Genomic DNA, 57,013 nt, shown 5'->3' on the forward strand with positions numbered 1-57,013 from the left:
GACATTGAGCAGTCAGGTATTCATCTAAATCCTGTCAGAAAGAGAAATTCAAAAAGAAAATACGAAAATCCATCAGAAAATGGAGTCAAATTCATCCGAAAGCGCATCAAATCGGCATTCAGCGTCATCACTCAAAGATTTACAGCTCATATTCATGCTGTCACCTCGCATGGCTTTGAATTGAAGTTTTTTTTATCTTGGCTTATGGCATTGAAAAGGCAATGTTATAGGTCACAACTTGAGTTAGCATAAGAGCATGGGTCTGCTTGACAGTGAAGAGTTGCTTGACCTGCTCCTTGGGCAGCGTTTGCTCAACGAGCAACAGAAGCGGTTTGTCCTCCGTAACAAGGAGCGGCAACAGCAGCAACTGATTAAACTCCAAGGAGGTCAGAAGCAAGGGGGCGGTTTGGCCAGCCGGGGCTATCCTGACCTGGCGGATATTGTGGCCTCTATGCACTTGGAGGTTCCTGGCAGCAAAAATAAAATCCTTACTGAGGAAATGGTGATGCGGGCAGTCGCGCACCATTGCAACATCCCCTTCAAAAAGCTCGATCCACTCGAGCTGGATATCGCGGTTGTCACTAAGACGATTCCCCGCTCCTTTGCCATCAGCCATTTGATTCTGCCCTTCGAGATGCGCAATGGCGTACTTCAGGTTGTCACCTACGACCCGGAGAACAAAAGTGCGCTGGAGGACATTGAACAGGTCAATCAGGTCAAAGTCAATCCTTGGTTGAGCACCCGCTCCGACATCAAAAAGATTCTGTCGGAGTTTTTCGGCTTTCAGCAGTCAATCACTGCCGCAGAAAACCAGTTCAGCAGCGCAGGCAGCGGGCCAGCAGTCGATATTGGCAATTTGGAGCAGTATGTCAAGCTGTCAAGCACAGAACTCAGCTCTACTGACCAGCATATCAAGGCAGCGGTCAATCATCTCTTCAAATATGCCATTGATCAGCGGGCCAGCGATATCCATATTGAGCCAAAGCGGGAAGCCTGCTTAGTTCGCTACCGCATTGACGGCATTTTGCACACCATCTACAAGCTGCCCAAGGCGGTGCATTCAGCCATCACCTCCCGGATTAAAACCTTAGCCCGCCTAGACATCGCTGAGAAGCGACGGCCCCAGGATGGCAGGATCAAAATCAGCCAGCACGACGGCAAAGAAGTCGAGCTGCGCGTCTCGACCATCCCGGTCTCGTTCGGTGAAAAGACCGTCATGCGTATTTTGGACTCCAGCGTCATCTTTCAGGACATTGATGACATGGGTTTTTCCAAGCGCGACCGAGCAGTGTACAACACCTTCATGACTGCCCACCACGGCATCGTCTTTGTCACTGGCCCGACAGGCAGCGGTAAGTCAACCACCCTGTATTCCACGCTCAAAAAAGTCTCTACGCCGGAGATCAACATCATCACCGTCGAAGACCCGGTGGAAATGGTGCATGAGGACTTCAATCAGATCGCTGTGCAGCCGCAGATTGATGTCACCTTCTCGACTATTCTCCGCAACATCCTCCGCCAAGACCCAGATATCATCATGATCGGCGAGATTCGCGACCTGGAAACCGCTACCCACGCGGTACAGGCCGCTTTGACCGGCCATCTCGTTTTTTCCACCCTCCACACCAACGATGCTGTCTCCACGGTCATCCGTTTGCAAGACCTTGGCTTGGAGCCATTCCTGATTGCCTCGACTATGCTCGGCTCCCTGGCCCAGCGCTTGGTGCGCAAAATCTGTCCGCATTGCCTTGAGGGCTATCCAGAAGAGATTAGCGAGCTGCAACGGATGGGCTTTCCCGTTTCTGGCCAAGGCCAGATTGAACTGAAGCGCGGCAAAGGCTGTAAAGAGTGCCGAAAGACCGGTTACGCCGGGCGGATGGGCATCTTTGAGATCTTTCCCATGTCAGACAAATTGAAAAAGCTGGTTGCTGACAAGGCTACAGATGCCGAGTTGCGGCAAGCAGCGATTCGCGAGGGCATGACCACCTTAAAGGAAGATGCCTGGCAAAAGGTCAAGGACGGCAAAACCACAGTGGAAGAAGTGATGCGGGTCTGCGGGGATGTGTAACTACAAGCTGAGTAAGTTCAACTGATCACGCTCTTTCAAGCAACTGAGTAAGGCCGCGTAAACCTCCTTTCCTGCTCGTTTCCAAAGGAGTTTGGCTTGGCAACAGAGGAGTTCTGCCGACTTGCAAAGGAGTTGTACTCGGCAAGAAAGGAGTCTGGCCGACTAACAAAGCAGTTTGGCCAAGCCGCAGAGGAGTTTTGCCGACCTAGAAAGGAGTTTGAGTCGGCCAGACTCCTTTGTGGCTAAACAGGAAAGGAGTTTGGCCAAGCCGAACTCCTTTTCTACCGAGTACAACTCCTTTCTTGCCAAGCCAAACTCCTTGGCAAGCGAGTAATACTCTTCCCTGAGTAAGCCGAAAACAGTGCCGAACTCCTCTGCAAGCAGAAAAAGGAACAACGTATCCCTATAACGTTTGTTCTGCTTCATACCTAGGTTAATCAATTGTTTGACAACCAAAACCCCGCTCTTGTTGGCCTAAATAGCGGCGATGCCGCCCTGCGTATTGCCCGCCAGCAGGCGATACAGCAGCAGACTCTCTGCTGCCTAGTTCCAGCAGACGAGCTACTTGAGCCGCTGGCCCGAGACATCAGCCTGTTCACCAGCGTGCCAGTGCTGCTGTATCCAGCCTTTGAGATCCCGCCCTATGCCCGCCTCAACCCTGACCCGCGCACCACGGCTGCCCGCCTGGCTGCTCTGCATTTCCTGCACGAGCGCAACCAGTCTGGCATCATTCTCGCCTCAGCAGAAGCAGTATTGCGCCGAGTTTTGCCCGGCCAGCTGCTCAACGAGCACTGCGAACTGGTCATGGCTGGGGAAGAAACCGATAAGGAGTCTCTGGTTGCCGAGCTGATCCGCAGTGGCTGCCAGTCCTGTGAGCTAGTACAGCAGCCCGGTGACTTAGCAGTGCGTGGCGAGTTGATTGACTGCTTTTTGCCCTTCTTTCAACCTGCTTTAGAAGGCAAATTTCTCCGTCTGGCCTTCCAGGGTGACAAGGTTGCCTCAATCCGGGTGGTTGATCCCCTGACGCAACGCTCTGAGGAAGAGCTAGCAGAGGCGATTCTCCTGCCTGCATCCGATATCCTCTTTCCCGGCAATAAGGCAAATCTGGCGCAATGGCAGCAGGAGTTGGGGCAACGAGCTGCGGCCTTGGGCTTTAGCGATGCTGTTGCTTTACAGCAGCTGCACAGCCAGAGCCGTTTTCCTGGTATCGAGTTTCTACTGCCCTTGGTCTGCCCAGAACCGCAGACCTTGTTTGATTATCTGCCTCCTGGCGCAACCTGTGTGGTGCACGATCCGGTCGCCGTTGCCGAGAAGGTCAGTTTAGTTTGGGAGAGGATAGAGCGCAACTGTGCCGAGGCCGCTGAACAAGGCTTTGCCCTGCCGCCAAAAAGCCTGTTCCTCAGTGCTTCAGAGTTGGAGCGGCGGTTGGCGGAACGACCGCGCCTTGATCTTGGCCCTGGCTTAGGTGCAAACCAGCCACAGGCTAGCGGCCATGCCCGGCTCCAACAAGAAATCGAGTTGGAACGCCAACAGCGGGGTGTGATTGCGCCTTTAGCCGAGCAACTGGCCAACTGGCTGCGGGCTGGCGAGACCGCTCTTCTGGCCTGCCGCTCCAGCCTGCAAGCCGAGCATCTGGAAGAGCTGCTCAAAGGCTGCGGCCTGCCTTCGCAGCGAGTTACAAGCCCTCTGGATTTAGCCAGCTGTCCGCGCGGGAAGCTGCTTTTGGTCGAACACCCGCTCTCGCAGGGCTTTGACCTGCCTGATGAGGGCCTGCATATCCTGTCTGCCGCTGAGTTGTTTGGTGAAAAGCGGCTTGGCCCGCAAAGCCATCGTCGCAAGGGCCGCGCCGCGCAAGCTGAGGCCCTCACTCTGGATGACATCGAGGTTGGCGACACTGCTGTCCACCGCGATCATGGTCTTGCCTGCTGCCAAGGCTTAGTCAATATGGAATTTGCCGGTGGTCAGCGGGGCGATTTCCTTTTGCTCGAGTTTCTTGGCAATGACCGCCTCTATGTGCCGGTTGATCAGCTGCATTTAGTCAGCCGCTACCAGGGTCTCAGTGATGAGCAGCCCAAACTCGACAAGCTCGGCTCCTCGCGCTGGCAAACAGCCAAGCGTAAAGTGACTGATGCTGTCTGGGAAAAGGCGCAGGAGCTGCTTGACATCTATGCTCGCCGGGAACTGCGCCAAGGCCACAGCTTTCAGCCGCCTGGTAGCTTATATCAGCAGATCGCGGAATCCTTTCCTTATGATGAAACAGCAGGCCAGGCCGCTGCGATCAACGATGTACTCCGGGATCTCCAGGCTCCAAAGCCTATGGACCGACTTGTCTGCGGTGATGTCGGCTATGGCAAGACTGAGGTGGCAGTACGGGCCGCGTGCAAGGTGATTGAAGATGGCTTGCAGGTGGCAGTTCTCGTACCAACCACAGTGCTCGCAGAACAGCACACCGCCACCTTTCGAGAACGCTTTGCTGGCTTTGGCATTCAGGTGGCCTGCCTCAGCCGCTTCCGCAGTACAAAGGAACAGAATCAGATTATCCGCGATCTCAAGGAAGGCCGCATCAACCTGATTGTGGGTACGCATCGGCTTCTCTCAACCAGCACGGTTTTCCACAACCTGGGCCTGCTGATCGTGGATGAAGAACATCGCTTTGGGGTCTCCCACAAGGAGCAGCTCAAGCGATTGAGGGCTGAGGTGGATGTTCTCACCCTTACCGCCACGCCAATCCCCCGTACCTTGCAGATGTCCCTGCTTGGCATCCGAGATCTCTCGGTCATTTCCACCCCGCCGCAACATCGTCGGGCGGTTAAAACCTTCTTGGCCCGCAAAGATGATCTGGTCATCCGCGAAGCCTTGCAGCAGGAGCTGACACGCGGCGGCCAGGTCTTCTTTATCCACAATCACATCCAGTCGATTTACAGCCTGGCCGAGCATCTGCATCAGCTTGCCCCGACTGCCCGGATTGCCGTGGCGCATGGCCAGATGCCTGGGCACGAACTGGAAGAGATCATGGTCAACTTTATCAGTCACGCCACAGATGTACTGGTTTGCACCACGATTGTCGAATCTGGCTTGGACATTGCCAACGCTAATACCATCATTATCAATCGGGCAGAGCGGATTGGACTCGCTGATATCTACCAATTACGCGGTCGGGTGGGCCGAGCAACCCGGCAAAGCTACGCCTATCTGCTGGTGCCTGATGTAGAACAGCTTACTGCTGAGGCTGAGAAGCGTCTGCGTGCCCTCATGGATTGTTCAGAGTTAGGCAGCGGCTTTAAATTGGCGATGAACGATCTACAAATACGCGGTGGCGGCAGTTTGTTGGGGGAATCACAGTCTGGCCACATCGCCGCAGTCGGTTATGATCTCTACCTGGAGCTGCTACAATCCACCGTGGCTGATTTGAAGAACCAAGCCAGCCAAGGCAAGCTGCCAGCAGCCGTGCTCGAACCCGAAATCAAGCTGCCTGTGGCGGCCTTTCTGCCTGATAACTTTGTGCGTGAACCTGGCTTGCGCTATCGTCTCTATCGGCGGCTTTCTGTAGCCAGCAAGAACGGAGCCGAGCAGCTTGCTGACCTGCACGACGAGCTGGTGGATCGCTTTGGCCCGCTGCCGCCGGAAGCCCAAACCCTGTTTGCGCTCTTGCGCTTAAAAGTGCGGCTGCGTAACCTCGGCATCAGCAAGCTTGAACAGGCACCAGTGGGGCTGGTCTTCAGTTTCAGCGAGACAACCAGCATCATGCCAGAGACCCTGCTGGCCTTGATCGAGCAATGCCGCCCTAAGCAGTCAAAGCCCTTGCTGCGCGGCCAGAAACCAATGCCAGAACCAGTGCGTCTCACCCCAGATGGCCGACTGATTGTCGCCCGCAACAACGAGCAAGACCTCTTTGAGCAAATCAACGACCTCCTGCGCCGTTTGGGAAGCAAGGATTGAGCACTGCCCTTACTGCCCTGCCATCTTGCTTTTCAGTTTATCGTAGTTTTCCTGAAGCTACTCGCTGTCCTGTTTCATTAATCTGGCGATTTCCTCCTGAAGAATCGGCAAATATTTGACAACAGCTCCCCAGACTATCGCGTCATCAATCTTATCATACCCGTGAATCACTCTGTTTCGCATTGAGATGATCTGTATTTTGTATGAAATAGGAATGTCAGGCTCTATTTTGTCTATTCTATTCATCGCCTCTCCGATGATCTCGAATTCCCTCTCCACGGCACGGCGCAGCATCTTGCTACCGAGATAGGAGCTGAAATCTCTTTTCTCGCCGAGGTAGCTGAAGATCGAGGCAATGGCTTCACGCATGTCGTAGAGATATTTTCCAATCAACTCATCCATAGATTTTCACCTTTGTCCGGTTGATCGCCTTGATAAAAAAGGGGTTGGCAAGGGAATTTTCTGTGACCAGATCAACCTTGCGCTGCAAGAGCCGTTCAAATTCCTCGGCGATACGGAAATAATTGTCGGCATAATCGCCAAAATCCATCGGCTCAAAGGCGATGAGCAGGTCAATGTCGCTAGAAGGCGAGAACCGGTCTGTGCAAACCGAGCCAAAAGCGAACATCTGTCGCACCTTGTGGCTGGCGCATAAGGCACTAATCTTGTCGAAGTTGTCGCTGATGATTTTATTCACGTTCTGCATGAATTCATGGCCCTGTCATTGCTGCCCGGCCAGCTTGCGTTTCAGTGCGGCGTAGTTTTCCTGGCCAGCATCAAGATTCGGATGACCGTTGGGGAATTTTACCCTAAGAATGGCGAGGCAGCGTTGATACAGCGGCTCGGCTTCGGCGTATTTTTCCTGTTTCTCATACAGCAAGGCCAGATTGTTCAGGGTGGTTGCCACATCGGGATGGTCTTTGCCAAGGCTCTTTTCCGTTATCTCCAGCGAACGCTTATACAACGGTTCGGCTATTTCATAACAGTCTTGAGCATCATACAGTCCTGCCAGATTGTTCAGAGTGGTTGCCACCTCAAAATGCTCTTTACCAAGAGTTTTTTCATAAATCTCCAGCGAACGCCTGTACAGCGGCTCTGCTTCATCTTGTCGGTTTTGCTGACAATACAGTTCCGCTAATTTGTTTAAGCTTCGCGCCACCTCAGGATGTTCTTTACCAAGAGTTTCTTCCCTAATCTCCAGTAAACGCCTCTGTAGTGGCTCTGCTTCGGCATATTTTCCCTGCTGATAATACACTCCAGCCAGATTGTTCAGGCTTTGCACCAGATCAGGATGATCTTTACCAAGAATTTTTTCCCTGATCTCCAGCGAACGCCTGAGCAGCTGCTCCGCTTCATCTTGTCGGCCATGATGATAATACAGTTCGACCAAATTGCTCAGGATCGTTTCCACATTCTGATGCTCCTTGCCGAAGGCGTTTTCCATTATTTCCAGAGAACGTTTGTACAGCGACTCAGCTTCATCATAGAGGCCTTTAGAGTAATATATCCGACCAAGATTGCTCATGATGGCTGCCACATGGGGATGATCTTTGCCTAGGGCTTTTTCTTTTATCTCCAGCAAACGTTTGAGCAGAGGCTCAGCTTCTTTGTATTTTCCCTGCTGATAATACAGGTTAGTCAAATTGTTTAGAGTTTCTGCCACCCCAGGATGATCTTTGCCAAGGCTATTTTCTTTAACCTCCAGCAAACGCTTGAGCAGCGGCTCCGATTCCTTGTAGCGACCCTGCGTCCAATACAGTTCCACTAGCTTATTCAGGCTTTCTATTACCTCTGGATGATCTTTGCCTAGGGATTTTTCCTTTATCTCCAGATTACGCTTGTAATGTAACTCAGTTGTTTCCTTAGTTAGCTGAGTAGCTCCCTTCAGACTCAAGATAAAACCGCCAGCTATCGCCATTGCTGCTAGGACAAATAGAAAATTCATCCCCTCGGTTAACAGCGGAACTATTGCCGAGCTAAAAAATAGCTTGATGATCAGGGCGAAGACAAACAGCCCAAACCCAGCCAGCACCAGCGGGTGCTTCAAATGCTCAATCCAAACGCTCATCTCTTTCATGTGTTCCTCCTCTTTCTGTGTTGTGCTAACTAACTCCTACCGTATCCGCCTATTATTGCTGAAAAGTGACAAATTTTCAAAAGAAATGCAGTGGCAGCCCTTGCTTTCCTTCTCGCGTTCCTTTTTAAGCATAGATTACTTCCGTACAACCCCCTAAGCCTGCATGTGCAGCTGTTTTACAACGTCCAAAAGCAGCATTCACTCGTTTGTCTGGAGCTTTCCGACATCCAAAATATCCATTCAGACGTATGAATAGAGCTTTTGCATCTTCCGAATCAGCATTCACTCGTTTACTTGGAGCTTTCCAACATCCAAAATCTCCATTCAGACGTGTAAATAGAGCCTTTGCACGTTCCGAAGCAGCGTTTACTCGTTTACCTGGAGCTTTCCGACATCCAAAATCTCCATTTATACGTGTGAACGGAGCTTTTGCATGTTTAAAAGCAGCATTTACTCGTCTGATTGCTCCTAACAAACGAGTAAATGCTCCAAACACTCGTTGAAAACCTGGTTGCGCACGAGTAAAAACCGGGTCGAAACCAGCTCAATCGCTTTAGAGGCGGTTTCTTCTGACAAAGATTGTTGACAGTTCCGAGAAAATAGCATTCCGTTGTACTTTAGAGGGAAATTCATCTGGTAATTATGATCGGCGAGATACTTCCGAGCAGCTGAAGTTTCCTGAAATTCTTTTTTCCTGGAGCAACAATGAAAGCACTGCAAGCTATCGGCATGATTGGCGGCGGCCAAATGGGTGAGGCCTTGATTAAAGGGCTGCTTGCCTCTGGCCTAACTGAGGCGCATCAGATTATTGTGGCCGAGCCTTCGGCTTTACGCCAGAAATACCTCGAAACAATCTATAAGGTGCAAACCACAGAGTCTGCCGAGCTGCTGGCGCAAAAGAGCCGGATCCTGATTCTGGCAGTCAAGCCGCAGATCATGGAGTCGGTGCTGGCTTTGTACCGCGAGCATCTGCGTGCAGAGCATCTCATCATCTCGATTGCCGCTGGCATCACGCTCAGACAGCTTGAACAGGGACTGGGTGAGCAACGGCGCATCATTCGCGTCATGCCCAACACGCCAGCCTTGGTTTTGGCCGGAGCTTCAGCGATGAGCGGCAACAAAAATATCCGCCAGGAAGACATGGCACTCTGTAGCCAGATCTTTTCTGCGGTTGGCACCTGCGCTGAAGTGCCAGAAAACCTACTTGATGCGGTTACTGGCCTGAGTGGTTCCGGGCCTGGCTATGTGTTTACCTTTTTAGAGGCAATGATTGACGGCGGGGTGTTGGCAGGCATTCCCCGGCCTTTGGCGGAACAGCTGGCTTTGCAAACGCTCTACGGCTCGGCCAAGCTGGCAATGGAAACTAAAGAACCCGCAGCGGTGCTCAAAGGAAGAGTAACCTCACCTGGCGGCACAACCATTGCTGGTCTTCAGGTGATGGAGCGAGATGGCTTACGCGGCACCGTCATGGCAGCAATCAAAGTCGCTACAGACCGCTCCAAAGAGCTGGGCAACTAAATGCGCATCCGCCGCGTCGGCATTATCATCCGCAAGGACTCCCCAGTAGTGCAGCGGATTGGTGAAGAACTGGCTGCTTGGTTTGCGCAACACTGTGTCCAGGCAGAATTGGACAAGATTGAGCCAGACATGGACTTGCTGACCATCCTGGGTGGGGATGGTACCTTACTGCATGTGGCTGATCAGGCCGCTCATTACGGTATTCCAGTGGTGGGCATCAATCTGGGCCATCTCGGTTTTCTTACTGAGGTGGCAGCAGAGGAGATGTATCCAGCTTTGGCGGAAATTCTCAACGCTAAGGCCGAGATTGAAGAGCGGCTGATGCTCAAGGCCCAGCTTTTAGATGAGACGGGGCTAGCCATAGGCCAGCCGTGGTTTGCTTTGAACGAAGTGGTGATTCTCAAAGGCAGCACTGAGCCGCTGCTGCGCCTGTGCTGCTGGGCTGATGAGGAATACGTGGCGACCTACAAGGCGGATGGCCTGATTATCTCCACGCCTACGGGATCTACAGCCTATAATCTCTCGGCAGGCGGCCCTATTGCCCATGCCAAACTGGAGGCCATCCTGCTGACACCGATCTGTCCCTTTATGCTAGAGTCCCGGCCTGTACTGCTACCGCCGCAAATGCAGGTCACAGCCCAACTTGCCCGGCCTGCCAACAAGGTCAAGGTAATGGCCGACGGTAGATTGGCCTGGAACATGGAGGCCAACGCCTTTCTCACCGTGGAGGCCGCAGCCAAACCCCTGCGCTTGATCAGTTCACCGCATAAGGGCTACTTTGCTATCCTGCGCAGCAAACTCAACTGGGCCAGCTGCGACAATGGCAGCCCTTTGCCAGACTGTGTCCGCGTTGCCCAGTCACGCTGAGAGCTATTTTTTCTTCCGATGCAGGTTGAACTTCTTCATCTTATACTGGAGCAGGCTTTTGGTAATGCCGAGCTTCTCCGCTGCCCTGGCCTGAATCTGCTCTGACTCATCCAGAGCCTTCCGCACCAGCTTTTCTTCAATACCGTTCAAAATATCGCCGAGGGGCAAACCAGGTGGAATAAACTGATCCAGCTCTACGCCCGAACTCCATTCTTGTGCCGAGGGCAATTGACTGGAATCTGGCTGGACATCTTCGGCCTCAATCCGGTTGTTGTTGCAGAGAATAGCGGCCCGCTCAATGGTATTCTCCAGCTCGCGGATGTTCCCCTCCCAGGGCAGGCTGACTAAGAGGCGCATGGCCTCTGGCGTGATCTCAAACTTCTCCCGGTTCAGCCGCTTGCTGTTTTTCTCCATGAAATGATAGACTAAAGCTGGAACGTCATCCACCCGTTCCCGCAGCGGCGGCATTTGAATGCGGATGACATTGAGGCGATAGTAGAGGTCTTCGCGGAATTTGCCCTTATCCACCTCGTCTTTCAAGTCCTTATTGGTAGCAGCCAGGATGCGCACATCTACCTGAATAGTCTTGCTGCCGCCAACTCGCTCAAAGGCTTTTTCTTGGAGAACGCGGAGCAGTTTGGTTTGCAGAGGCAAGGCCATTTCGCCGATCTCGTCGAGAAAAAGGGTGCCGGTATCAGCCAATTCAAAGCGGCCTTTGCGCATAAAAGCGGCATCAGTGAATGAACCTTTCTCGTGGCCGAATAACTCGCTTTCTAACAAATTCTCGGATAAGGCCGCGCAGTTGACCGAGATGAACGGGGCTTCGTTACGCGGGCTGAGATTGTGAATAGCCCGGGCCACCAGCTCTTTACCTGTGCCTGACTCGCCGGTAATCAGCACCGAGGACAAAGCCGGGGCCACTTTTTCGATCAACCGATAGACTGCTAGCATGTTCTGGTTTTTGCCGATCATGCCGCCAAAGCCGGATTTCGGGGTTGCTTCGGTACGCAGGCGGTTGACCTCGCGGATCAGGCTGTAATGCTCAATTGCCTTGCGTACGGAAGCAACCAACGCCTCGTTAGAGAAGGGCTTGGCCAAGTACGTGAAGGCACCGAGGTGCATAGCCTCCACAGCTTTGCCTACTTCGGCGTAGGCTGTGACCAAAATCACCGGCAAATGGCGGTTTAACTCCTTGAGCCGGGCAAGCAGCTCGATGCCATCCATGCCCGGCATTTTCATATCGGAAAGCACGAGGTCCAGATCGGTCTCGCGGGCGATCTTTAGGGCAGCTGGGCCGCAATCAGCGGTGAAGACCTCGTAGTCCTCGTCGCGCAGCAGTTCAGAAAGAACAATCAGATAATTCGGTTCGTCGTCAACAACAAGGATGGTCTGCATAGTCTGGTGCGTTCAAATTTATACTTCGCTCAAATGGGGTCGGCAGCGCAGGCGCTCATGAAGCTGCGTGATGATGGTGTTTGGCGGGAAGAAACCAGTCGCGTGTCCTGCCAGGCCCTTGATCCGACTGTCGCCGTGATAGTCACTGCCGCCCGTGACCAGCAGTCGATGCTGCCGGGCTAGCCCGTTGAAGAGCTGAATCATCTGCCAGTTATGGCCAGGGTAGTATATCTCCAACCCGTCAAGATGTCGCTCTGCCAACTCACGGATGAGCTGCGGCTGGAGTTTCAAGGCTGGGTCGAGGATGCCGGGATGAGCTAACACTGCCACGCCGCCTGCTTCGTGTATTATAGCAATGGTTTCCGCTGCTGAATAGGCAAATCGGCTAAACCAGGCTGGTTTGTTTCTGCCAAGGTACAGGGAGAAAGCCTGGCCGGATGTTTGCACGCAGCCTTTGGCGATCAGTAAGCGGGCAATGTGTGGTCTGCCCGTTTGGCCGCAGGCAGACAGCCGCTCAGTCTCTTCCAGCGTGATGGGAACGCCGAGATCCGCCAGCTTGTCGATGATTTTCAGGTTGCGCTCAAGGCGGCCTTGCTGGAGTCGGGCGAGCGCAGCGTTCAACTCCGGGCTGTCTACATCAACGCCGTAGCCAAGGATATGGACACCATTGTCACCGTGCCGGGCACTGACTTCCAGGCCGCTGATAACGGTCACGCCGTGCTCTTGCCCAAGCCGCACCGCCTCCCGTACCCCTTCTACCGTGTCGTGATCGGTGAGGGCAAAGCCCGTCAGCTTGCCAGCCGCTGCCATGCCGATCAGCTGGGCCGGCGTGGCAATGCCGTCCGAATAGATGGAGTGTGTATGCAGGTCAACGCACATAGTTGGCAGATTGGCGAGAAAGAGTGCGGGAATACGCAAGGTGAAAATTCAAAATTTTAAACGAGAAATCCTAGAATTGCAAGACTGATTTGCGCTGGAGATCGAATGAAGAGGAGCGCGGCTTGTTTTCTGGCGCAGAGCAAGCAAGAGCAACTGACCCCACAGCGTGGTAAAGCCGGTTGAACAGCATTTTGGCCAGAAAACAAAGCAGTGTTGTTCAGTCACCAAGGAGTACGGCTTGGCCGGAAAGGAGTTTAGCTCGGCAAGAAAGGAGTGCGAGCAGCTTTGCAACGTGTAAATGCTCCATTCATACGTTTGTTTGGAGCTTTTGGATGTTGCTAATCTCTATTTATACGTGTGAACAGAGATTAGCAACGTACAAAACCAGCATTTACTCGTTTGTTAAGAGCTTTTTGATGTTCTGAAGCTGCTTTTGCACGTTCAAAAGCTCTGTTCACACGTCTGTTTAGAGCTTTTGAATGTTGCCGAGCTATTTTTACACGTGCAAATTGAGCATTCAGATGTTTGTTTGGAGCTTTTGGATGTTCCGAAGCTGCATTCACACGTGTGAAAACAGCTCCTCTACGAAGGGAAACTCGACGAAAACAGCTCGTTGTCGAGAGAACTTGACTGCTCTCAAGAGAAAAGAGGCGCAGGGGAAGTGTGATTGCCCTTGCTTGCCCAGGGCGGCGAGGCATTTCGAGTCATCTTCTTCCTTAGCTTGGGGCGACGTTTTGCTCCGCGACCTGCTCAGGACTGGCTGCGGCCTGGCCAAGACGGGCAACTACTTTCATGAGATGCTTTTGCAGGCCGATTTTTAACAGATCGTTGCCACGAACAGGCAGAGAAAGGCGAATTAGACTGCCCCTCTTTATATAAAGATGGTGGCCAATGGTTACGCGCTGCAATTCCCAGCCTTTTTCTTCCAGAAGTCGCCCAAATCGTTTGCCGCTCACTGCTTTCAAAATGCAATCTCCATCACTTTGTGTTGCCCTGTAACAGGGATGTCCTGAATCTCTGTGGTAAGACAGGCTTCAACCGCATCATAGATGTTGCTTAACAATTCATCAAAGGTTTCGCCCTGCGTCACGCAGCCAGGGATGGTTGGGACTTCTGCCCAGTAGCCACCTTCTTCCGCTTCATGGATCACAACTTTTAATTTCATGATTTCTTGTTACTTGTCTCAGCAGCTTGTTTTTGAGGAGCTGGATTTCACGCCTTTATCTTACCGTAAAATAAAACAGGCCGAAAGAGATTCCTCTCTTCCAGCCTGTTGATTCAGCTCTGCGTTGAAGGCGGCGAATTAAAACACGCCCTTCACCTTGCCGGTCTCCACATCAACGTCAATGCGGCGGTAAGCAGGGTCAGAGGCGGTGCCAGGCATCAGGGTGATTGCCCCGGCCACCGGCACGACAAAGCCTGCGCCCTTGTAGGTGAGGATGTCGCGGATAGGCAGCGTCCAGCCTTTCGGTGCGCCCTTCAGCTTAGGATCATGCGAGAGGGAGAGATGCGTCTTGACCATGCAGGTGGTCATCTGCTTCATCTCTGGGTCTGCCTCAAGCCGCTTCAGCTTGGCTTGCGCTTCCGGGGTGTAGCTCACGCCGTCGCCGCCGTACACTTCCTTGACAATCAGCTCGATGCGCTTGGAGAGCGGGGTCTCCAGATTGTAGAGGAACTTGAAGTCATTCGGCTCCTCACAGGCATCAATGACCGCATCAGCGAATTCCAGCGCGCCATCACCGCCGTATTGCCAGTGCTTGGACAGTGCAACTCGCGCGCCAGCGGCTTCACACATACGGCGCACGGCCTTGGTCTCGTTGTCGCTGTCCGTGTAGAAGGCGTTGATGCAGACTACTGGGTTGATACCCGCCTTCTTTACGGTTTCAATGTGGTGGATCAGGTTCTCGCAGCCCTTCTCCACCCAGCCGACGTTCTCGCCCTTGTACTCCTCCGGCATTGGACGGCCCGGCACCGGGATGGGCGCACCGCCGTGGCACTTGAGAGCACGGATGGTTGCGACTACTACGGCGCAGTTCGGCTTGAGGCCGGAGTAACGGCACTTGAGGTTCCAGAACTTCTCGAAGCCGATGTCCGCGCCGAAGCCAGACTCGGTGATGTTGTAGTCTGCCAACTTGAGGGCCACGCGGTCAGCAATGACTGAGGACTGACCAATGGCGATGTTCGCAAAAGGCCCTGCATGAACGATGACTGGCTGGCCTTCAATGGTCTGCATCAGATTTGGGTTGATTGCGTCCACCATCCACGCGGTCATGGCTCCAGCTACATCCAAGTCAGTGGCGGTGATTGGTCTGTCCTGCTTATCATAAGCCATGACCATCCTGCCGATACGCTCACGCATGTCTTTCAGGTCTTTGGCAATGGAGAGGATCGCCATGATCTCCGAGCTGACCGCGATGTTGAAGCCAGACTGCATGGTCATGCCATCTGATGTGCCGCCAAGACCAATGGTGATGTTGCGCAGGGCCTGGGCGCAGTAGTCCATGATCCAGCGGAACTCGACCTTCTTCGGATGGATGTCAAGACGGCGCAGGCCGCGCTGGGCAAGCTGCTCGTCGGTGTAGTTGCTCTCATGCTGCATCCGCGAGGTCAGCGCGACCATGCCCAAGTTATGGGCGTTCATGATTGCGTTGATGTCGCCGGTCATGCCGAGCGAAAAAGGTGTCAGCGGCACGCACTGCGACAAACCGCCGCCTGCTGCCGAGCCTTTGATGTTCATGGTCGGGCCGCCAGATGGCTGGCGGATAGCACCGACCACCGACTTGCCCCGCTTGCCCATGCCCTGTACTAAGCCCATTGAGCAGGTTGATTTGCCCTCGCCCAGCGGGGTCGGGGTGATGGCGGTCACGTCGATGTACTTGCCATCGGGCCGGTCTTTCAGTCGCTCAAGGATTTTGCGGTAATCCAGCTTGGCTAAATAATGGCCGTGCGGCAGCAGCTCTTCCTTGCCTAAGCCGAGCTGCTCACTCAGCGCATAGACAGTTTTCATATTGCTTTCAGCGGCTTCGGCAATTTCCCAGTCGGCGTGTTTGGTGGGATCCAGAGGCATTTTGGTTCTCCTGTTCAGGTTAAAAAGGAAAGTTAAGGGTTAAAAATTGAGTGGCGTATGCAAAAGCACCAGAGTGGTGCGGCTCGTCTATTTGGCGACATATCTTGATAGCAAGTTTTGAACGTATTGTCAATGATTAGCAACGTGGGTGAGCTGGAACAATTGCTGAAGCTGGCCAGGCAGATCAACGTATCGGTAGGAAGTGGCAAAAAATTGCAACGAGGATTGGCAAGGTAGGTCGCAAGCGAGATTCGGACATTCTCTCGCGGCGTTATTGACTGCTGCCAGCTCGGTCAATCATCGCTTTCACATCAGGGACAGTATTTATAGCCTGAAGTTGAATTTCTGGATGCTGATTTTTAAACACCCGAAAAACTTCGTCAGCAAAGGCCTGGCCAATAAAATCTATTCCGGTAAAATCAAAAATAACTGTATTAAATCGGTCTATTCTTACCAAAAGCCTTTTGGCTTGTGAACGAGAAACAAGACTTTCGTTGCCGTAAAGTGCCAGAGATACCGGTACAATTGTTTTATTAAAAGCATAATCATCCCCAGAGGTAAAACTGTCAAAGATTGCTTTAATATTTCGCGAGGAATTGTTTGCTATTTTCATGAAAACAGCTGTTCCTCTTTCAAGAGGATCACATTCAAGTATCCAGTCTTCCGGTTTGTTCCATTTATGGGAAAAATATACCCCGCCTGAAAAAATTGCATATCTGTCAAACATTCGAGATGAAAAAAAGATTCCTTGACCTGTGTGGTGTTCAGGTGCGGTAGTTAATTTCCCTTTTGCAAGTTCCAGGACAGCTTGGCGTTCATCGTTGAGATGAAATTTTTCTTGAATTTTCTTGAAGATTCCAATGCCATCGTCAAAAATAAGTATTTCTGAATGCAGAGGATATTTTTCAATAGAAATTGATACAGAGTGACCTTGAGAGTGATCAATAGCATTGTTCAACATTTCCGTAAAACCATAGCTCAATATTTGTGTTACGTTATTAGGTAGCACGCCAAGTATTGGCATGGCAAAATTCATCCACACTCGATCTTCTTCCAGCCCTGAAAGAATAAAACTTTCTACCTTCTTAACGAGTGGGTGGAGGCGATAGATTCTGTTGCAGGTATTTCCCTCCACTGCAATGGATTTCTGTTCAATTAGCCTTTTGATATGATTATTAACAGCTTGCCTTGTTATGCCAAAATGATCGGCTGCAACAACTGCTATATCTCTTGGATGCTCTTCAACATTGGTTAGAATGAATTGCCGGATATTCTCTCCGCGCGTGCGTACACCTGCCATGATGTTACCCTGTGTTGATTTTGGTGCAAACGAGTGCTTCAAATAGCGATAGAAGCACGGCTCGTGTTTTTCTCGCTATACTTTGCTAGCAACGCCTCTGCGCAAGGTTATTTTTTTGCATTGTAAATATTATAGTGAGTTATTGTCAAGATTATTTAACAAAGCAGGCTTGCGCAGGAAAAGAATCTCGCTGGAATCTTGTTAGGCTACAAAGCAGCTTTCAGTAAAATTTCATGCAAGATTATCAACAAGGAGCAACGCATAAATTAGTTGCTGAACCAGCAGCAGCACGTTATATCAAAGACAGACTGAAGGCAGGCCATGATACCTGGACATCTCCCATTCCTCACACCCTGAAAACATACTATGATTCTGAACAATAAAGAGCTGCTGCGGAACCGCTGCTTTGTCGGCGGAAGCTGGGTGGACTCGGCAACAGGAAGAACCATCGAGGTACATAATCCAGCAACGAGGGAACTGATCGGTACAGTGCCGTCTCTCAACCGTGAGGAGGCCCGGCAAGCCATTGCCGCCGCAGAAGCAGCCTGGTTTGGCTGGAGAAAACTGACTGCGCACGAACGCAGCCGCCTTATCCGCCGCTGGTACGATCTGATCATCGAACATCAGCACGATTTGGCCGTGATTATGACTGCCGAGCAGGGCAAGCCTTTGGCTGAATCGCTGGGGGAAATCCTCTATGGGGCCAGTTTTGTCGAATGGTTTGCCGAAGAAGCGAAGCGAGTCTATGGTGACACCATTCCAATGGCCCAACCAGGCAAGCGAATCATCGTGCTCAAGCAGCCTGTCGGAGTTTGCGCCGCCATCACCCCGTGGAATTTCCCTTCCTCGATGATTACCCGCAAAGTGGCCCCGGCTTTGGCTGCTGGCTGCCCGGTTGTGGTTAAGCCTGCCACCCAAACCCCCTTTTCTGCCCTGGCCTTGGCCGTATTGGCCGAGCAAGCAGGCCTGCCACCAGGCGTATTCAACGTTTTGACTGGCCCAGCCAGGGAGATTGGCAGCGAGCTAACCGCCAATCCTTCAGTACGCAAGCTGAGTTTCACCGGTTCCACCGAAGTTGGCAAGGTACTGATGCGGCAGTGCGCGGATACAGTAAAAAAAGTCTCGCTGGAACTGGGCGGCCATGCGCCTTTTATTGTTTTTGACGATGCTGATCTGAATGAAGCGGTGGCTGGAGCCATTGCCTCCAAATTTCGCAACTCTGGTCAGACCTGTGTCTGCGCTAATCGCTTCATTGTCCAGAAAGGGATCTATAAAACCTTTGCCGAGCGGCTGATCAAAGCGGTAACTGAGCAGCTTAAGGTCGGCAATGGCTTTGAGGCAGGTGTCAATCAGGGGCCGCTGATTGATCTGAATTCGGTGCTCAAGGTGGAAGAGCAGGTTAAAGATGCCTTGAACAAGGGCGCACGCTTAGGTTGCGGCGGTAAAAGGGTTGGCGAGACCGGTTTTTTCTTTGAGCCAACGGTGTTACTCGATGTAACCCCGAACATGCTCATTGCCCGCGAGGAAACCTTTGGCCCAGTGGCCCCGCTTTTCTCTTTTTCGACCGAAGAAGAGGCGGTGGCCTTGGCCAACGACACCCCCTACGGCCTGGCCTCCTATTTTTACAGCCGCGACATCGGTAAGTGCTGGCGAGTAGCCGAGAATTTGGAATACGGCATGGTGGGCATCAACACCGGCATCATGTCCACCGAATCCGCGCCCTTTGGTGGCATTAAAGAATCCGGTATCGGGCGAGAAGGCTCCAAGTATGGGATTGAAGAATACCTCGAACTGAAGTATTTATGTCTTGCTGGGATTGAAAAAAAAAGGATGGAATAGATGCGAAAGGGGCAATGGAATCCATTGCCCCTTGGTGGTTTACTTGCGTAGAAAAGAAACCCCGTCAGCTGGTTAAAAATAGCCCTTAACAATATTGGAAGTGCCGCTACTCAAGGCTTGCTTCAGCGTTGCAACGGCATAGAGTTCGTCTCTTTTCGACCAAAATATCGGCTTAATCCCTATGCCAGGGTAAAACATCAATCCTTCGTCTTCATTCAGCAGAGAACTTGGGAGCGACCTGGTTTCTGAGAACTTCCTTGGCCCTGCATCTAAGGCAGTAAATTGAAGATACGGCACATAGATCGTTCCCCAGATGGTTGCAGCCTCCCATTCAAACTGATAGAGCTTTTCATCTCCAGGCGGATCATTTGTAGGAATATTGTCGAGATTGCCGTCTTCGCCTCTGAGTTCAATAGATAACTCATAGGTCTCTACAACCTCATTTGCAGAAAAGTTGATCACCCCTTGTACGGTTATTTCCACCTGGTAATCTGGTTTTCTCTGGATCAACAAGGATACATCGACTATTTCAGGCATGGCAGGCACCTTAATTATTTTTCTTGCTGAGAGGCACATTGTCTCGGCGTGTTAAAAGAAATATAAAAGGTATTGCCTTTCCTTTCTATGTCCTTGGGCAGCAAAAAACGGAACTTTGCGGTCAAAGCGCAGCGACTCGCAATCTCTTTTCAGTCCGCAACCAATACGTGCAGCCAGCTTTGCAAGGTCTGTGGCTCACTGCCAACTCTTTGTTGCCGAGTAACAGAAGGTTCTAGCTCGGTAACAAAAGGTATTGGCCGAGCAGAAGAAGGTTGTGGCTGAATAAGAGAAGGTTCTGGCTAAAAAACAACCTTCTTTTGCCGAGCAACAAAAAGTTCTGGCTTAACCAGAGAAGGTTATTGCCGAGCCATGACATTCTTCTGCCAAACAACAAAAGGTTGTTGCTCGGCAAGAGGAGATTATGGTTAAACAACAACCTTTTGTGGCCAAGCCAGAACCTTCTTTTGCTTAACCAGAACCTCTTGTTGCTCGGCCATAAATCGTTCAATCTTTCTTTTGCATCCCTCGCCATAGCCTGCAAAAGGCTTGTCGGACTTCTGGATCAGCGATAGCCTCTGCCATTACCTGAAATTGCCGTTCCTCCTCAGGATCAACCTGAGCGGGTGGCAGTGCCGGTTTTGCCGCTGGGAGACTGGGGAAATCCGCAGGCAGGAGCGTCCAGCGCAGATCGCTCACCTGCGGGCCGTTATATTCTTGCAGGAAGGCGTTGATCTGGGCAAGCAGCTCTGGCTTGGCAAAGCTGAGTTGCTGCATCCAGATGGCGTGGCGGGTATAAATCCAGAGTTCGTCGCGGAGGAAATAGGCAGGGAGGCTGTGCTCGGCAAGCTGCTTGCCAACCAGCTTTGGCCAGCGGCGGGTCAGGCCCAAGAGATGCCGTTGCTGGCCCCATTGATCGAGCAGAACATTGAGGCTCCCAGCCAGGGGCTTAAGTTGCAGCTCGTCCTTGCTCGCTTGCTCAGACATTTATTTTCAGACGGCCACGGCAAAGGTCAGCTTGCGGCTCAACATATCTACTTGCACCAGCCGCACCTTGATGAGGTCGCCAAGCCGATATATCCGCCCGGTACGCTCGCCGATCAAGCAATGCCCGGTGCTGTCGTGGCGGTACCAGTCATCCACCATGTCCTTAACCGGCATTGCACCACTGATCAGGCATTCCACCAGCTCGACAAACAGGCCAAAGGCCGTCACGCCAGAGATCACTGCGTCAAACTGCTCTGTCACCCGGTCGCGGAGAAAGAGCGCGGCCAGCCGAGCCTGCACGTCACGCTCGGTTTCCACCGCCACGCGCTCCCGACCAGAAAGAAAGGCTCCGGCTGCTTCCAGCTCTTCGCCGTCAGGCAGGATTTTGGCGGGCACCTTCTGCTTGGCGAGGAGATTCTGCAAGACCCGGTGGGCGACTAAGTCAGGATAGCGGCGGATGGGCGAGGTGAAATGGAGATAATATTCAGCAGCCAAACCAAAATGGCCGAGATTCTCTGGCGTGTATCTGGCTCGCTGCATGGTGCGCAGGAGCAAATTGTTGACCACATACTCAGCCGGGGTATTTTTAGTTTTAGCTAAGACCGCAGCGAACCAAGCCGGGCTGATCGAACTTTTTGGCAGCTCCACGCCCATTGAGGCAGCGGTTTCAACAAAATCTTTGACCTTTTCTGGCGAGGGATTTTCATGCACCCGGAACAGCACCGGCATGTTCGCGTGGTCAAGATGTTCCGCCACTGCCTCGTTGGCTGCCAGCATGAATTCCTCAACCAAGAGATGGGCCTGATTGCGCTTCAATCTGCTGACTGAGGCGATCTTGCCATCCACCAGGCGGATGTCCGCCTCTGGGATGGTGAAGCCGAGCGAGCCGCGCTGCGTCCGCTGCTGCGCGAGCAGGGCGGCCAGCTCTTTGGCTTTTTCTAGCATCGACAGATGGGCCTTGTGCGCCTGCCGCGCCTCTTTTTCCCGTAGATAGATCAGTTCGTTGACCGTATCATACGTAAAACGGCAATGGCTACGGATCAGGCTTTTCGTGAATTTAGCCCCGATGCGTTTGCCTTGCTGATCAAAATCAAGAATGGCAGTGAAGGCAGGTCGGTCTTGGTCAGGCACCAAGGAGCAGAGGTCATTCGACAATCGCTCTGGCAGCATGGGCAGCACCATGTTCGGCAGATAAACGCTGGTGCCCCGCTGAAAGGCCTCGACATCAATCGCTGAACCCGGCTGCACATAGTGGCTGACATCAGCGATAGAGACAAAAAGCCGATATCCTTGCTGCGTTTTCTGCACACAGACCGCATCATCGAAGTCTTTTGCCGTTGCGCCGTCAATGGTCACATGGCGGAGATAGCGCAGGTCTTTTCGGCTGCCGACTGCTTCAGTTAATGGCTCCAGAGCCTCCGCCTCAGCCTGCACTTCCGCTGGGAAAGAACGGGGCAGATCAAACTGCTGAATCGCCATTCTGAGTTGCACCTGCGGTGTATCCGGTTGGCCCAGAATTTCTACCACCCGACCAAGCGGCTGCCGCTGTGGAGTGCCGTAGTCGATGATCTCGACCAGCACTGCTTGGCCGTCTTCGGCATCTAGCGAATCGTTGCGCTTCACTCGTACAGTGAAGGGCAGCTTGTCGCTGTCTGGGGTCACGATGCCAAGATTGCGGTCGCCCATGTAAATGCCGCAGAGATGGGTGAAGGCCCGTTTTTCAATCTCCACCACCTCGCCCTCAGGCCGTTCCGAAGAGCGGCTGATGAGCTGCACCTGCACCGTATCGCCGTGCCCTGCGCCATTAAGGGCTGAGGCAGCGATAAAGATGTCCTTTTGCTGCCGGGCAACATTGCCTTCCAGCACAGCAAAGCCAAAGCCCTTGGTAGTCAGCGAAAGGCGTGCCCGAACGATGCTTTCTCCGCCTGCTGCCTGCCAGCACTGGCGGTTGCGGCGCAGTCGGCCTGTTTGCTCCAGCGAGGCCAAGGCCTCCTTGACCGATTGCTGCTCATGCTCGGCTAAGGCCAAGCCCTTGATGATGGTTTTCAAGGAGCTTGGTTCTTGCTGCTTGCGCAGAAAGGTTAACAGCCGACCGAAGAGGGGATTTTCTCCATCCTGCCGCCGTTGTTTATCCGCAGGACGTTCTTTGCTCCTTTTTTCCGGGTATCTCTTTCGTGACATTCTTTTCCTATTAGTTGCGCGCCGGAAGACCCGGCTGGTGGAACGATTTTTCCTGTTCCCTGTTTGCTTCTCAGCGGTTGCAGTGTACACTACAAATCTTTAAAGAGGAAGCGCAGGCTTGCGCAAAGGACGGAAGCATGGAAGGAAAAAAATTTGATTTGGAGCAGTATCGCCGCGACATGGAGGCCCTTATCGGGGCCAGTCCGTCAGTTGGCCTGTTCTACAAGGCCCTTGATTTCGCTGCCGCCGCCCATGAGGGCCAGCTACGTCGCTCTGGCGACCCCTACATCATGCACCCTTGCGCCACAGCCCGCATTCTCGCTGAGGAGCTGGAAATCCGTAACGCGGAAATCCTTGCGGCTGGACTGTTGCACGACACCATCGAGGATGTGGAGGAAATCGTCCCAGCAGTGATCCGGGAGAAATTTGGCACTACAGTGGAGGCCATCGTCGTCGGCTGCACTAAGGTCAAGCATCACAGTGGTGACAAGCAGGCCCTGAAAAAGCTGGTGCATCGCCAGCTCTTTACTGGCGCAGCAACCCGGCCTGAGGTCATGATTGTCAAGATCGCTGACCGGTTGCACAACCTGCGCACCCTTGATTCCATGCCTCGCCATAAACGGCAGCGGATTGCAGACGAGACCCTGGATTTTTACGCCCCTTTAGCCACCCTCCTCGGCCTCTTCGGGGTCAAACGGGAGCTGTACAACCGTGCCTTAGTCAACAAGTTCCCCAAACAGGGCCACAAACTCCAGCAGCAAATCAACCGGCTCAAAGGCAACCCTGCCCTGTCCAACCTGACCGTCAAAATCGAACAATCGCTGAACGAGGCAGCAGTCGCTGCAAAGGTAGTGGTGCGTACCAAAGGCCTCTGGGGCTACTACGATATCAAAAACCGGATACTTCGCACGGAAATTGAGATCCCCCAAGAAATCCTAATCACCACAGCCAACCGGATTAGCTGCTATCAAATCCTCGGCATTCTCAACGAGATTTTTCCGCCAGTGCCGCGCACCATCCGCGACTTCATTGCCAACCCTAAGCCTACTGGTTATCAAGGGTTGCACGCCAAGGCAATCATTGACGGCGGCAAGTATCTGTTTAAAATCCGCACAGACGAGATGGCGCATAGTGCCCAGTGCGGCTTAGTCAAGGATTGGAATCAGGCCAACCGGAAGATGGACCGGTTTCTTAAAGAACTGCAAGAGATGTTCGACATTCTCGGCAATGATGATGCGGTTTCTTACCGAGACATGATTGCTGCCAGCGGTCGCAAGGAGATCTACACCTATACCCCGGACGGTGATCTGATCTGCTTGCCGGTACATTCGGCTGTGTTGGACTTTGCCTTTCATATCCACACGGAAATCGGCCATAGCTGCGTCGGGGCAATGATTGGCAACCAGCGGGTTGAACCAGGCGACATGCTGCAGGACGGCAGTGTGGTCAAAATTCTTCGCCAAGACACACCGGTTGATTTTGATTTGGAGATGCAGACGCAGTGCCAGACCCCCCGCGCCCGTAGCGAACTGGCCAAAGCCTTTCGCGAGCGAATTAAACATGTCGCGGTCAGCACAGGCAGGGCGGTTTTGGAACAAGAAATGCGGCGCTACGGCCTGCCTTTTGATTTGATCGAGCATCCAGGCATGGAAAATATCCTGCTCTATTTCAACATCACCTCGCGGGATGAGTTACTGCAACGAGTGGGCCAGGGCCGGATTCAGATGCGAGAGTTGATCTACGAAATTCGCAGCGGCCTGCTGCAAAGCCGGGATATGCTCCTCCAACAACCGACTGGCATCCTCAATCGAATCGTGCTGAACACCGTTGATCCGGTCGTGGTCAAATCTTCAGCCTGTTGTCGGCCCACGCCGTTGGATAGAGGTCTGATTGGCCTTCTCAGCACCCGAGGCATTTCCCTGCACTGCAAGGATTGCTTCCAGCTCAAAAAAATGAAATTTCAGCGCGAGGATGCAGTCGAGGTGCGTTGGCGACTGGGAGCCACGCCCGTGCTGAAGCTCCAGCAGTTTATCGTCACGGATATCACCGCCAAATATCTTTTCAGCCGTCTCGCGGAAGGGCCAGAGGAGTTGCACGTGATGCGGGTCGATCGGATTGAAGGTGATTCGAGTGCCTCCTTCTGCGCCTGGGAGGTGCATTTTACGGTCGCCAATCTTCTCGGCCTGAAAAAGATCATCCGGCACCTTGATCGCTCTTTTCTCACCTACCAATTTGAGTTTAAACACTAGAACTTTTTCGAGCTTGCTCTGTGTTCAAGGGCTGGAGCTTAGAAAAGGTGTAGGCGTGGCGATTTATGCAACTCGGCCTGATTATTATACTTGCAGAGGTGCTTGGCCCAGATTGGGGAGAAGTAAGGGAAGAGTACGGCTGGTTTGTAAAGGAGTTTGGCTCGGCCAGAAAGGAGTTGTACTTGGCAGAAAAGGAGTTCGGCTTGGCCAAACTGCTTTCCTAGTCGGCAACAAAGGAGTTTGGCCGATTAAAACTCCTTTGCAAGTCGGCAAAACTCCTCTGCGGCTAACCAGAACTCCTTTGTTAGTCGGCCAGACTCCTCTCCAAGTCGGCAGAACTCCTCTGCGGCTAACCAGAACTCCTTTCCTACTCGGCCAAACTCCTTTGCCAGCGAGCAAGAAAGGAGTCATAACAGGATAAAAAGGTTGAGCCAACAATACGCGAGCAGGGTCACGGATGAAAATTCATCGCCACCAAACACAGCAAAATAAAAAAGGCTGCCATGTGGCAGCCTTTTTTACAATCTGTTGTCTGCTGGAGGATCAGACGCAACCAGTGGGTTTCGGCAGACCAGCCATCTTACAGGCTCCTTTGCCGGGACCAGAGGGGAACAGCTCGTAAATTCTCTTCAGTGGGAAGCCAGTGGTCTTGGAGAGGATGCGGACCATTGGCGCAATGCCGTTTTTCTTGTAGTACTCCTGGAGCGCGTCAACCACCTTCTGGTGTTCAGGGGTCAGCTCGGAGATACCTTCAACGCCCTTCACGTAGTTGACCCAGTTGTCATCCCATGACTCGGCGCCGTTCAGCAGGAAGCCGTCTTCGTCCACCTCGTAGGATTTTCCGTTGTGCTCAATTGTTGCCATAGTCTTTCTCCCTTGGGCAAAGATAGATTGAAATGAATAAACACTTATTCACTGTTGCGGTTCTGTTCAAGTGATGTTTGAACAGAAGACATAACCTATGGTCGTTTTCTTGTCAAGCATTCTTCGCTTTTTTCTGCTCTAGGTTGGGCTGTTTTGAACACTGGCTACACAATGATTGGCATTTTTGCTGACAACCTGCTATGTTGAGGTAGACGAGGCGGGAGAGCGGCAACCCCTTTCTGACTAAGAACTTATTCGAGAGTGAAGCAATATGTTAGATTTTTTACGTAAACAGGCTCAATCAACTCTGATTCAGGCCGTGGTGATCATCATCGCGGTGGTTTTCGTCTTCTGGGGCGGCAGTAGCAGCCTGCGTGGTCATCGCACGAGCCTGGCATCAATCAATGGCGAAGAAATATCTCCGCAAGAATTCCAGCGAGCCTATGAGCAAGCCATTGATGGCCTCCAGCAGCAGTTTGGCGGCAAGCTGCCGCCTGGCTTTGCCGAGCAGCTTGGGATCAAACAGCAGGTGCTGTACCGGCTGATTCAGGCCGAGCTGCTCCGGCAAGGCGGTGATCAGGTCGGCATCACGATCAGCGATCTGCCAGTGCAGGAACGCGTGGCCGAGATGAATGTTTTTCAGGAGAACGGCACGTTCAATCTCCAGAAGTACAAGGATGTTCTCAGCCAAAACCGCATGACTCCGGTCTCTTTTGAGAAAGGCCTCAAGTCTGACCTGCGTACCGAGCGCGTGCGAGAGCTGATTGGCAGCTTTGCTGCGGTTTCGGACAACGAGGCAACCCGTTGGCTGGCCTATAACGGCGAAGAGATCAAGTTAGCCTATGTTAAACTCGACCCTGCCAGCTTTGAGGCCCAGGTTAAGACGGATGAGACGAATACTAAAGAGCTGGCAGCTTGGTTTGAAAAAAATAAAGACCGCTACCGTTCTGAGCCAAAAATCCGGCTGAAATATTTGCTCTTCAAACAAAGCGACGACGAGAAGCAGGTGCAGATTGCGGATGCGGACCTGAAGGCTAAATACGAACAGGACAAGGAGAGGTATCGCCAGCCAGAGGAGCGTCATGCCCGCCACATCCTCTTGCAAGTAAAAAAGGATGCTCCTGCAGCTAGCCGTGCGGAAAAAAAGAAGCTAGCAGAAGAGGTTTTGGCGCAAGCCAAGGCGAACAACGCGGATTTCGCTGCCTTGGCCAAGCAATACTCGGATGATGCCTCCAACAAGGAGCAAGGTGGCGATCTGGGCTTTTTCTCTGCCGGACGAATGGTGCCTGCTTTTGACGCAGCGGTTTTTGCCATGCAGGTCGGCGAGATCAGCGGGCCAGTGGAAACCGAGTTCGGCTATCATCTGATCAAGCTGGAAGAGGTTAAGCCGGAAACTGTCCGCAGCTTTGAGCAGGTCAAGGCCAGCATCGCTGTTGAGCTTCAGCAACAGCAGGTTAAGAGCCTGACCTTCAAGCGGGCCGCTGCTGCTTACGAGGAGATCATGCGGGCAGGCAGCTTAGATAAGTACAGCCAGCAAGGCAAAGGGCAGGTAGCAGTCGCTGACTATTTTTCCCGCAAGGAACTGCCAGCAGAATTGCCGAAAGATCCCAAATTGGCCGAGGCAGTTTTTAGCCTGAAAAAGGGTGAACTATCGAACATCATCGAGTTGGGTGACAGCTGCGCCGTCCTTTTCGCCGATGATCTCAAGGAGCCAGAGTTGCCCAAGCTGGAGGCGGTGCAAGACAAGGTGACAGCAGACTGGAAAAAGGAAAAGGCCGCAGAGTTGGCTGCCAAGGCGGCGGCTGATTTGCTCGCAGCCAGCCGGGAGAAAAAGGCCCTTCAGTCTGCAAACGGCGCAGCCGTGCTCACCACCGAATTCCTCAAACGTTCAGCGACCGGCAAGGACGCACCGCCCTCTCCAGTTCTAGAAGAAGCCTTCAAGTTGGCTTGGAAGGAGAAGTTGCCGACCAAGCCAGTACAGGCTGAAAACGCCTGGTTTGTCTATGAGGTCAAGGAACGGAAGGCGGGCGCAGGCAAGATAGAAGAACAGGCCCGCCAGCAGCTTCTGGCCTCAGCCCAGCACAATCTGCTTTCGGCTTGGCTGGGTAGCCTCCAATCCCAGGCGAAAATACGGATCAATGAGGATCTGCTCAAGTAACCCTGTTTGTTGTCAGCACAGTAGTCTGGCAGGCGGGGCGGCAATGCCCCGCCTGCTGCTTTTTGGTCGATTCAACCGAATAACAGAAGAAAAATGTCCCAGCCCGATCAGAACCACAGCCAGCTGAGGCTTGTCCATGCCCTGCCGCCCTTGGAGCAGTTTCTGCTCACTTTTATCTCCGTCATTTACGAGCCGGTTTCAGCGGCCTTTCTTGCCATCTGTTTGGCCGGAATCGACTTGCCTGGCTTACAGCAAGTCACTGGCGACGAGCTAGAAGGAGCAGTGAGTCGCCTCCGAGAACTCGGCCTAGTCAACGAGTTCAACCAGTGCCAGCCGCTCCTCGCAGAGCAGCTCACCCGGCAGGCTGCTGTCGAAGGGCGGTTCACGGCTTTGGCCGAGCTTATCGAGCGCAAGGCCCCGGTTTCCTACCTCTATGGCAAATGGTCAACCCGCTGCCGCCGCGCTTTGCGCCAGTTCCGCATTGGCCTGCACACCGGCGATCTCGACAAAATGGAGGAGGCTGCGGTCTTTCTCAAGGAGCAGTGCCAGGAACAGCAGCCAGGGCCACCACCTGCGGTGCAGATCGTTGCCGAAACCTTTGACGCAGACTGGTTCCGAGTATTGCCCGGCTTTCTCCAGTTCTATCTGCTCAATGAAATCTTTCGCTATGCGGCGGAACAGGCTGTAGATTACCCGGACGTGACTGCTTACTTGGAGGACGAGGCGAAAATGCTCCTCTCTGAGGATGAGCGGGTGCCGTTCCGCAGGTTGTTGGTCGGTCACTATCTGCTGCGGGGCTGCACCGGCAAACTGGAGAAGCTTTTGGCCGCTCATGCCGACTCCTTCCAAGGCTCAGGCTTTGCTGGCAGTGCCGCCTTTCTCCGAGACCACACTGATGAGGCCCTGAAGCTCTTTGAGCGGGACTTAGCCTTGATCAATAAGTATGCTGGGCCAGAAGGTAGCTTTTTCTTTAATATCAGTGGGCTGTTTTGCATGATGGCCCTGCTTGCTCGCAGCGGCCCAGGAGACCGGGCTGCGATCCGGCGGGCCGCTGCCTTGGTATTAGGCCGTTGTCAGAACGGTTCAGAGGAGCTGCCCTTCCGCTTTTTGGACACCTATGTCGCAGCTGCAGAAGGAGGAATGCCTGATCTGCGCATTCTCACCGAGAGCTACGAGAAAGAAGAGCGCAGCCTCAGCATTCTCACGGCTGGGTTGGCCCTGCATTGGCTTGGCGTGCAGCTCCCAGACAAGCTGTGCACGGCCTTGGAGTCTCTTTACCGCCGGGCAAAAAGCAACGGCTTCCTCTGGCTGGCTATGGAGGCCAGCCAGCTGCTGGCTGCTGCTGATCCAACCCGTAAAGACATGGTCAAAATTGCCGAGCGGCTGGCCAAGGAGATCGGTTGCCGGAGCGTGGTGCAGATTGCCGCGCCGGGCGAAGACTCCTGGAAACAAAGCCTGGAAGAGCTGATCAGTGTCACCGGTCGCGCGAGGCAGGCAGAAAAGACCAGCCGTCTTGCCTGGACAGTAGAATTTACCGACGGCAAGTTGACGCTGGCGGCCAAGGAGCAGAAGAAAAAGCCAGGCGGCAGGTGGAGCAAAGGCAAGGGCATTGGCTTGAATCGTCTGCTGTATTCTCCGAATGACTTTGATTATCTCACCCCGCAGGACGTGAAAATCTGCGCTGCTCTCCGGCAGGTGGGCGATCCCAACTCCCGCAATGGCGGCTGCGAGTTTGACATGGAAGAGGCTCTGCCTGCTTTGGTCGGTCATCCGCTGGTCATCCTGGAAAACTCTGGCAACGTACCAGTAGAGATCGTGGCTGGCGAACCAGAGCTGATGGTTGAGTCCCAAGACGGCGGCCTTTTCATCCATTTTCTCCAGGAGATCGGCGAAGGCCGGGTTACGGTCTGGCAAGAAACCCCGACCCGCTTCCGGGTAATGGAGATCAACGACGAACACCGGCGAGTGGCCAGCATTATCGGGCCTGGTGGCAAACTTTATCCGGCAGCAGCAGGAAGCCAAGTGCTTAACGCCATAGGTAACATGGCTTCCTTCATGACCGTACATTCTTCCATCGACGTAGGTTCGGCAGAAAAGGATGTTAAAATCGTTGAGGCTGATCCGACCATTCATATCCACATTATTCCCTACGGCAGTGGATTCCGGTTAGAAATGTTTGTCCAACCTTTCTCCCGCCGAGGGCCGTATCTCAAGCCCGGTTCAGGGGTGGCCAATCTGATGGCTGAAGTGGGCGGACGACGGATGCAAACTCGCCGCAATCTCCTCTTAGAGGAAGAAAAGGCCCGCGAGATTGAGGAGAGTTGCCCAATCCTCGATCTTGCCACTGATCTGGAGCAGGAGAATGACCGCGAGTGGCATCTGCTTGATCCTGAGGAATGCCTACAAGCTCTGCTGGAGCTGGAGGAAATCCGCGACCGGGCAGTGCTGGAATGGCCAGAGGGCGAGAAACTGGCAGTGCGCAAACAGGCTGGCATCAGCCAACTCAACCTCAACATCCGCACTGGCCAGCAGGATTGGTTTGCTTTGTCCGGCCATGTCCAGGTTGATCAGGATGAGATCATTGATCTCAAGACCCTGCTGGACAAAGTACGCGAGGCCCGCAGCCGCTTTATCCCACTGGGCAAAGGTCAGTTCTTGGCCCTGACCCAGGAATTTCGCAGCCGCTTGGAAGAACTGATCCGCTTCAGTGAGGTTGGAGGCAAGACCGAGGGCGGCGAAGAGGAAATCCGCATTCATCCGCTGGCAGCCTTGGCCTTAGACGATCTGACCCGACAAGCCAGCACTCAGGCCGACGAAGGCTGGCGCAAGCAGCTCTCTCGGATTGAGTTTGTCCAGGATTTTGTCCCAGAAGTGCCTTCGACCTTGCAGGCCGAGCTGCGCGACTATCAGGTTGAGGGCTTTGTCTGGATGTCCCGGCTCGCGCATCTGGGTGTGGGTGGCTGTCTGGCTGATGACATGGGCTTAGGCAAGACCCTTCAATCGCTGGCCGTTATTCTTGACCGGGCTGAAGACGGTCCGACCTTAGTTATTGCCCCTACTTCTGTCTGTATGAACTGGGAGCAGGAAGTAGCCCGCTTTGCGCCCACGCTCACGCTTCGGACCCTAACCAGCCCAGAAGAGCGGAAGAAGGTCATCCAGGACTTGACCAAGCGGGATATCCTGATCACCAGCTATACCCTACTCCAACAGGAAGTGGAATTGCTGGAAAGCGTGGCCTGGCAGACCGTAGTCTTAGATGAAGCGCAGTCGATCAAGAATGCAGCCACCAAGCGCTCCAAAGCCTCGATGCGCCTGACAGCCAAATTCCGTCTAATCACCACAGGCACGCCGATTGAGAACCATCTCGGCGAGCTGTGGAACCTGTTCAACTTTATCAATCCCGGTTTGCTCGGTACCTACAAGCAATTCAACACCCGCTTTGGCATTCCGATTGAAAAGCACGGCGACCGGACTGCTCGGCGGCAGCTGAAAAAGCTGATCCGGCCTTTTATGCTCCGCCGGATCAAATCGCAGGTTTTGGACGAGCTGCCACCACGCACAGAAATTACCCTGCGGGTGGAGATGAAGAAATCCGAGATGGCCTTTTACGAAGCCATCCGCCAACAGGCTTTGGAAAACATTGAGGGCAGCGATCCAAAAGCCGGGCGGCATCTGCAAATTCTCGCGGAGATCATGCGCCTACGTCGTGCCTGCTGCAATCCCAAGCTGATCGACGAGCAGTGCAAGATTCCCTCGAGCAAGCTGGAGGTCTTTGGCGAGGTCGTGGATGAGCTGCTGGAATCGCGGCACAAGGCCTTGATCTTTAGCCAGTTCACCGGCCACCTGGCCTTGATCCGTGAGTACCTCGACGGCAAGGGCATCAGCTATAAATACCTTGATGGCACCACTCCAGCCAAAGAGCGCATTCGGCAGGTTGATGCCTTCCAGGCCGGCGAGGGTGATCTCTTCCTTATCAGCCTGAAGGCAGGCGGATTAGGCCTGAATTTGACGGCAGCAGACTATGTAATCCACATGGATCCCTGGTGGAATCCAGCTGTAGAGGATCAGGCCGCAGATCGCGCCCATCGTATCGGCCAAAAACGGCCTGTGACGGTCTATCGCTTGGTCACGGCCAACACCATTGAGGAAAAAATCGTCCGCCTACACCATGAGAAGCGCAATCTAGCCAATTCGCTGCTCGAAGGCACCGATGCTGGCGCACGCCTGAGCGCCGAGGAGCTGCTTGATTTGATCCGGGGGAACTGAGCAAACAAGGGCTGCTGCTGAGAGCAGCCCTGATCTGTCTTCTTACTCCAGACCGGAGAAGAATATGCCGATTGCCAAGAAAACCCAATCAGTTTGCCGCATGGCTTTCTGCTATCGGCAAGGTCAACAACACTATTCTGAAAAGGAGAACAGATCATGGCTGAAAGCAAAATCACACTACAGAAACCCACAGCTGCTTTTGTCGGTGCTGCGTGGGGTGCGTTGTTCCTTGGAATTGGAGCCTATTTGATTGGCTTGTGGAGTGCGACCATGCAGCTCAATGAAAAAGGGTTTTATTTCACCGTATTCATGTACGGTCTTTTTGCTGCCGTATCCATCCAGAAAACGGTGCGAGACGAACTTGAAGGGGTCCCGGTGACCAGCATCTATTACGGTCTTTGCTGGGTATCACTGGGCATCTCCATTTTATTGCTGACAGTTGGTCTTTGGAATGCCACCTTAACACTCAGTGAGAAGGGCTTTTACGGAATATCCTTTGCACTCTCTCTGTTTGCAGCCATAACAGTTCAGAAAAATGTTCGCGATATTCATCTGTTTTCCGACGATAGACTGGATTTTAAGCCCAATGAAAAAATAACTCCGGCCAAAGAAAAGGAAAAAACGGTATAAGCTGATCAAGCAGAAGCAGAGGCGGAAAAATTTTGGCCCCTGGCCCTCTTCGGTGCAGAGGGAGTAGTGGCTGCTAGTGTCCGCCTGAGTGCTGAGGAGTTGCTTGATTTGATCCGGGGGAACTGAGCAAAGAAGAGGGGCAATATGCAAGAAAACACGTTTCAGCCGCCTATTCCAGCTGCCTCCCGTTTCATCCGTATTGGCAAAGCCAGTATCGGTTTAATCGGCTTGGATATTGCCCTGAATGCCGCTGCTCGCCAGCAGTTGGCAGAACAAGAGGCTGCCAAGTTCCTTTTTACCCAGATTAAGGAACACAATTACATCCCATCGGGTTGCGCAGAGCAATACCAGCAGGCTTTGCTGGAGGCCTACCAGAAGCACTGCGGCAGAGAGGCGCGGGGCCAAGAAACCGGTTTGGTTATCCGCATTTTTGGCACGGGCTGCGTCAGTTGCAACCGCCTGTACACCCTGTTGATCGAGCTGCTTGATCGGTTGGGCCTGGCTGCTGACGTAGAGCAGGTCTATGACCCGGATGAAATCGGGCGCGCAGGCGTAACCATGACCCCAACCTTGATGATCAACGGCACCATCAAGAGCGCGGGCCACCTGCCTTTGCCAGCGCAGGTGGAACAATGGTTGCGGGAATGCGCCTGAGAGCAAAAGAAGGGGCAGCGCAAGCTGGGTGGCGCAAGAGACCTCTTGCCTGAGCCAGGTGGGCTGGAATACACTGAGATGGATACGGAAATAGCAGTGGAAATGAGGCGATGCTCCGGTAAAAAACACCATTTTTACTCGGTTGCCAAGGAGTTTGGCTCGGCTAAACTCCTTTACAACTGAGCCGAACTCCTTTGTAACTCAGCCAGACTCCTTTCCTAATCGGCCAAACTCCTCTCCAAGTCGGCAAAACTCCTTTGCGGCCAAGCCAAACTGCTTTCCGACCGAGTATAATTCGAGACAAGTTGCGTCAGCGGCGACGCGAAGTACCCCTGAACCCCTTCTTCCTGATAGCATTTTTTGGCAATGGCTTGCAGGAGATCGTCTTGCCTGTCAAGAGGCAAGACGGTAGCTACAAGGTTGGCAACTTGTCTCAGGACAACGGCTTCATCTGTATCCGTGAGCAAGGTGCCGTCTTTTTGGGCCTGTTGTAGGATTACGGCATCTTCTTGGTTTGAGCATCGCGCCACGATAACGCAGCCTATATTTTTTACCAGCACTTTTTTTGCGTCTGCGCATTTGCTCAGTTGCACTCTGCGCAAAACGTATTACTATAAGCAGACCCTACTGATCCACACAGGGCTGTCTCCGCAATTACAACTACAGCTACTATGATTTGCTTCCTTCGCTCTGTCGCCTTGGCTTGCCTTATTTGCTGCTTGCCCGCCTTTACCCAAGCCTCCCCGCAGCCTCCTGCCAAAACCGCAAAAAAGATCGTGGTTGCGCCGCCAGCTCAGTCTAAGTCGAGTGACAGGCCAAAAATTCCGCCGGTAATGGTCATTCTACCTGCTCCAGCCTTACAGCAAACCTTGAGCAGCATCTTGCCCTTGCCGATAGAGCACAATGCCAGCGAGCAATTCCGAGGTGAAATCACTCTTGACTCGATCAGCAGCTTAACTGTGGATGGCGGACGGATCAGAATCATCGGCCAGCTTTCAGGACGCAACATGACCATGAATGCCAGCGTTGGCAATCAGAATATTCAGGTCAAGCTGGGCAGTTTGGTGCTGCCGGTGGTCTGTGATGTTGATTTGCGCTTTGATCCAGCCCGTCAGATGCTGCTGCTTACCCCACATTTCCAGCGATCAACCCGCAGTGGCAGCGATTCCGACGAGGCTCTCTTGGCCTTGCTCAACAGCTTGAGCAAGCAGTACGAAGTGCCTCTGCACAATTTCATGCCCCTCACTGGCGAGATCGGCTCCAACACGGTGCGCCTGCGCATGGAGCCGCTGGATATCCGAGCCGCAGACGGCGCAGTAACGTTGCGACTGAAGCCGGTGGCCGGAAAACAACCCTAATACCCCTCTATAACCTTTTTGGGAGAACCCTTATGTCTGACAATTGCATTTTCTGTAAGATCATCCGGGGCGAGATTCCGGCTACTAAGCTCTTTGAGGATGAGGAACTGTTGGCCTTCCGTGACATTCAGCCTGCCGCACCCGTGCATCTCCTCGTGATTCCCAAAAAGCATATCAGCGGGCCTGCTGCTGTGGCTGTTGAAGACGAGCGACTGATCGGCAAAATGCTGCGCATCGGTAGCGAGACGGCAAAAAAAGAGGGCATTGAGCATTTCCGGGTGGTATTCAACAACGGAGCGCAGGCAGGGCAGACTGTATTCCATCTCCACATGCACATCCTCGGTGGACGTGACCTGAATTGGCCGCCCGGCTGATGTTACGTGACAAGGGGAGGCCATTGCGGCAATCGTCTTTTGTGAATATCAACAACCAGTATCCTAAAAATCATCAAGGAGGAAGCAAACATGAAGAAACTCTATCTTGCGTTTTGTCTGATTCTCTTTCTTGTGGCTGCGTCTTTTGCAGCAGTTGATATTAATACCGCTTCCAAAGAAGAGTTAGACGGATTAGTGGGTATTGGGCCAGTCAAAGCGGAAGCGATCATCAAATATCGGCAGGAAAAAGGCCCATTCAAGAACCTTGAGGATCTCAAGAATGTTTATGGCATAGGAGATAAGATTTTTGAGAGAATTAAAAGCGACATTACCATCGGCAGCACAGAGAAAGCAACTGAAAATAAAGGCTCCGCAGAAGCAAAAACAGATGTAAAGACAGATTCAGCAGTGAAAACAGAAGCAGCAAAGCCAGAAGTTAAGGCAGAAGCCGTTCCACCGGTCGATGAAAAGCAAGCGGAGAGCCAACCACCCGCACCGAAGCCGTAACCTAGCATTAAGCCGACCGGAAAGAGTAGCTATTCAGCACATCCTGCTGATAAAACGGACAATGCGGCAGCACCAGCGAGGCACAATTCTTCTTGCCCCAGGCTCTAATCTGATTGCGGGCTGGAAAGATGCGGTCGCGGGTCGTAACGAGCCGACAGCTGTAGATGTCTGGCAGAAGGATTAGCCGACTGAGGCACATCTTATAGAGATTCTCAAGCTCATCTTGTAGCTCATCCCCAGGCCGATCAGGCTTGCAGCGCAGAAAACGTTCCTTTTCCTCCTCGCAGTCGAACATCGAGCGGTAAAAATTTTCCAATACCGCCTGAGAAAATCCCCCCAACATCTCCTCGAAGCCTTTAACCGGAATCCCGTAGCAATCGTCAATTGGGCAAAGGGTACCGCCTAGCGCAGTTGATGAGTTGAAGCGCAGGTCAGCGAAGCGCGGGTCGTGCTGCGACAGCCAGGCCGCTACCCAGACTCCCATCGACCATGCCAGCAGGTGCAAATTGCTCTCAGGCAGGAGTTTGAACAGCTCGCTGCTCTCCATGCTGCGGTAATCAAATACCATCAGCACATCTGCGAAGCCAAAATCAACCTCTGCGAACGGCTCTGGCCCCATCCCCCAGCCGCTCATGAACAGCAGACAGTCCTTGCTGCCCTTACGCTGGAGCCAGCAGCTCTTCATGACTTGATTATAGAGGCAATTTGTTCAGGTAAACCATCTAACTGCGCCGCATTCATGGTCGCACTGAGGGATAGACGGAGCCGAGCTGTATTCGGAGGGACAGTCGGTGGCCTGACTGCGTTTACCCACCAGCCTTGACCGTGCAGCTGCTCTGCGATAGCCACTGCTTGCGCCGAATCGCCGATTATAACTGGTATAATTTGACTTGAGCCACCAGTGACAAGGCCTAGCTGATGTAAATTGGTGCGTAACTGATCGGCTAATTCGGTCAGACGTAGGCGTTCCTCGGTCATCGCCACGATTTTTGGTAGGACGAAATTGAGCCAATGGATGCAAACCGGCGGTAAAGCGGTAGTGAAGATCAACGAACGGGCTGTATTGACCAAAAAAATGCATAAAAGACGACTACCAACGATAAAGGCACCCTGTCCTGCCCAAGCTTTACCAAAAGTACCGATGAGCAGATCAATCTGATCGAGCACACCCTGCTCTTCCGCCAGTCCTAAGCCACGCTCACCGCGCACACCCACCGCATGAGCCTCATCCACATACAGTACCGCCCCATATTTGTGCCGTAGAGCCGCTAATGCGGGCAGATCAGCGCAGTCGCCATCCATCGAAAAGATAGATTCAGTGACGATGAAGACCACGCTAGACGGGCCGCAATGTTGCCGCAGGAGATTTTTCAGCTTCTCGTAGTCAAGATGCGGATAACGGATAACCTTCGCTCCTGTCAGTCGTAGCCCGTCAATCAGGCTGGCATGGCAGAGCCGATCAGCTAACACCAAGTCGCCCTTGCGGATGAGGGCCGAGAGCACGCCGGTGTTGAGCTGCCAGCCAGAGTTGAAGACCAACGCCCTTTCTTTGCCATAGAGCCTAGCCAGCGAGTCCTCCAACTGCTGATATGCTGCACTACTACCGGTCATGAGACGGGATGCGCCGATTCCTAGAGCATATAAGCTGCAATCGCCATCGCTTACAAGGCTAGCATAGAACTTGCGAAGCAGGGTTGCATCACTGCCAAGGCCTAGGTAATCATTGCCAGAGAGGTTGAGATACTGTTTACCATCAACCTCAATCCGTCCTTTGGCAAGCGGCTTCGTTTGTACGATAGAGCGCAACAATCCCTGCGCATCAAGGGACTGAAGATGCTCGTGCAGACGGTGATTAAGATGTGTCATAGGCGGAAAAGAGTGGCCAGCGTATGCTTATTCCTCTTTCTCCTTCTTCTTTTTTCCTACGCCGAAGTGTTCAGCTAAGAAGGCAAAGGCATGCCCGACCTGCGGATCGAATTCAGCCGCTGCCTGCACCCGATGATAGAGTTTCAATACCGCTCGATAGGCTTCGGCAAGATGCACAAGCCTGGTTTCACGCACTTGCTCGGCTCGTCTTTCAAGCCAAGCTGCATAGGGGAGCAGTTCAGCTGCTAGACCAAGGTGTTCCGTCACTAACGCTGGGGCAAACTCTGCTTCTGTTAGGCGAAGCTCGGTCTGATACTGCGGATATAGGGCAAGAACTTGCGCAGCAACCTCTGGGAAATCAGCTAGCGGCTTAGGCAGTTTACGCTTTTCCTCCAGACTGATGTCCATCAGCTGAAAGGCAGACAGGTCGATCTCCATATCCGCAAGAGTCGGTACATGATTTGGGGTGTTCGGTTGATTATCAGGCATATTCTATCTCCTTGCGATGAGGTTACTCCGGTCTATTAACCGGAAAAATGGCTCTTCAGACCGCTTCCTGTGATCCAAAGACCGACTCTTTGTCTCGTGAGAGCCGTTAATTCTCTGCGGTAATCAGATTAAGCTACTGAAGCTATTGTACTTCGTTGAATTTGAAAGTAACTTGGTATTTTACAAGCGAAATATTCGATAAGCAGCGGGCTGCATAGATGACGCGCTTGTCAAAATCTGCGGCAACAAGAATACCGCGCACATTTTTTTGCGCTTCAACCTCACTTACACAACCAACATAGCCAAGTAATTGGCCTAGCGTGGCATCACTTGCCTTTCCAGCCTTTAACTCAATCACCACTAACCTACCAGCAGTGTCTTTAGCCAGTATATCTATCCTTCCTGCCTTGGTGCTGTACTCAATACCGTCTTCAACTACGGATAATCCCTCTTCAATCTGCCGTACATGGGTAGCAAGATAACTGTGCAAGTCTTTCTCAACGGATAAACTTGCTTCTATCGCATGTTCAATGATCGATTCGTAGGCTTCATCCTCTAAATCAAGCTCATGGAACATTCCCGGCACTTCTATCTTGCCTCGTAGAATCTGTGATTTGTACCAATCATAGTGACTTCTCTGCCATTTACTGCTCGGAAAGTTTTCAAGTACCAGCTTAGTCAGCTTTTCATACGAAGGAACCTCGCCTTCATTTGCATAAGCATCAATAACTAACTGTCTAACTGATGGATAATTCGCCATGATGGTTCTGGATAGCCAATGATTGTACACTAAGTCTGTATTTACCGTCTCGTCTTGAAAGAGAATCCCCGCATCCAGTCGCCCTTATCTGACCACCAAACCATGTAAGATGTCAAGAGCTTTCTTGCAGCTCCGCTCAGACCAGCACACCACTGAAATTGCCCGACAGTACCTTGAGCGGCTTGCCTGGCCGCCGTCCGCTGCTCTGTCCGAGCAATGCGCTAACCAGTGCAGCCTCTTTCCTGACCCCTGCGCTGAGATCAAGGAGGAGAAAATCCAGTCCTATTGCCGCCAAATCCTGTCGCCGGTTGAGCAGCGAGAATGGCTCGACCGCTTTTGCCACAGTCAGGCCGTCCTGCTGCTCCAGGCTGAACCGTTCATCCTTGGGGCTAACGAAAAGCTGCTGCCAACGATAGTGTTTGCTCTCCAGGCGCGAGGTGAAGAGCGGCGGGCGGCCATAGACGTAGAGGCCCAGCACGAGCCTCATGCCCTTGCTGCTGCGCTGGCGGAAATGATGGACAGCCGTCGCAAGGTTCGCGGCCTCGGTTTCCAAGGCAAAAAGACCGCCGCACAGGCCTGGCAGCAGCCCGGCTGCGCTCAGGGCAGCGGAGTTGAGTAGATTGAGAGTATAATGACCGTATAATTCCAGCCCTTTTACCTGTGGCGTGAACAGTCCATGCTGGCTGCAATGGCCCAGCGCGTAGCGGAGCCAGCCAGCCGCGCAGAGCCGCTGCACCTGCTCCTTAGCCCAGACTAGTTCTGCCTCATGCAGGATCGGCGGCAGCCGCCAGATAATCTGCTGCTGGAAGCGGCGCAGCTCTTTGGCCTGCTGCTCGAGCTGCCGCAGGTTTTCCCGATTCAGCGGTAGGATGATGCGTTGCGCTGGCACCGGCAGCCGCTCTCGCAGCTCGGATGGGCTAGCCAGCAGCACCCACCAAGGCAGCTCGTGGACACTGTCGCGCTGCGGTTTCCCAGCTTTCCCAACCGGTTTTCTGCGTGCCTGCACCGGCGCAACTGCTTCTGCCCGCCAAGCGAGCTGCTGGAGAATCTGCTCCACCTTTTTCCGGTTCGGATGAATCCGTTTGCCAGCCAGTTCTTTGCTTCGCTCGCGTCCACTTTTCTCCGCAGCAATGCGGGCCTCCACATCTACGCGGAATAAACTGCCCTGAAAATTGCGGTCAAAGCGGCCTGGCTGATCTAGGAAGAGTGAAATTTGTGCTCGCTGCCCTATCTGCGCGACCTTCTGCTTATGCTTATTGACGATCAACGTCCGCAACGTGAAGCTGATCCGCTCGCCGTTGAGTTCGTCGTGCAGGCGCAGGCGGTCGCCCTCCCTAACTTGGGCGAGGAGGGTTAGCTGGACAGTGAGCCTGGTCTTGCCGTCGCTCTGCCGCTCCTGTTTGACACCCTTAATTTGGCCTAAAAGCAGGCCGCTATTGCCCGACTGATCTGGGCTGACGGCCTCGCTTGGCTTGGCAGTGAGCAGATAACCGCTGGAGCGCGTCCGGCCCATCGCGTCATCGAGGAGATGATGCGCCCGACGGAGAATTTCCTGGCGCACATTCTCCGGCTGATCTAAGGAGTCGATAGCCATACGGTACGCAGCGACCGTGCTACCCACATAATGGCCACTTTTCAGCCTACCTTCGATCTTCAGACAGCAAACACCGGCCTGGCGCAGGGCTGGAAGGAGGTCGATACCGCATAAATCGTTCATAGAGAAGAGATAACCGCCCGCATGAGGCGATGCAGGTATTCTGCCGATGCCTTGATCCGGTCTGCTGATCGCTTGCCAGGCATAGCGACGACGACAAGGCTGTACACACTGCCCTCGCAGGCTAGATTTCCCCCCATGTAGGCTGGAAAACATGCACAGACCCGAATAGCTGAAGCACATCGCCCCATGCACGAAGACTTCTAGCTCGGCTTTAGTCTGTCGATGCACTGCGGCGATCTCCTCAATGGTCATTTCTCGCGCTAAAACCACCCGAGAGCAGCCCATCTTGGTCAATTCAGCCGCTGCAACCGAGTTATGCACCGACAGAAGCGTGGAGGCGTGCAGTTGCAGGCTAGGAAAATGGGTCTTAGCCAGATGAATCAAGCCGATGTCCTGCATAATCAGGGCATCCGGCCGCAGCGACTCGAAGCAGGAGAGTGCTTCCAAGGCGGCGGGCAGCTCGGCCTCTTTGACCAAGCTATTCATGGCGATATAGACCTTCACGCCAGATCGGTGCGCCTGCTCAATCATGGAGCCGATCTCCGCAAAAGTGAAGTCGCGGCTCAGAGCGCGGGCGTTGAAGCCAGGCGCGCCAACGTAAATGGCATCGGCTTTGGCTTCGAGGGCTGCTTCAAAGGCGGGAAAGCTGCCCGCAGGGGCGAGGAGTTCCATGGGGGAATGAAAGGGGTGATGATGAGGGACGAAAATGGTGGCATTGCCAGGCAGCAGCGTATAGGGAGCAGGGTTATTCCTACTGGATCTGCACCCCATGCTCGCTGTAAATCCTAATGATGTTCGCCATCATCCTTTTTAGCCCGTATTTTGCGGCTATAGCCTGTCGCTGCTGCTGAATCTGCTCTTCATCGCGCGTAATCTGCGCAGAAAGCTCCAATAGTCCCGCCTTGGCCGCCGCTACATCTCCATAATCGACCAGTCGATACGTGCGGACAAACTCCAGCGGCTCCAAAATGGACGGTGTACGGCAGGTTAACAGCGGCAGACCGTAGAATAAGCCCTGAATGAAGGATTGCGAAATACCTTCGGTCTCGTAAGAAGAGAAGAAAATCAGATCCATCGCTGAGAAAAACCGCTCTGGGTCTTCCCGGTGGCCTGTAAGAATGAACTGTTCCTGCACGCCTGCTTTGCTGATGGCTTCTTCCAATAGGGTACGGCCATTGCCGCCACCGACGATCATAAATTTGAACCGGTTGTTCGGTAGGGCTGCTGCGGTCCGAGCAATGAATTCATGGCCTTTATAATGGCGAAGAAAGGCTACATTGCCAACCAGAATCTCATCATCGCCGATATTGTACTGCTTACGGATATCCTCCCGGTCTTGGACGGAAAACTGAAACCGTTCCTCGTCAATCCCAGTCGATTGAAAGACAATTTTATCCGGTCGCACGCCTAATTCGACGAGTTGTTTGGCAATGGCCTCGCTACAAGCGAAGATGACGTGCGGAAAGATGTTGTAGCTGAGAGACGAAGAGATTGGCGCGAGCACATGCCGGGTGCGGGCGATCAGCGGTACCCCGCAGAGACGGGCAGCACAGCCTGCCATCCAAGAATCCTCGGAGGAATGGGTATTAACCACGGCTGGCTTGAGCTGCCAAAGCAACCGCAGCAGCTTTAACCAGGCTGGCAAGTTGAATTTAGAAGAGAAATCGATGAAATAAACCGGAATATCTTCCTGTTTGCAGCGTTGGGCTAGCTCTGAACCTGCCCGCACAATCAAAGCAACCCTAAAACCGAGCTTTCGCATCTCGCGCAGCTCGGTTAGGGTGCGTATTTCTTGCCCTCCCCAGGAGCGCGACCAGTCAGTATGAACTATCAGCGGCGGTTTATGCAATTTTTCTCGCTTGCCGATTTATTCGGCGGCGGAAACCACAGGTAGGATGAAGTAAAAGTTGTTACCTTCAGCGGTAGCTTCGTAGCCGACGATGCCTCCATGCAGCTCGACCACATGCTGAACAAAGGACAGGCCGTGTCCGGTGCCATGGATGCCCTGTGCGTCTTTGCCGCGAACCCCTTCTTGGAAGATGTGGCGCGCTTCCTCCTTGTCCAGGTGCGGACCAGTGCTGAAGACGTTAAACTTAATCCCTTTCTCGCCGCATTCAGGGAAATTATCAACGGCTTCACGGCCATAGGCGACCGCTTTACGAGGTTTGCCCTCGCGGGTAATGATCTCGCGGGTGTACTTAGCCGCATTAGAGAAGAGATTGGCATATACTTGGGAGAGCAGACCAATATCGACAAAGAGCTGAAACTCCTCGTCGAGCATGTTGCCAGGCCGCTCGACTGTGATTTCTGCCGAGCGGAAACGACTCGCATAATGCTCTATCTGCGGCAGGATGATCTCTTTCTCAACAAAGCAGCGTTTGGGATGAATAACCAAATAGCCGCGTTCAAAATGCTCGCGCCGGAACAGACTTTCTAAGAATAGACTGATATTTTGGTGATGTTTGACTAATTCGCCGTGATGAAAAAGCAGATTGTGCTGGATGGCCTCACAGCGGGTTGCGCAAGCCACTGCATTCTCGATCCTGCCCGATTCCACCGCATTCTTTATCTCTGTGCGCAGCCCTTCCAGCTCTAAGATATTTTTCCGTAGCTTGTTGAAGAGGTGACGAAAATACATGTTCGGCACAATAATATTGTGTTCAATGTCCTGAACCAATGTATTGATAAACTCAATATGTTTAATGTTTTGCAGCGAAGTGAATCGGTTATGCAGGCTATAGCCAATTCTATTAGTGTATTTAGTAAAGAAAAAACGATCCTGTTTGGATAGTTTTTCATATGGAGAGATACTGTACATACCCAGTACCCGATTTTTGCCGTGCAAATGGCCTGGAATCGGGCATTGGGTAGGATGTTGCTCGTCGTCGTCATCAGGCGGCGTGTTTGGCTCTGGCTGGGCCTTGCTGCAAATCGGCATCACGTAGCTGTCTCCGCTCCTGTACGGCTCACCACAGAGGACTATGCCCTCTGGCGCAGCCTCCTTCTTCTGATACACACCCTGCTCGCAATCACAGATCAGATACAGCTCCTGCGCCTTCTCGTCGTAGAGATAGAGCGCACTCGATAGACCGAGCAGCTCTAGTGGCACAGCCACGCAGATCCGGTAGAAGTCATTCAACGAATCATACTCTTGGGCCAAGTCGAAGAAAGCCTTTAGAAAATCGTCGAAATAGCAGGTGAAATTGTACTGCTCGTAGCTGGCGGATTTATCCCGCACCCGCTGGCACATCTTCTGCAAATCAGGACAGTCGTGCGTCATCATGCTTGGCCACTGTGATCAGGATATGCGGAAACCGCCCTGCCCTTTGCGCCAGAACTGCTCCGCGCCGCGCTCGTCCACCAAGTTGATTGCCGCCGGGTACACGTCGCATTCCAGCTCAAAGACCCGGTCGGCGATCTCGTCCGCTGTGCGGCAGCCGACAATGTCCACGCAGCTCTGCATGACAATCGGCCCCTCGTCATAGGCTTCGTTGGCAAAATGGACCGTGCAGCCGCTGATCGTGCAGCCCCGCGCCAAGACCGCCTCATGGACGTGATGGCCGTAAAAGCCCGGCCCGCAGAAGGCCGGGATCAGTGAAGGATGGATGTTTAGCACCCGCCGCTTGAGCTGCTCCGGCGGCTGATAGAGCTTGAGATAGCCAGCCAAGACGACTAGATCAATCGCATAGCGGGAGAGCAGCTCGTTGGTGGCCGCGCTGCCGACCGCGTGAAAGGCCGGATAGCCGTAGCGGCGCGCCTTCTCCAAGCCCAAGGCGTTGGCCGCGTTGGAGATGACAACCTGAATCTCCGCACGCAGCGTGCCCGCCTGAATCCGCGCGTGGAAGTTGTCCAGCGTCCTGCCGGAGCCGGAGAGCAGCACGGCTATTTTCTGCATTTATCTGCCCTCGAAATAGGGGTTGCTGTCCGCGTCCACCTTGGTCAGCCAAGCGGCGATGGCGGTGTCGTAGGCCGAGGTGAGCTGGAAGACCTTCACTGCCAGGCGGAAGCGGGTTTTGAGCGTGGTGCAGCCGTTCGCCCGCAGCTCGGCCAGCACCTGCGGGTAGTCTGCCGGGTCAACAATCACCGTCACATCGTGGAAGTTCTTGGCCGCCGCCCGCAGCATGGTCGGCCCGCCGATGTCGATGTTCTCAATCGCCTCGTCCAGCGGGCAGCTGGGATCGGCCACGGTCTTCTCAAAGGCGTAGAGGTTGACCGCGATGATGTCAATCGGCCTGATGCCATGCGCGGCGCACTGCCGCTGATGTTCGGCGTTGCCACGCTGGTTGAGGATGCCGCCATGCACCAGCGGGTGCAGGGTCTTCACCCGGCCATCCAGCATCTCCGGGAATCCAGTGAATTCAGATACATCCTTGACCGACAGACCGCTGTCGCGTAGCTTCTTGGCTGTGCCGCCGGTGGAGAGTATCTCAATGCCCAGCCCGGCCAGCTCTTTGGCAAAGCTCTCGATGCCGGATTTGTCGGTCAGGCTGATCAGGGCGCGTGCTGCTTTATTCATGACGTATGCTCCTCATGTGGTGTTGTTCAATGCCAGCTTATTGTTTCAAACGCGCGTTCGGGAAAATCTCGAGGCAATCTCGAATTAGTACTGGAGACAAACTGGAGTTAGTACTCGAGGCAAGCTGGAGTACTAACTCGAAACAGGTTCGAGTACTGCCTCGAGATTGGTTCGAGTACTAACTCCTACTCTTTCAGAATGAACTGGCGTATCTTTTTGCGGTCGCGCTTGTCAGGCCGTCCTTCTGGCCGAGCCATCGGGCCGCCAATCTGCTTGCGCAGCTCGCGGGCTGCGTCGCGCTTGGTTTTCGACTCCTCAGTCTCGGCGTACAGAAGCGCGGCTTCCTTGGCCGGGCCGCGCCGTTCGCTCAGGGCCAGCACGTCGATTTCAAACACTTCTTCGCCACGCTTGATCTGGAGCCGGTTGCCGACCTGCACGTTGCGCGAGGGCTTGACCCGGCTGCCGCCGACCTGGACATGGCCGCCGCTCACCGCCGCCGAGGCCAAGGCGCGGGTTTTAAAAAAGCGGGCCGCCCACAGCCACTTGTCGATGCGGACAACGCTCTCCTGCTGCTCGTGGTTCATGTCAGCTTATTAGAATGGCAAATGGAAAAGCAGTTCGTGCAGATCAGCCGCTGTTGACAGGGAATACCCTGCAATTATACTTTGCAGGAACGCACTTCACGATAGCCGCAAAATCAAAACTGGTCAAGACAGAGCTGCTGTTTTGCCGCTTTTCCGCCACGCAGCAGGAGAAATTCCATGAAGACAGAACAGAAGGTCCCGGAGCTACTGGCTCCAGCGGGCAACCGAGAGAAGCTCACTGCCGCCATTCATTACGGCGCAAATGCCGTTTATCTCGGTGGCCCGAGCTGGAGTCTGCGGGCGCAAGCAGGAAACTTCGACCGTCCCGGCCTGCGCGAGGCTGTAAATTATGCCCATCAGAAGGGGGTGAAGGTGTATGTCACGGTCAATATCTTTGCCCACAACCGGGATTTAAACGGATTAGAAGACTACCTGCTTTTTCTCCGCGAAGCAGGCGCAGATGCCGTGATTGTCGCGGATCCCGGCATTCTCCTACTCTGTCGAGAGACTGTGCCGGACATGCCTCTGCATCTTTCCACCCAAGCCAACGTGACCAACAAGGCCAGCGTCCTTTTTTGGGCAGAGCAAGGGGTAGCGCGGATCAATCTGGCGCGTGAGCTGGGATTAGAGGAAATCCGTACCATCCGTCACGCCAAGCCAGACATCGCCCTAGAGGTCTTTGTCCACGGCGCACTCTGTATCTCCTATTCAGGCCGCTGTCTGCTCTCGAGTTATATGACTGGGCGCAGTGCTAATCAGGGTGACTGCGCCCATCCTTGCCGCTATTCCTACCGTCTGGTAGAGGAGAAGCGGCCTGGCCAGTATTTTCCGGTAGAAGAGGACGAACGCGGCACGTACATCTTCAACTCCCGCGACCTTTGCCTGCTCTTCCGCCTACCAGAGCTGGCTGCTGCTGGGGTGAATTCGGTCAAAATCGAGGGCCGGATGAAATCAGCAGGCTATGTAGGTGCTGCGGTCAGAATTTACCGGGCTGCTTTGGATTATATTAAGGAGCAGCGGGAAAAGGGTTTGCCTTGGGACCAGATCATTCTGCCTCCTCTCTTTCAAGAGGAAATCAACAAGGTCGGCACCAGAGGTCAGACGGAAAACTTTTTTGTCACTGCCCCTTCATCTGAGGCTATGCTTTATGATAAGATGAGGGAGAATCAAGTCAGTGCCCCTGTAGGCATCGTGCGCAGCAATAGCCCGCTGCTGGTAGAGACCCGTAATGTGCTTGAGATCGGCGACCGGATTGAGCATCTGGGTCGCAGGCTAGAACCAACGGTTTGCACGGTGTTAGCCATGACCGCAGCCGACGGAACCGAGGTCTCGCGGGCCAATCCAGGCTGTATGGTTGCACTTATACTCGAACCTGAGCCGGATAACTTGCAGATCAATGACCTGTTCCGCAAAACTTTTGTTCAGCAGCCCCGACAACCAACAACCTGATCGGATTATGACACCTTTCCTTGACGCGCCTTTTCTGCCCGAAGAAGAGTATGTGGAGTTTCTCAACAGCAGCAGCGGCCACATCGACAGTGTCCATTTCAGTTTGCCAGGAGCTTGGCGCATGGACAGCCGTGCCCACTCTCAGTCAGTGGAGAGCGTCGAAGCTCTGGTCGGCTTACTCGATCAGGTAGCCATTCCCAAACGCTATGCCCTGCTCAACAGCCGCTTTTATGGCCCTGAGTTGCTGACTGACAAGCAACAACTCAGCTCTCTAATCAGTGCCCTGGAAATCTGCGCCGAGCGGAAGGTGATTAGTGGGATCGTCTATTGCGACCACTACCTGCTCCAGTCGCTGTCCAACGCTGCTCCTGAGCTTGCCGCTGTCCTGGAGGCAGTGCCAGGCATTAACACCCTGCTTGACTCCCAAGGCAAGATTGATGCGCATCTGGCCTACATCGGCGAGACCCATTTCCGCCAACCCACCCGGATTGTCCTGGATCGTTCTCTAAACCGCAATCTGGGGAAACTGGCCGAGATCTCCCGCTGGTGCCACGAAGGGTTGCCTGATCTTAAACTGGAATTGGTGGGCAACGAGGGCTGCCTACCTTACTGCCCTTACCGCTCGGCCCACGATGCCTACATCGCCTATGACAACTGTACCGAGAGCAGCAGCAGCAAGGAAATCAACCAAGAACTGGGCTGTATGCAGCTTCTGAAAAAGCAGCCGTTCCGCATTCTCCAATCGCCCTTTATTCGGCCTGAAGACGCGGATTCTTATCTCTACGACATTGATATCATCAAGATCAGTGGCCGCAATTTGGACAGTGCCAGCCTCCAGCAAGTCATTACTGCCTACATCAATCACAGCTGGAAAGGCAATCTCCTCGAGTTGCTCGACTCTTCCCACTGGCTTGCCTCGGAATTACACATTGACAACAACGCGCTCTCCTTTGATTTTGCCAACATGCTTTCTGTTTGCAACAATCGTTGCGAGACCTGCCGCTTCTGTATGGAACTGTTCAACTCCATCTCGCATCCCTTGCCAGTCGCGGTTAAGGGTTGAGCGGAGCAGCTGATGGAGTCTTTTGCCGAACTGCTCGACGTTTCCGCTCGAATTCATGGCCATCTCTGTGCTGGGCAAGTGATCGGGGTACGCATGGCTTTGCTCGGCCTGCGACTGATTGACATTGACGATCCCAAAGGTGCAGACCGAAAAAAACTCTATGTCATCGTCGAAATAGACCGTTGCGCCACAGATGCCATTCAGTCCGTGACTGGTTGCAGCCTTGGCAAACGCTCTTTACGCTGGCTCGACTTCGGTATCATGGCTGCCACCTTTGTCCATTTGCAGACCAACAAAGCCGTGCGGGTTACAGCCCGAGAAGAAGCCCGCGAGCTGTCCTCGCGCTACTGCCCTGAGTTGGCCGACAAATACCAGCGGCAGCTGGAAGCCTATCGGATCATGCCAGAGGAAGAGCTGTTCACGGTGCAAGAGGTAACAGTCCGCATTCCAGAGTATGACATGCCGGGCCGACCGCTACGGCGAGTCCAATGCACGCAGTGCGGCGATTATGTCCAGGATTGCCGCGAGGTAGTACATGAGGACAAGCTCATTTGCCGGGCTTGCGCTGGCCAGCGATATTATCAATTGGGGTGAAAAAAGGAAACCGCCATGTCTCGTCTTATGTCATCGCTTGCCCTTCTTGCTTGCGCGATCAGCATATTCGGCCTGTGCTCTGTCTTGGGAGAGCAGAAGGCAGTTACTAATGTAGAAGTTCCCTATGAAAATGTAAAAATAGGCCCCTATGAAGAAGTTTTCTTTCCAGCTCTTAATCTTAACGGCATCTACCAGGTAACGTTCTCCTCGCCAGATGGAAAAAAAGGCACGGGCATCGTTGTCATCTCAGGCGGCGCGGTAAACGGCGGGGATCCAGCCTACACCTATCAAGGCAGCATCTCCTCGGCAGGCAGCGAATTGAAGACCAGCATTGAGGTTGTCCGCTACAATCCAGGCGAACCCATCTTTGGGCCGCTTGACAACTTTCAGCTCGAACTTGACGGCGAAATCCAGGAAGGCGGCAAAGCCTTTACTGCCTCTGGATACGTTAAGTCCCAGCCAGCCCTGCGCATCAAGCTTGTCGGCACCTGGGTCAGGGCACTAATAATGCCGCAATTTGTCTACTGTAACAATTAATTTCGGTCGCGCTTTGTTCCAGAGGAACTTGGCCACGTTTGCGGCTCGGTTGCAAAGGAGTTTGGCTTGGCAAGAAAGGAGTTATAGTCGGCAGCAAAGGAGTTCTGCTTGGCCAAACTCCTTTCCTAGTCGGCCACAAAGGAGTTTTGCCGACTAAACTCCTTTCTTAGTCGGCAAAACTCCTCTTTGGCCAAGCCAAACTTCTTGACAAACGAGCCGCACTCTTGCCGTAGCGCAGATTATAGCTCTAGGGCGCACACTTTTGGCAGATTCCTGTAGTTTTGCGCATAATCCAAGCCGTAGCCAACCAAAAAACCCTGCTCAACATTGAATCCGACATAATCTGTCTGCACATCTGTTGCCCGGCGTTCTTTTTTATCAATCAGGGCACAGGTTTTGACTGAGGCCACCTGCTGTTTGGTCAAAAAATATTCGCGCAGCCAGGCCATAGTCAGGCCGCTGTCTATGATATCTTCGACGAGCAGCACGTGCTTGCCGACCAGATCAAGGTCTGGCTCCTTGCGCAGGACAACCGAACCGCTGCTCGCGGCTGCCTTGCCGTAACTTGCCACCCGGATAAAGTCAATTTCCACTGCCAACTGAATCTCTCGCGCCAAATCAGCGAGAAAAATAAAGGCCCCATTGAGGATACCGATCAGCACCAGCTTTTTGCCCTGATAATCCTCGGTAATCTGCTGGCCAAGCACCTTGACCCGCGCCTCGATCTCCTCACGGTCAAGAACGGTTGCCGCAATTTTCATATCCGCCTCGTCGGAAAAAAGTACGCGCTCGTGCGCTGGGAAGCATATAAGGCTGAATCGTAAACTGATCTTGCAAGAATGCCAAGCGGAAAAGTACAGACGGTGGGGCGAGGCATTTGCGCCGAGGAAAAAATTGACAGCAAGGCAAGGGTCGAGTAACGATGAGCGTGACAACAACGTTCCTTTCCCCATTCAACCCTTCCCAGATTAACCGTTGCCATGCGCCAATATCTTGTTGACGAACTCTCCTTTTTGGAACACGACAATTTGGATAGCTATCTCAAGCGTACCCTCAAACCTGGCCCAATCAGCGGGGTATATTGGCTTGTTGTGCCGGAGGAGTTGCTCGCCTTGCCGCAGCGTGAACACCCGGATTGCGGGCCATTTTATTTCTCCGTGATTCTCGAGAAGAGCGAGTTACGGGTGGAGTTCTTAGTGCGCAGTTCACACAACATGCACTGCGCCTGCATTGCTTGGGCCACACCAGCGCAGCGGCAGTTCGTGCTTGATTTCGTTGACAACATGCTTAAAGCGGAGTTTATTTCAGTGTAAGGTATAACCTGAGAAGGACAGCTGCGGCTGAACTTTGTCTGGAGCATGAAATCTGCAAGATCAACAAAACTGGAGGAATACGATGAAAAACGTTGTGCTATGTGTGAGCTGTGCTACCTTGTTGTCCCTGGCTTCTGCTGCCGAGAGTAGGATAATTGGACCGTATGCGAGCGTCCACGGCGGCATTGCGACCTTGAATAACGCAGAGGCTACAGGCTATGGTACCACCATAGAGTTTGATACCGATCCTGGTTTGGCCTTAACCGGGGCACTGGGCTATGATTTTGGGGCCAATTTCAGGATGGAAACCGAGCTGGGCTATCAGCAGAATGATATTGACAAGATCAACTGGAAGGGAAAAGGTCTGAGTAAGAAGGCCTCAGGGGATATCAGCAGCACTTCTGGTCTGCTCAACGGCTATTATGATTTTACCAATATCAGCTCGGTAACGCCATTTATTAGTGCCGGTATTGGCTTGGCTAAAGTGGAACTTGGTGACGTTGCAATTGGTGGGAACAACCTTCCTGGTGAAGCAGACGGGACGGCAATGGCCTATCAGGTCGGTGGTGGTTTTAGCTACGAGCTGAACTACAACCTGGCTCTCGATCTCAAGTACCGCTATCTTGCAGCGGTTGATTTAGAGCTTGATGATAACGTGGATACGATGGAATTTGATTACTCCAGCCACAATATCTATGGTGGAATTAGAGCTTCCTTCTAATTGCCTCTGCCTACAGGGGCGAAAATCCTTTCGCCCCTTCTTCTGTGCATCGTCAGCAGAAAATGACCAGTACAAGAGGTCGAATCGTCAAACCTCCTTGTACAACCAAACCCGCAGCATAGTCAGCAGCTCCTCTACATCAATCGGCTTGGCCAGATAGTCACTGGCTCCAGCCTCAATGCACTTTGCCCGGTCCTCTTTCATGGCCTTGGCGGTCAGGGCAATGATGGGTAGGTCATGGAACTGCTCTTGCTGCCGGATCTGGCGCATGGCTTCGCAGCCGTCCATACCCGGCATCATAATGTCCATCAGCACTAGATCAATCTGCATCTCCTCAGCTAATGCCTTGAGGGCCTGCCTGCCTTCTTCGGCAATGATCACTTCAATGCCCTTGTCCTCGAGAATACCGGAGAGGGCAAAGACATTCCGCATATCATCATCGACTAGCAGGATGCGTTTGCCTTGGAAAAAGTTTTCCTGATCATACAGCCCCGGAGTGACTATCTGCTTCTGCTCCGGGAGGTGCGTTCGGTGCAAACAGAGGGATATCTCCTCCAGCAGTTGCTCTAGGGAACTGACGTTCTTGATGACAACGGCCTCGGCATACTTGTTTACCTCAGTTTCTTCTTCCTGATTGAGATCTCTGCCTGTATGAACGATCACTGGTGGCATTTTCAGGTCTGGCTCGGCGGCCAGTCGGCGCAGCAACTCAATGCCATCCGTGTCGGGCAGGCTGAGATCAAGCACCATGCAGTCAAATTGCTGGCTGGGCAGCAGCTTCAGGACTTCCTGGCCGGTCTTAGCCTCGGCAATCAGGATGTCATCGCCGCCTGCCAGCTCAACCAGGGCAGAGCGGAGCTGATCATCGTTCTCCACCACCAGGAGCCGCTTGACCTGGCGGCTGAGAAGGGCCTCAAAACGGCTGAAGGCCTCCCTGAGCTGCTCCTCATCTGTCGGACGAACAAAAACCGCAACTGCCCCTTGCCGCAAAGCCTCGCTCTGAAGCTCCTCCTCACAGCGGACACAGACCAAAATATGCCTGGTCTTGACATCAGCTTTCAGGCTGGCCAGTACAGCCAACCCGTTGATGCCAGGCAGATGCATGTCCACGATGATGCCGTCGGGCTGATTGCTCCTGGCCAGCAGCAGCCCTTCCTCGCCGCTGGCAGAAGTCAGGGATTTAAAGCCCCGCTCCCGGCATTGGTTGAGCAGAAGCAGGGCAGCCTTGGGATCATCCTCGATAATCAAGATGGTCTTTTCAGCCTGAGGCTGCGCCTCGATCACAATCTGGGGCGGTACGGAGAGGACAGGACAGGACAAAATTTGCCCTCCCGCCTGATCTGCTTCTGCATCCCGCATTGGCAGGTAAAGGGTGAAGACAGCACCTTTGCCTGGTTCGCTTTGCAGATGAATCTCGCCGCCGAGCAAGGCAGCCAGTTGCCTGGAGATAGATAGGCCCAGACCAGTGCCGCCGTATTTGCGGGCAGTTGAGCCATCGGCCTGCTGGAAAGCTTCAAAGATGACTTGCTGCTTGTCTAGCGGGATACCAATGCCCGTGTCTGCCACGCTAATCGCGATGGTCTGGGCTGGATCAAGTTCTTTGTTCCTCAATTGAACATCAACATGCGGACAGGCAAAGGCAAGCGTCACTTCGCCCTGTGAAGTGAATTTGAGGCTGTTGCCAATGAAGTTCTTCAGGATCTGCTCGAGTCGGGTACGGTCTGTGACAATGCTGGCAGGCAGATCAGGACCGACCACGACCTTGAACTCCAGCCCCTTAGCCGCTGCCATGTGGCCAAAAAGGGCGTGGGCGTTTTCCGCCAGATCTGCCAGTGCGACCTCACCGACTTGTTTCCTAATCCGACCGGCCTCAATGGTTGCCAGATCGAGAATCTCATCAATAATGTTGAGCAGCTCTTTGCCAGATTCGACGATGATCATCGCGGCTTGCCGCTGTTCCGTGGTCAGATTGCCGTCCTTGTTCGCACTGAGGGATTGCGCCAGGAGCAGGAGGCTGTTCATCGGCGTGCGCAGCTCATGGCTCATGTTGGCCAGGAACTCGGATTTATATTTGGAAGCCAGAGCCAGCTCTTTCGATTTGGCCTCCAGCTCTTCCCTGACCTTAATCAGCTCGGCATTGCGCTGCTCTACCTGCTGTTTCTGGGCGATCAAGGCATAGGATTTCTTTTCCAAATCGGCATTTATCGCCTCAAGCTCGGACTGCATTTCCTGCATCTTCTTCGCCTGTTCCGCCAGTTTTTCATTGCTCTCGCGCAGCTCTTCGCCATGCCGCCGCAATTCCTCAGCCTGGAGCTGAGTCTCTTCAAGCAGTTCCTGAATTTGGCGGCTCTTGGCTGAAGAGAAGGTTACGGCAATGCTTTCTAGCACATCCTTGAGAAAGGAGATTTCATCGTCTGAGAATTCGCTAAAGGAGGCGAATTCAAGCACGCCCATCAATTTACCGTCATGAGCAAAGGGCGCAGCAAGGATGTTACGCGGAGCAGACTCGCCAAGGGAAGAGCTGATTCGGATGTAATCATCAGGCAGCTCGGTGATTGAGATAATGCTCTGTTCAAGGGCGGCCTGTCCGGCGAGACCTTCGCCGATTTTGATCTGCGAATTGAGACCCCGCCGCTTGTGGAAGGCGTAGCTGCCAGTCAGAATGAGATTCTCTCCTTTTTTATCAACAAGATATAAAGATGCCATCTGCGCACCGAGATGCTTGGACAGGCCAGCGGCGATGCTGTGCGCCAATGTCTGCAAATCCATCTTGCCTCGCATCTGGTCAGCCAGTTCCGCAACTCCGGTCTTGTGCCACAGACTGACAGACACCCGTTCCGCCATGTGATCCAGCGCATCTGCCATCAGGCCGATTTCATCAGAGCGGCGCATGTCCAAGCGCTGGGTGAAATCACCGGAGGCAATGGCATCTGCGACCTTGGCAGCCCGCACTATCGGCCTGTTGATTGAACGGGCAATGTAATAGGCAAAGACCGCCATCATGAGCATGGTGGCCACCAAGGCAGCAGAACCGCAACTCATGAGTTTGAGAACAGCCTTATTTTTGGTATCACCCATTGCTGTTCCAGCCTTCATGGCTTCGTCTTCATCAATTTCGCAGACCAAGGCCCAGCGGGTATCCAATATCTCAACAGGTGTCCATGAGGAAAGAACCTTTTTGCTGCGGTAATCTTTAGTGACTCCAGAACCGGAATTGCCATTCAGGGCATTTTGCACAGCTTCTGTCAGTACTTTGTTCCCCTTCTTAAATGAAGCCGCTCGGCTGTAATGATCAGGATTAAGAATGGAGCTGGAGCGCATATATCCGTCCATCCCGACCAGATAGGCTTCCTGTGTGTGTTCCTGCTCCGTGCCTTGCGCCATGATGTTATCGATAACCTCATCGGCAACCTGAATGGCAAGGTAGGCGATCACTTGTTCCTTATCTTTGATGCGGGTGATCAGAAAAGCGGCAGGCAGGTTGCGCAGTGGCGCATAGGGCGCAAAATCGCCAAAGGCGGTCTCCATGTTGGAATTTTTCTGAAGACCGGCAAAGGCCCGGCCTAATGAGCTGCTCCTGAGCGGCTCCCTGTTCAGGGAGAGGCCAAGATCAGTGCCCTTATTCAGGGTATAGATGATGTTACCAGTGGTACTGATCAGGAACATCTCCTGCCAGCTTAGGCTGGCACAGAGGTCTCTGAACAGGAAGTCATGCGTCCGAACAAGGGCCTGCCAAGCATCTGAGGCGGTGGAATTATCTGCTGCCGTGAATGCCTCGCTAAACGATTTAGCAGTCTGCGCCATCCATGGTGCACCGCCTGCCATGCGTAACTGTCTTTCCATCGCTATGAACGCGACGGTAAGCTGCTTTTCCTTACTCCGGCAGGCGGTTTTCAGCCGTTCATAGTCAGCGTGTTCTACAGCGGCCACGCCCTGGCTGCTGACAAGCTGCAAGGCATTAAAGGCGATCATCCAGAAGATACCGCTGATGAACAGCAGAGAAATAACCCCTAAGCAAAGATGGGATCCAACTAATTTAGTGCTCAGGCTGATTTTCATATTGCGGACTCACATGCAGACTTTCAGCCGCTTCGCCAAAGCAGCGGTGGCGGAGCTGCTCACAACCACTTTGTTTTTACCGGTCTCTTTGGCATAGCGCAGAGCTTGGTCGGCAGAGTTGATCATGTCCTCATCTTTCTTCGGGCGGTGTTTGACATACGATGCCACGCCAGAGCTAACGGTTATTCGGGTGGAGTTAACATCATCAGAGAATTCCTTTGCCACGCAGAGCCTGCGAATTTTTTCCGCGATCATGACGGCTGCATCTAAATCGGTCCTTGGAAGGAGAACAATAAACTTTTTACACCCATATCTAAAGGCAAAATCCGAGCTTTTGATGCATGATTGCAATACAACAGAGAATTCCTGAATAACGTATTCGCCAAATTCATAGCCAAATTCATCGTTTACATTTCTAAAGCAGTCAAGATCCAGCATAATGATCGAAAGATCGCTATTTGTCTTTCTGCATTTTTCAACTTCTTCCTGCATGACTATCTTCAGCTTACGCCGGTTATAGAGGCCGGTAAGCTCATCATGACTGGCCTGCTTTTCCAAAATATCATTTTGCTTGAGGACGAGCTGCTTAGTAGTCTCCAATTCAACAATCGTCTCCTTCAGCTTGCGCTGCTGAAAGTAGAGTTCAATGAAGAAGTTGATCTTTCCTGCTAGAATCGCCGGCTGGAATGGTTTGGTGATAAAATCAACCGCCCCAGAGTTATACCCCTTGAATACATGATAGTTATCGGAATAAACAGCTGAAAGAAGGATGATTGGCAGTTTGCGGGTCTGCTCCCAGCCACGGATGAGCTGGGCCAGCTCATAACCGTCCATATCTGGCATTCGCACGTCAAGAATGGCAAGAGCTAGCTCCTCTCCATGTCGAAGAATTTCCTTGAGAGCATCATTGCCACTGGTAGCTTTTATAAATTCAGCCTCAATATCTTTAAAGGTTGTTTCTAAGGCAAAGAGGTTCTTTGGATTGTCGTCAACGATTAGAATCTTTACTTTATATTTCATTTTGATTAGCCGGTTGATTAGTATATACTATCTCGACAAATGAATACTGCTTAAGCCTGTTTAGCTATACAGAAACAGCGTAGATTATAATAACAGTAGCATAGGAAGGTCTCGCTGCAAAGAATAAATTAGCCCTCTGGGCAAGCGAACCGGTGTTAACTCTGAGACTTCTTGCAATAAATAGAAGGATAGCATTGGCTAAGGCTAATCCAAATAGATTCGGTTCATCACAAAGAGGCGTTAGGTTTTATTAATCCGCTATAGACAGATACTCTATTTCTACCGTTCCCCTTAGCATGATATAGCGCGATATCAGCATGACGGATCATGTCCTTATGCTGTTTCGGCGGGTTATTTCTATATGAAGATACGCCGATACTGACGGTCATGCTGATGGTATGAGGTAGGTTCTGAAACAACTTGTCCGCGCAGAGCCTGCGAATATTTTCTGCTGTGGCTGTCGCTCCGTGCAGGTCAGTCTGCGGCAGTAGCACGATAAACTCCTCGCCTCCGAAGCGGAAGGCAAAGTCAGAATCGCTGATGCAAGAGAGGATGCGGGCGGCAAATTCTTTAATCACATAGTCGCCAAAATCGTGGCCGTAGGTGTCATTCAC

At 53.1% G+C, this 57,013-nt stretch carries 52 protein-coding genes and 1 pseudogene (1 of these 53 cut by a window edge); 23 read left to right on the forward strand and 30 right to left on the reverse strand.

Annotated elements, in window-relative coordinates; all coding sequences use genetic code 11:
- Positions 1–252 (forward strand): annotated as a pseudogene (locus ACNKIB_RS04010) (hypothetical protein); the annotation flags it as partial.
- A gap of 4 nt (positions 253–256) precedes the next feature.
- The gene (locus tag ACNKIB_RS04015; RefSeq protein WP_417909259.1) at positions 257–2,068 is read left to right on the forward strand and encodes a GspE/PulE family protein; all 1,812 of its coding nucleotides are present in this window, start codon (positions 257–259) and stop codon (positions 2,066–2,068) included.
- A gap of 162 nt (positions 2,069–2,230) precedes the next feature.
- On the opposite strand, the gene ACNKIB_RS04020 is transcribed toward ACNKIB_RS04015, so the two are convergent.
- Positions 2,231–2,494 (reverse strand): hypothetical protein, encoded by a 264-nt coding sequence (locus ACNKIB_RS04020; RefSeq protein WP_417909260.1) that lies wholly within the window; start codon positions 2,492–2,494, stop codon positions 2,231–2,233.
- A gap of 15 nt (positions 2,495–2,509) precedes the next feature.
- Between ACNKIB_RS04020 and mfd the strand changes: the two genes are divergently transcribed.
- Entirely contained in the window at positions 2,510–6,007 is a 3,498-nt protein-coding gene (mfd, locus tag ACNKIB_RS04025; protein WP_417909261.1) for a transcription-repair coupling factor, read from the forward strand.
- A 57-nt stretch (positions 6,008–6,064) separates the two neighbouring features.
- Here mfd and ACNKIB_RS04030 read toward each other — a convergent pair whose 3' ends face one another.
- Genes ACNKIB_RS04030 through ACNKIB_RS04040 form a run of 3 tightly spaced genes read right to left on the reverse strand, consistent with a single transcriptional unit; the run spans position 6,065 to position 8,084 of the window.
- Entirely contained in the window at positions 6,065–6,409 is a 345-nt protein-coding gene (locus ACNKIB_RS04030; RefSeq protein WP_417909262.1) for a DUF86 domain-containing protein, read from the reverse strand.
- Positions 6,402–6,713, reverse strand: a complete 312-nt coding sequence (locus tag ACNKIB_RS04035; protein WP_417909263.1) for a nucleotidyltransferase family protein — start codon at positions 6,711–6,713, stop codon at positions 6,402–6,404. Before ACNKIB_RS04035 ends, ACNKIB_RS04030 begins: the two co-directional genes overlap by 8 nt.
- Positions 6,714–6,728: 15 nt before the next feature.
- Positions 6,729–8,084: a tetratricopeptide repeat protein gene (locus ACNKIB_RS04040; protein ID WP_417909264.1), complete on the reverse strand. Its 1,356-nt coding sequence runs from the start codon at positions 8,082–8,084 to the stop codon at positions 6,729–6,731.
- A gap of 705 nt (positions 8,085–8,789) precedes the next feature.
- On the opposite strand from ACNKIB_RS04040, the gene proC reads away from it, so the two are divergent.
- Together proC and ACNKIB_RS04050 are read left to right on the forward strand one after the other, a co-directional pair.
- Positions 8,790–9,602, forward strand: coding sequence for a pyrroline-5-carboxylate reductase (gene proC / locus ACNKIB_RS04045; RefSeq protein WP_417909265.1), 813 nt, complete (start codon positions 8,790–8,792; stop codon positions 9,600–9,602).
- On the forward strand, positions 9,603–10,469 hold the full coding sequence (locus ACNKIB_RS04050) for an NAD(+)/NADH kinase (RefSeq protein ID WP_417909266.1): 867 nt from the start codon (positions 9,603–9,605) through the stop codon (positions 10,467–10,469). It abuts the gene before it with no gap.
- Between the two features lie 3 nt (positions 10,470–10,472).
- Here ACNKIB_RS04050 and ACNKIB_RS04055 read toward each other — a convergent pair whose 3' ends face one another.
- Positions 10,473–11,864, reverse strand: a complete 1,392-nt coding sequence (locus ACNKIB_RS04055) for a sigma-54-dependent transcriptional regulator (protein ID WP_417909267.1) — start codon at positions 11,862–11,864, stop codon at positions 10,473–10,475.
- Positions 11,865–11,882: 18 nt separating this feature from the next.
- A complete protein-coding gene (locus tag ACNKIB_RS04060; RefSeq protein ID WP_417909268.1) occupies positions 11,883–12,782 on the reverse strand; it encodes a PHP domain-containing protein in 900 nt (299 codons plus the stop codon).
- Between the two features lie 127 nt (positions 12,783–12,909).
- Here ACNKIB_RS04060 and ACNKIB_RS04065 point away from each other — a divergent pair, with 127 nt between their 5' ends.
- Positions 12,910–13,041: a hypothetical protein gene (locus tag ACNKIB_RS04065; protein WP_417909269.1), complete on the forward strand. Its 132-nt coding sequence runs from the start codon at positions 12,910–12,912 to the stop codon at positions 13,039–13,041.
- 70 nt (positions 13,042–13,111) lie between these two features.
- On the opposite strand, the gene ACNKIB_RS04070 is transcribed toward ACNKIB_RS04065, so the two are convergent.
- The 5 genes from ACNKIB_RS04070 to ACNKIB_RS04090 all read right to left on the reverse strand — a co-directional run bounded on the left by ACNKIB_RS04070 (position 13,112) and on the right by ACNKIB_RS04090 (position 17,110).
- On the reverse strand, positions 13,112–13,306 hold the full coding sequence (locus ACNKIB_RS04070) for a hypothetical protein (protein WP_417909270.1): 195 nt from the start codon (positions 13,304–13,306) through the stop codon (positions 13,112–13,114).
- Positions 13,307–13,459: 153 nt separating this feature from the next.
- A complete protein-coding gene (locus ACNKIB_RS04075) occupies positions 13,460–13,708 on the reverse strand; it encodes a type II toxin-antitoxin system HicA family toxin (protein WP_417909271.1) in 249 nt (82 codons plus the stop codon).
- On the reverse strand, positions 13,705–13,908 hold the full coding sequence (locus ACNKIB_RS04080) for a type II toxin-antitoxin system HicB family antitoxin (protein WP_417909272.1): 204 nt from the start codon (positions 13,906–13,908) through the stop codon (positions 13,705–13,707). Before ACNKIB_RS04080 ends, ACNKIB_RS04075 begins: the two co-directional genes overlap by 4 nt.
- Before the next feature lie 138 nt (positions 13,909–14,046).
- Entirely contained in the window at positions 14,047–15,810 is a 1,764-nt protein-coding gene (locus tag ACNKIB_RS04085) for a formate--tetrahydrofolate ligase (RefSeq protein WP_417909273.1), read from the reverse strand.
- 271 nt (positions 15,811–16,081) lie between these two features.
- Positions 16,082–17,110 carry an STAS-like domain-containing protein gene (locus ACNKIB_RS04090; RefSeq protein ID WP_417909274.1) on the reverse strand — a complete coding sequence of 343 codons (1,029 nt, stop codon included), beginning with the start codon at positions 17,108–17,110 and terminating at the stop codon, positions 16,082–16,084.
- A 366-nt stretch (positions 17,111–17,476) separates the two neighbouring features.
- On the opposite strand from ACNKIB_RS04090, the gene ACNKIB_RS04095 reads away from it, so the two are divergent.
- The gene (locus ACNKIB_RS04095) at positions 17,477–18,949 is read left to right on the forward strand and encodes an NAD-dependent succinate-semialdehyde dehydrogenase (RefSeq protein WP_417909275.1); all 1,473 of its coding nucleotides are present in this window, start codon (positions 17,477–17,479) and stop codon (positions 18,947–18,949) included.
- A gap of 72 nt (positions 18,950–19,021) precedes the next feature.
- On the opposite strand, the gene ACNKIB_RS04100 is transcribed toward ACNKIB_RS04095, so the two are convergent.
- The 3 genes from ACNKIB_RS04100 to rnr all read right to left on the reverse strand — a co-directional run bounded on the left by ACNKIB_RS04100 (position 19,022) and on the right by rnr (position 22,651).
- Positions 19,022–19,486 (reverse strand): hypothetical protein, encoded by a 465-nt coding sequence (locus ACNKIB_RS04100; RefSeq protein WP_417909276.1) that lies wholly within the window; start codon positions 19,484–19,486, stop codon positions 19,022–19,024.
- A gap of 504 nt (positions 19,487–19,990) precedes the next feature.
- Positions 19,991–20,470: a DciA family protein gene (locus tag ACNKIB_RS04105; RefSeq protein ID WP_417909277.1), complete on the reverse strand. Its 480-nt coding sequence runs from the start codon at positions 20,468–20,470 to the stop codon at positions 19,991–19,993.
- 6 nt (positions 20,471–20,476) lie between these two features.
- Positions 20,477–22,651, reverse strand: a complete 2,175-nt coding sequence (gene rnr / locus ACNKIB_RS04110) for a ribonuclease R (protein ID WP_417909278.1) — start codon at positions 22,649–22,651, stop codon at positions 20,477–20,479.
- A gap of 137 nt (positions 22,652–22,788) precedes the next feature.
- Here rnr and ACNKIB_RS04115 point away from each other — a divergent pair, with 137 nt between their 5' ends.
- Together ACNKIB_RS04115 and ACNKIB_RS04120 are read left to right on the forward strand one after the other, a co-directional pair.
- Positions 22,789–24,900, forward strand: a complete 2,112-nt coding sequence (locus ACNKIB_RS04115) for an HD domain-containing protein (RefSeq protein ID WP_417909279.1) — start codon at positions 22,789–22,791, stop codon at positions 24,898–24,900.
- Between the two features lie 65 nt (positions 24,901–24,965).
- On the forward strand, positions 24,966–25,124 hold the full coding sequence (locus ACNKIB_RS04120; protein WP_417909280.1) for a hypothetical protein: 159 nt from the start codon (positions 24,966–24,968) through the stop codon (positions 25,122–25,124).
- A 319-nt stretch (positions 25,125–25,443) separates the two neighbouring features.
- Here ACNKIB_RS04120 and ACNKIB_RS04125 read toward each other — a convergent pair whose 3' ends face one another.
- On the reverse strand, positions 25,444–25,764 hold the full coding sequence (locus ACNKIB_RS04125) for a TusE/DsrC/DsvC family sulfur relay protein (protein ID WP_417909281.1): 321 nt from the start codon (positions 25,762–25,764) through the stop codon (positions 25,444–25,446).
- Positions 25,765–26,035: 271 nt separating this feature from the next.
- On the opposite strand from ACNKIB_RS04125, the gene ACNKIB_RS04130 reads away from it, so the two are divergent.
- The 5 genes from ACNKIB_RS04130 (at position 26,036) to ACNKIB_RS04150 (ending at position 33,655) form a co-directional block, all read left to right on the forward strand.
- Positions 26,036–27,922, forward strand: a complete 1,887-nt coding sequence (locus ACNKIB_RS04130) for a SurA N-terminal domain-containing protein (protein WP_417909282.1) — start codon at positions 26,036–26,038, stop codon at positions 27,920–27,922.
- A 93-nt stretch (positions 27,923–28,015) separates the two neighbouring features.
- Entirely contained in the window at positions 28,016–32,188 is a 4,173-nt protein-coding gene (locus ACNKIB_RS04135) for a DEAD/DEAH box helicase (protein ID WP_417909283.1), read from the forward strand.
- Between the two features lie 156 nt (positions 32,189–32,344).
- Complete coding sequence (gene yiaA, locus ACNKIB_RS04140; RefSeq protein WP_417909284.1) at positions 32,345–32,818, forward strand: inner membrane protein YiaA; 474 nt, start codon at positions 32,345–32,347, stop codon at positions 32,816–32,818.
- Between the two features lie 144 nt (positions 32,819–32,962).
- Entirely contained in the window at positions 32,963–33,472 is a 510-nt protein-coding gene (locus ACNKIB_RS04145; RefSeq protein ID WP_417909285.1) for a thioredoxin family protein, read from the forward strand.
- A 45-nt stretch (positions 33,473–33,517) separates the two neighbouring features.
- Positions 33,518–33,655 carry a hypothetical protein gene (locus ACNKIB_RS04150; protein WP_417909286.1) on the forward strand — a complete coding sequence of 46 codons (138 nt, stop codon included), beginning with the start codon at positions 33,518–33,520 and terminating at the stop codon, positions 33,653–33,655.
- An 18-nt stretch (positions 33,656–33,673) separates the two neighbouring features.
- On the opposite strand, the gene ACNKIB_RS04155 is transcribed toward ACNKIB_RS04150, so the two are convergent.
- Entirely contained in the window at positions 33,674–33,829 is a 156-nt protein-coding gene (locus tag ACNKIB_RS04155) for a hypothetical protein (RefSeq protein ID WP_417909287.1), read from the reverse strand.
- Between the two features lie 314 nt (positions 33,830–34,143).
- Between ACNKIB_RS04155 and ACNKIB_RS04160 the strand changes: the two genes are divergently transcribed.
- The 3 genes from ACNKIB_RS04160 (at position 34,144) to ACNKIB_RS04170 (ending at position 35,711) form a co-directional block, all read left to right on the forward strand.
- Positions 34,144–34,830 carry a hypothetical protein gene (locus ACNKIB_RS04160; RefSeq protein WP_417909288.1) on the forward strand — a complete coding sequence of 229 codons (687 nt, stop codon included), beginning with the start codon at positions 34,144–34,146 and terminating at the stop codon, positions 34,828–34,830.
- A gap of 32 nt (positions 34,831–34,862) precedes the next feature.
- Positions 34,863–35,204: a histidine triad nucleotide-binding protein gene (locus ACNKIB_RS04165; RefSeq protein WP_417909289.1), complete on the forward strand. Its 342-nt coding sequence runs from the start codon at positions 34,863–34,865 to the stop codon at positions 35,202–35,204.
- Positions 35,205–35,294: 90 nt separating this feature from the next.
- A complete protein-coding gene (locus tag ACNKIB_RS04170; RefSeq protein ID WP_417909290.1) occupies positions 35,295–35,711 on the forward strand; it encodes a ComEA family DNA-binding protein in 417 nt (138 codons plus the stop codon).
- 7 nt (positions 35,712–35,718) lie between these two features.
- Here ACNKIB_RS04170 and ACNKIB_RS04175 read toward each other — a convergent pair whose 3' ends face one another.
- The 10 genes from ACNKIB_RS04175 to ACNKIB_RS04220 all read right to left on the reverse strand — a co-directional run bounded on the left by ACNKIB_RS04175 (position 35,719) and on the right by ACNKIB_RS04220 (position 45,643).
- Positions 35,719–36,396 (reverse strand): pimeloyl-ACP methyl esterase BioG family protein, encoded by a 678-nt coding sequence (locus ACNKIB_RS04175; RefSeq protein ID WP_417909291.1) that lies wholly within the window; start codon positions 36,394–36,396, stop codon positions 35,719–35,721.
- Entirely contained in the window at positions 36,393–37,577 is a 1,185-nt protein-coding gene (locus ACNKIB_RS04180; RefSeq protein WP_417909292.1) for an aminotransferase class I/II-fold pyridoxal phosphate-dependent enzyme, read from the reverse strand. Before ACNKIB_RS04180 ends, ACNKIB_RS04175 begins: the two co-directional genes overlap by 4 nt.
- Before the next feature lie 27 nt (positions 37,578–37,604).
- On the reverse strand, positions 37,605–38,066 hold the full coding sequence (locus ACNKIB_RS04185; RefSeq protein WP_417909293.1) for a hypothetical protein: 462 nt from the start codon (positions 38,064–38,066) through the stop codon (positions 37,605–37,607).
- Positions 38,067–38,208: 142 nt separating this feature from the next.
- The gene (locus tag ACNKIB_RS04190; RefSeq protein ID WP_417909294.1) at positions 38,209–38,826 is read right to left on the reverse strand and encodes an endonuclease NucS domain-containing protein; all 618 of its coding nucleotides are present in this window, start codon (positions 38,824–38,826) and stop codon (positions 38,209–38,211) included.
- 136 nt (positions 38,827–38,962) lie between these two features.
- On the reverse strand, positions 38,963–41,314 hold the full coding sequence (locus ACNKIB_RS04195; RefSeq protein ID WP_417909295.1) for a peptidase U32 family protein: 2,352 nt from the start codon (positions 41,312–41,314) through the stop codon (positions 38,963–38,965).
- Positions 41,295–42,392, reverse strand: coding sequence for a glycosyltransferase (locus ACNKIB_RS04200; protein ID WP_417909296.1), 1,098 nt, complete (start codon positions 42,390–42,392; stop codon positions 41,295–41,297). Before ACNKIB_RS04200 ends, ACNKIB_RS04195 begins: the two co-directional genes overlap by 20 nt.
- 18 nt (positions 42,393–42,410) lie before the next feature.
- The gene (locus ACNKIB_RS04205; RefSeq protein WP_417909297.1) at positions 42,411–43,826 is read right to left on the reverse strand and encodes a sensor histidine kinase; all 1,416 of its coding nucleotides are present in this window, start codon (positions 43,824–43,826) and stop codon (positions 42,411–42,413) included.
- A gap of 15 nt (positions 43,827–43,841) precedes the next feature.
- Complete coding sequence (locus ACNKIB_RS04210) at positions 43,842–44,438, reverse strand: phosphoribosylglycinamide formyltransferase (protein ID WP_417909298.1); 597 nt, start codon at positions 44,436–44,438, stop codon at positions 43,842–43,844.
- Positions 44,439–45,059, reverse strand: a complete 621-nt coding sequence (locus tag ACNKIB_RS04215) for an IMP cyclohydrolase (RefSeq protein WP_417909299.1) — start codon at positions 45,057–45,059, stop codon at positions 44,439–44,441.
- Positions 45,060–45,244: 185 nt separating this feature from the next.
- Complete coding sequence (locus ACNKIB_RS04220; RefSeq protein WP_417909300.1) at positions 45,245–45,643, reverse strand: RNA-binding S4 domain-containing protein; 399 nt, start codon at positions 45,641–45,643, stop codon at positions 45,245–45,247.
- Between the two features lie 177 nt (positions 45,644–45,820).
- On the opposite strand from ACNKIB_RS04220, the gene ACNKIB_RS04225 reads away from it, so the two are divergent.
- The 4 genes from ACNKIB_RS04225 to ACNKIB_RS04240 are packed head-to-tail and all read left to right on the forward strand — an operon-like array spanning position 45,821 to position 49,286.
- A complete protein-coding gene (locus tag ACNKIB_RS04225) occupies positions 45,821–47,092 on the forward strand; it encodes a U32 family peptidase (RefSeq protein ID WP_417909301.1) in 1,272 nt (423 codons plus the stop codon).
- Positions 47,093–47,099: 7 nt separating this feature from the next.
- On the forward strand, positions 47,100–48,155 hold the full coding sequence (locus tag ACNKIB_RS04230; RefSeq protein ID WP_417909302.1) for a hypothetical protein: 1,056 nt from the start codon (positions 47,100–47,102) through the stop codon (positions 48,153–48,155).
- Between the two features lie 12 nt (positions 48,156–48,167).
- The gene (locus ACNKIB_RS04235; RefSeq protein ID WP_417909303.1) at positions 48,168–48,749 is read left to right on the forward strand and encodes an FmdE family protein; all 582 of its coding nucleotides are present in this window, start codon (positions 48,168–48,170) and stop codon (positions 48,747–48,749) included.
- A gap of 15 nt (positions 48,750–48,764) precedes the next feature.
- On the forward strand, positions 48,765–49,286 hold the full coding sequence (locus ACNKIB_RS04240; RefSeq protein WP_417909304.1) for a GrlR family regulatory protein: 522 nt from the start codon (positions 48,765–48,767) through the stop codon (positions 49,284–49,286).
- Positions 49,287–49,525: 239 nt separating this feature from the next.
- Here ACNKIB_RS04240 and hpt read toward each other — a convergent pair whose 3' ends face one another.
- Positions 49,526–50,047, reverse strand: a complete 522-nt coding sequence (hpt, locus tag ACNKIB_RS04245) for a hypoxanthine phosphoribosyltransferase (RefSeq protein ID WP_417909305.1) — start codon at positions 50,045–50,047, stop codon at positions 49,526–49,528.
- Between the two features lie 252 nt (positions 50,048–50,299).
- Here hpt and ACNKIB_RS04250 point away from each other — a divergent pair, with 252 nt between their 5' ends.
- Both ACNKIB_RS04250 and ACNKIB_RS04255 read left to right on the forward strand, forming a co-directional pair.
- The gene (locus ACNKIB_RS04250) at positions 50,300–50,599 is read left to right on the forward strand and encodes a hypothetical protein (protein WP_417909306.1); all 300 of its coding nucleotides are present in this window, start codon (positions 50,300–50,302) and stop codon (positions 50,597–50,599) included.
- A gap of 82 nt (positions 50,600–50,681) precedes the next feature.
- Positions 50,682–51,320, forward strand: a complete 639-nt coding sequence (locus ACNKIB_RS04255) for an outer membrane protein (RefSeq protein ID WP_417909307.1) — start codon at positions 50,682–50,684, stop codon at positions 51,318–51,320.
- Positions 51,321–51,407: 87 nt separating this feature from the next.
- On the opposite strand, the gene ACNKIB_RS04260 is transcribed toward ACNKIB_RS04255, so the two are convergent.
- The 3 genes from ACNKIB_RS04260 to ACNKIB_RS04270 form a co-directional block, all read right to left on the reverse strand.
- Positions 51,408–55,379, reverse strand: a complete 3,972-nt coding sequence (locus tag ACNKIB_RS04260) for a response regulator (RefSeq protein ID WP_417909308.1) — start codon at positions 55,377–55,379, stop codon at positions 51,408–51,410.
- Positions 55,380–55,388: 9 nt separating this feature from the next.
- Positions 55,389–56,399: a diguanylate cyclase gene (locus ACNKIB_RS04265; protein WP_417909309.1), complete on the reverse strand. Its 1,011-nt coding sequence runs from the start codon at positions 56,397–56,399 to the stop codon at positions 55,389–55,391.
- A gap of 227 nt (positions 56,400–56,626) precedes the next feature.
- Positions 56,627–57,013, reverse strand: the end of a protein-coding gene (locus ACNKIB_RS04270) for a diguanylate cyclase (RefSeq protein WP_417909310.1). Its footprint extends 603 nt past the window's final position; only the last 387 of its 990 coding nucleotides appear in the window; its start codon lies beyond the right edge, outside the window; the stop codon is at positions 56,627–56,629.

This window comes from Candidatus Electronema sp. PJ, assembly GCF_048287395.1.
In the GTDB taxonomy this organism is placed as follows: domain Bacteria; phylum Desulfobacterota; class Desulfobulbia; order Desulfobulbales; family Desulfobulbaceae; genus Electronema.

Bases quoted from the DNA above. Each gene is read 5' to 3' on its own strand.
- ACNKIB_RS04240 (WP_417909304.1), top strand. From the start codon at position 48,765: ATGTCTCGTCTTATGTCATCGCTTGCCCTTCTTGCTTGCGCGATCAGC.
- rnr (WP_417909278.1), bottom strand. From the start codon at position 22,651: ATGTCACGAAAGAGATACCCGGAAAAAAGGAGCAAAGAACGTCCTGCG.
- ACNKIB_RS04190 (WP_417909294.1), bottom strand. From the start codon at position 38,826: ATGGCGAATTATCCATCAGTTAGACAGTTAGTTATTGATGCTTATGCA.
- ACNKIB_RS04155 (WP_417909287.1), bottom strand. From the start codon at position 33,829: ATGCTATCAGGAAGAAGGGGTTCAGGGGTACTTCGCGTCGCCGCTGAC.
- ACNKIB_RS04170 (WP_417909290.1), top strand. From the start codon at position 35,295: ATGAAGAAACTCTATCTTGCGTTTTGTCTGATTCTCTTTCTTGTGGCT.
- hpt (WP_417909305.1), bottom strand. From the start codon at position 50,047: ATGAAAATTGCGGCAACCGTTCTTGACCGTGAGGAGATCGAGGCGCGG.
- ACNKIB_RS04080 (WP_417909272.1), bottom strand. From the start codon at position 13,908: ATGAAATTAAAAGTTGTGATCCATGAAGCGGAAGAAGGTGGCTACTGG.
- ACNKIB_RS04035 (WP_417909263.1), bottom strand. From the start codon at position 6,713: ATGCAGAACGTGAATAAAATCATCAGCGACAACTTCGACAAGATTAGT.
- ACNKIB_RS04210 (WP_417909298.1), bottom strand. From the start codon at position 44,438: ATGCAGAAAATAGCCGTGCTGCTCTCCGGCTCCGGCAGGACGCTGGAC.
- ACNKIB_RS04215 (WP_417909299.1), bottom strand. From the start codon at position 45,059: ATGAATAAAGCAGCACGCGCCCTGATCAGCCTGACCGACAAATCCGGC.
- ACNKIB_RS04095 (WP_417909275.1), top strand. From the start codon at position 17,477: ATGATTCTGAACAATAAAGAGCTGCTGCGGAACCGCTGCTTTGTCGGC.
- ACNKIB_RS04015 (WP_417909259.1), top strand. From the start codon at position 257: ATGGGTCTGCTTGACAGTGAAGAGTTGCTTGACCTGCTCCTTGGGCAG.
- ACNKIB_RS04055 (WP_417909267.1), bottom strand. From the start codon at position 11,864: ATGCAGACCATCCTTGTTGTTGACGACGAACCGAATTATCTGATTGTT.
- ACNKIB_RS04145 (WP_417909285.1), top strand. From the start codon at position 32,963: ATGCAAGAAAACACGTTTCAGCCGCCTATTCCAGCTGCCTCCCGTTTC.
- ACNKIB_RS04125 (WP_417909281.1), bottom strand. From the start codon at position 25,764: ATGGCAACAATTGAGCACAACGGAAAATCCTACGAGGTGGACGAAGAC.
- ACNKIB_RS04175 (WP_417909291.1), bottom strand. From the start codon at position 36,396: ATGAAGAGCTGCTGGCTCCAGCGTAAGGGCAGCAAGGACTGTCTGCTG.
- ACNKIB_RS04230 (WP_417909302.1), top strand. From the start codon at position 47,100: ATGACACCTTTCCTTGACGCGCCTTTTCTGCCCGAAGAAGAGTATGTG.
- ACNKIB_RS04255 (WP_417909307.1), top strand. From the start codon at position 50,682: ATGAAAAACGTTGTGCTATGTGTGAGCTGTGCTACCTTGTTGTCCCTG.
- ACNKIB_RS04260 (WP_417909308.1), bottom strand. From the start codon at position 55,379: ATGAAAATCAGCCTGAGCACTAAATTAGTTGGATCCCATCTTTGCTTA.
- ACNKIB_RS04130 (WP_417909282.1), top strand. From the start codon at position 26,036: ATGTTAGATTTTTTACGTAAACAGGCTCAATCAACTCTGATTCAGGCC.
- ACNKIB_RS04235 (WP_417909303.1), top strand. From the start codon at position 48,168: ATGGAGTCTTTTGCCGAACTGCTCGACGTTTCCGCTCGAATTCATGGC.
- ACNKIB_RS04020 (WP_417909260.1), bottom strand. From the start codon at position 2,494: ATGAAGCAGAACAAACGTTATAGGGATACGTTGTTCCTTTTTCTGCTT.
- ACNKIB_RS04165 (WP_417909289.1), top strand. From the start codon at position 34,863: ATGTCTGACAATTGCATTTTCTGTAAGATCATCCGGGGCGAGATTCCG.
- ACNKIB_RS04115 (WP_417909279.1), top strand. From the start codon at position 22,789: ATGGAAGGAAAAAAATTTGATTTGGAGCAGTATCGCCGCGACATGGAG.
- ACNKIB_RS04185 (WP_417909293.1), bottom strand. From the start codon at position 38,066: ATGCCTGATAATCAACCGAACACCCCAAATCATGTACCGACTCTTGCG.
- ACNKIB_RS04105 (WP_417909277.1), bottom strand. From the start codon at position 20,470: ATGTCTGAGCAAGCGAGCAAGGACGAGCTGCAACTTAAGCCCCTGGCT.
- ACNKIB_RS04220 (WP_417909300.1), bottom strand. From the start codon at position 45,643: ATGAACCACGAGCAGCAGGAGAGCGTTGTCCGCATCGACAAGTGGCTG.
- ACNKIB_RS04050 (WP_417909266.1), top strand. From the start codon at position 9,603: ATGCGCATCCGCCGCGTCGGCATTATCATCCGCAAGGACTCCCCAGTA.
- ACNKIB_RS04195 (WP_417909295.1), bottom strand. From the start codon at position 41,314: ATGGGGTGCAGATCCAGTAGGAATAACCCTGCTCCCTATACGCTGCTG.
- ACNKIB_RS04120 (WP_417909280.1), top strand. From the start codon at position 24,966: ATGCAACTCGGCCTGATTATTATACTTGCAGAGGTGCTTGGCCCAGAT.
- ACNKIB_RS04225 (WP_417909301.1), top strand. From the start codon at position 45,821: ATGAAGACAGAACAGAAGGTCCCGGAGCTACTGGCTCCAGCGGGCAAC.
- ACNKIB_RS04030 (WP_417909262.1), bottom strand. From the start codon at position 6,409: ATGGATGAGTTGATTGGAAAATATCTCTACGACATGCGTGAAGCCATT.
- ACNKIB_RS04180 (WP_417909292.1), bottom strand. From the start codon at position 37,577: ATGACACATCTTAATCACCGTCTGCACGAGCATCTTCAGTCCCTTGAT.
- ACNKIB_RS04160 (WP_417909288.1), top strand. From the start codon at position 34,144: ATGATTTGCTTCCTTCGCTCTGTCGCCTTGGCTTGCCTTATTTGCTGC.
- ACNKIB_RS04085 (WP_417909273.1), bottom strand. From the start codon at position 15,810: ATGCCTCTGGATCCCACCAAACACGCCGACTGGGAAATTGCCGAAGCC.
- ACNKIB_RS04100 (WP_417909276.1), bottom strand. From the start codon at position 19,486: ATGCCTGAAATAGTCGATGTATCCTTGTTGATCCAGAGAAAACCAGAT.
- ACNKIB_RS04040 (WP_417909264.1), bottom strand. From the start codon at position 8,084: ATGAAAGAGATGAGCGTTTGGATTGAGCATTTGAAGCACCCGCTGGTG.
- proC (WP_417909265.1), top strand. From the start codon at position 8,790: ATGAAAGCACTGCAAGCTATCGGCATGATTGGCGGCGGCCAAATGGGT.
- ACNKIB_RS04265 (WP_417909309.1), bottom strand. From the start codon at position 56,399: ATGAAATATAAAGTAAAGATTCTAATCGTTGACGACAATCCAAAGAAC.
- ACNKIB_RS04135 (WP_417909283.1), top strand. From the start codon at position 28,016: ATGTCCCAGCCCGATCAGAACCACAGCCAGCTGAGGCTTGTCCATGCC.
- ACNKIB_RS04205 (WP_417909297.1), bottom strand. From the start codon at position 43,826: ATGATGACGCACGACTGTCCTGATTTGCAGAAGATGTGCCAGCGGGTG.
- yiaA (WP_417909284.1), top strand. From the start codon at position 32,345: ATGGCTGAAAGCAAAATCACACTACAGAAACCCACAGCTGCTTTTGTC.
- ACNKIB_RS04090 (WP_417909274.1), bottom strand. From the start codon at position 17,110: ATGGCAGGTGTACGCACGCGCGGAGAGAATATCCGGCAATTCATTCTA.